Below are 54,213 nucleotides of genomic sequence, written 5' to 3'. Positions count from 1 at the left end.
GCCATCCCGACCTCGAGGTCCGCGGCGAAGTAGGTCTCCGGGCGGGCGGCGTCGCAGTCGTGGACGTCGAGGCCGATGAAGTGGCCGAGGCCGCAGACGACGTACCGGCGGTGCTGCTGGCCGTCCGGGCCGAGCGCCTCGTCGGTCGACACGTCGACGATGCCCCAGTCCCGCAGGCCCTCGACGAGCACCCGCATCGCCTCGTACTGGAAGGCCCGGTACGGCGCCCCCGGCGTGACCGCCGCGAGCGCGGCCAGCTGTGCCTGGTGCACCAGGTCGTACACCTGCCGCTGCGCTGCCGTGAACTCACCGGTCGCCGGGAACGTCCGGGTCACGTCGGCGGTGTACAGCGTCCGCGTCTCGACGCCCGCGTCCAGCAGGATCACGTCACCCTCGCGCACCGCGCCGTCGTTGCGGACCCAGTGCAGCACTGGCGCGTGATTGCCGGCGGCAACGATCGACGCGTAGCCGACCCCGTTGCCCGCGGTCCGGGCCCGCCGGTCGAACGTCCCCTCCAGCCACCGCTCGCCACCACCACGAATCGCCTCCGGCAGCTCCCGCGCGACGTCCGCGAAACCCTGAACGCTGGCCTCGACGGCCTCGCGCAACTGGTCGAGCTCCCAGTCGTCCTTGATCCGGCGCAGCTCCGAGATCGACTGCCGCAGGATGTCGCCGTCGGTCCGCGAGGTCCGCACCAGCGCGTCCAGCATCGGCTCGACCCCCGGCACCGACAGCATGAACGGCACCGCACCCCGTACGGCGGACGGCAGCTCCTCGATCGGCCGGCACGCGATCTGCAGCGCCTCCGACCAGTCCTTCAGCCCCGGCACGGGACCGATCCACAGCTCGCCGTCGCGCGCGTTCGCGAAGTAGTCGGGCTCGTCCGGACCGGCCGCCTCGCGCAGGTAGAGCGTCGCGTCGCCGTCGGCCGAGATCACCAGTACGGCGCCCTCGGCCTGGCAGCCGGTCAGCCAGACGAAGTCGCTGTCGGCGCGGAACCGGTAGTCGGTGTCGTTGGACCGGACCGGTGCCTGCCCGGCGCCGAGCGCGATCCGCCGTCCGGGCAGCGCGTTGACCAACTTCCGCCGATGCTCCGCGGCCGCTTCCGCCAACCCCGAAGGCAGCACCACCGCCCGATCCACTGCTCCCCAGCCCCGCGGAATCGCGTCCCGGAACCCCTTCGCGTCGATCGGCCGGTACGACTTGCGCTGTTCTTCGGTGCGGTCCTCGGTCATTCGTGCTCTCCCCTGTCGATTGGCCCTACCAGCCATCAACTCAGTTATGAGCCTTACTCCGCAAGCCCGAATTCAGGCCCGGGCGCGGAAGGCTTCGAGCAGCGCCGCCTGGGAGTCGAGCAGGTAGGCGTTGAGGTCGTCGGCGGCCCGCGCGTACTGGCCGGTTTCGAGCAGCTCGAGCAGCGAGCGGTTGCGGGCGATGTACGGCTCGTGCAGCGCCCGCGGCGTCGCGATCACGTGGAAGAGCAGCCGCAGCTCGGCGAGCAGCCGGCCGGTGATCTCGTTGATCCGGGTGCTGCCGGCCAGGCCGACCAGGTGCCGGTGGAAGCGCATGTTCGCCGTACCGACGGAGATCCAGTCCTCCTCGACGGCCGCGGACTCGGCGGCCTCGACGTCGGCCCGGAGCGGCTCGAGCTGCGCGGGGTCCAGGTCGGCGAGACCCCGTACGACGTCGCACTCGAGCACCCGCCGAAGCCGGTACAGGTCGAGCAGGTCGTCCTCGGTGAGGTCGGGGACGAAGACACCGCGGTGCATCCGGTGCACCAGCAGCCCCTCGTGGGTGAGCAGGCGGAACGCCTCGCGCAGCGTGTTCCGGCTGACCTGGAGGGCGTCCTTGAGCGACTCCTCGGACAGCTGGGTGCCGGGCCGGAGCACGCCGTCGGTGATCCGCCGGCGCAGCACGTCGGCGACCCGCTCGGCGGAGCTGCTCCGGTCGAAGTGCGCGGCGTCGTCGGCGACGGCACGCAGCCACGACTGGTCGGCCGGAGGCCCGATTTCGCTCGCCACCTCGTCATCATACGGATCGGCGTTCAACGAGAGTCTTGCAGGATTGTTGAACAATCTCTACGGTTGAGACTCACCATCGACCCGGGGAGTCGCCATCATGCTGACCGTCGAGGAGCAGCGGACCACGCTCAGTCTGCCCGGCCGGACCGCGCCGCTGGCCCGCGAGCTGATCGAGGCCGGTGGGTTCGAGGGCCTGGTCGACGACTTCACCGCCGAGCTGAGCGGCTCCGCGGACGCCGCCGCGATCCGGGAGGCCGGCGCCTCGCTCTGGCGGACCGCCGTCGACCGTGCCCAGGGCCGGCTCACCTCCGGCACCATCGACCCGTACGACGACCGCCCGCTCTACTGGGCCCGGACGGCGATGAGCCGCGCGGTCCGCGAGTGGCAGCCGTCGTACCCGCTGACCGATCTGCAGCGCCGCGCGATCCTGCGCCAGTTCGACTACGCCTCCCGCGGCATCGACGGAGTCGCGTTCCCCGCCGACGGCCCGAAGCTGCTGGTCAGCGGCTTCGACACCTACAGCCTCGACGACAGCCTGCGGCACTCGAACCCGTCCGGCGCCGCCGCGTTGCAACTGCACGGCCGCAAGGTCGGTGACGTCACCATCCAGGCGGTGATCTTCCCGGTGAACTGGACCGACTTCGACCAGGGCGTCGTCGAGGACGCGTTCGGCCCGTGGCTGGTCGGTCCCGAGGACCCGCGGCACCGCGGTGCGATCGACGCGTTCACCACGATCAGCCAGACCCGCCGCGGCCACATGCACATCGAGAAGTGGGCCGGCGGCTTCCGCGGCGGCTCGCCGGACAACAACCGCGCCCTGAACTGGGGCCCGATCTCGGCCGCCGCGCTCTGGCCGCAGCCGCAGCCGTCGCCGCAGTTCATCGGCACCACCCTCCCGTACGCCGAGATGATCGCCGCCGGCACCGGCCCGTGGCCGGTCACGCTGAACCCCGGCATCACCGAGTGGCCCGCCGGGACCTTTCCCGACCCCGACGCGCTGCGCACCGCGCCCGACCCCTCGCCGGGCTCGCACGCGGCCAGCGCCCCGGGCAGCAACTACCTGTCGAACGAGTCGATGTACCGGACCAACCGGCTGCGGCTGGGCACCGGTCACGCGACAATGCCGGGCGGGCACCTGCACATCTCCGCCCTGGAGTACCCCGCCGATCCGAGCGCACTGACCAGCCCCGAGTTCGAGGCTGACCGGAAAGCTGTCGTGGACCAGACCGTCGCCCTGATCGAGGCCGTCGGCAAGACCCTGCTGTTCACCTAGGAGGCTGAGATGTCCGTCGACCTGAACGCCGACCTCGGCGAGGGCTACGGGAGCTGGGCGATGGGTGACGACAACGCCCTGCTCGACGTCGTCACCAGCGCCAACGTCGCCTGCGGTTTCCACGCCGGCGACCCGTCCATCATGCGCGCGGTCTGCCGCCGGGCCGCCGACCGCGACGTGGCGATCGGCGCCCACGTCGGGTACGCCGACAAGCCCGGTTTCGGCCGCCGCTTCATCGACATCGAACCGGCCGCGCTGCGCGACGAGGTGCTGTACCAGATCGCCGCGCTGGACGCGTTCGCCCGGGTCGCCGGCTCGGAGGTCGCGTACGTGAAACCGCACGGCGCGCTCTACAACACGATCGGGCACCACGAGGACCAGGCCGCGGCCGTCGTCGCGGCGGTCGCGGACTACGACCGCGCGCTGCCGGTGCTCGGCCTGCCGGGCGCGGTCTGGCTCAAGCTGGCCGCCGAGGCGGGGCTGACCGTCGTCCACGAGGCGTTCGCCGACCGCGCCTACTCGCCGGACGGCACGCTGGTCTCGCGGCGCGAACCCGGCTCGGTGCTGCACGACGGGCGCGAGATCGCCCGGCGCTGCGTGGCGATGGCGACCGGCGAGCCGATCAAGGACGTGAAGGGCGGGGAGCTGCGGCTGAAGCCGGGGTCGATCTGCCTGCACGGGGACACGCCTGGCGCCGTACAGATCGCTCAGCAGGTCCGCGCAAGCCTCACGAAGGCCGGGGTCGAACTGACTCCTTTTGCGGCCTGATGCAGATTCTGCCCTGCGGTAGTTCGGCGCTGCTGGTCGAGCTCGACGATCTCGACCAGGTCCTGGGGTACTACGCCGCGCTCCGCTCGGACCCGCCGGCCGGTGTCGTCGACATCGTCCCGGCGGGGCGGACGGTGATGGTCACCATCTCCCCGAGCACCACCCTCACCGCCCTCGAACGCACACTTCGCGCGACAACTCCGGCCGGCGACCACCGCACCGAGGGCGACCTGATCGAGCTCCCCGTCGTCTACGACGGCGAGGACCTGGCCGACGTCGCCACCCTGCTCTCCTGCTCGGTCGACGAAGTCATCCAGCGCCACACCTCCGAGGAGTGGACCGTCGCCTTCTGCGGCTTCGCCCCCGGGTTCGGCTACCTCACCAGCGAGTCCTCCTGGGACATCCCGCGCCGCAAGTCCCCCCGCACCAAGGTCCCCGCCGGCGCCGTCGCCCTGGCCGGCGAGTTCAGCGGCGTCTACCCCCGCGAGTCCCCCGGCGGCTGGCAGCTCCTCGGCCACACCGACGTCGCGGTCTTCGACCTCGCGCGCGACCCGGCCGCGCTGCTGAGCCCGGGCCGCAGAGTACGTTTCGTAGTCGCATGAACCGATCCTTCGAAGTCCTCCAGACCGGTCCCCTCACCACCGTCCAGGACTCCGGCCGCCCCGGTCAGGCCGCCCTCGGCATCGGCCGCTCCGGCGCGTGCGACCGTACGTCGTACCAGCTGGCCAATCGCCTCGTCGGCAACCACCCCGACGCGGCCGTCCTGGAGGTCACCTTCGGCGGACTGCAACTGGTCGCTTCAGCGGATCTCGTCTACGCGATCACCGGGGCGACCTGCTCCGGCGTCCCCCTCAACGCCCCCGCCGTCCTCCGGGCAGGCGAGGTGTTGCAGCTCGGCACCCCGCGCACCGGCCTGCGCACGTACGTCGCCTTCCGCGGCGGCCTCGACGTCGACCCGGTGCTCGGCTCCCGCTCGACCGACCTGCTCTCCGGCCTCGGCCCGGCGCCGGTCGCGACCGGCGATGTGCTTGCCCTGGGCAAGGATCACGGCCCGATGCCCGGCGTCGACCTCGCCCCGGTCGCGGACCCGACCGGCGGTCTTCTGACCGTCGACGTACTGCCCGGGCCGCGCCGCGACTGGTTCACCGACAACGGCTGGCGATCGCTGACCAGCCAGTCTTACACGGTCAGCAGCAACAGCAACCGGATCGGCGTACGGCTGGAAGGCGAGCCGCTGGAGCGAGCCCGCGACGGCGAGCTGACCAGCGAGGGCATGAACCTCGGGGCCCTGCAGATCCCGCCGTCCGGCCTCCCGGTCCTGTTCCTCGCCGACCACCCGGTGACCGGCGGCTACCCGGTGATCGGCTACGTCGCAGGCGCCGACCTCGACGCCTGCGCGCAGCTACGCCCTGGCCAGTCGCTCCGTTTCAGAGCACAAACCCGGTAGGGAACGGATCCGACGGGTCCAGCAAGTAGTTCCCCATCCCCGTGATCCAGGCCCTGCCTCGTACGGTCGGGATCACTCCCGGCAGACCGCCGACCGTCGTCGTCTCCAACAACTTCCCGGTGAAGCTCGTCCCGATGAACGACTCGTTCACGAACTCCTGCCCCAGCTCCAGCTCACCACGCGCATGCAGCTGCGCCATCCGCGCACACGTCCCCGTCCCGCAGGGCGACCGGTCGAACCACCCGGGATGAATCGCCATGGCGTTCCGCGAGTCGCTCCCGTCCCGCCCCGGCGCCGTGAACTGCACGTGCTTGCAGCTGTGGATCCCCGGGTCCTCCGGGTGCACCGGCCGGTCGGTCTCGTTGATCGCCGCCATGATGTCCAGCCCGGCCTGCAGGATCCGGTCCTTCTCCGACCGGTCGAACGGAATCCCGAGCTGCTCCAGCGGCAGGATCGCGTAGAAGTTCCCGCCGTACGCCAGGTCGTAGGTGACGGTCCCGAGCCCCTTGACCTCGACCGAGGCGTCCAGAGCGTGCGAGTACGCCGGGACGTTCCGTAGCGTCACGTGCTCGGCGCGACCGTCCTTGACCGCGACGTCGACCACGACCAGCCCGGCCGGCGTGTCCAGCCGGACCTGCGTCAGCGGCTCGCTGACCGGCACCATCCCGGACTCGACCAGCACGGTCGCGACGCCGATCGTCCCGTGCCCGCACATCGGCAGGCAGCCGGACACCTCGATGTAGAGCACACCCCAGTCGGCGTCCGGCCGGGTCGGCGGCTGCAGGATCGCGCCGCTCATCGCGGCGTGCCCGCGCGGCTCGTTCATCAGGAACAGCCGCAGGTCGTCGTCGTGCGCCATGAAGTACTGGCGGCGCTCCTCCATCGTCGCGCCCGGGATGACCCCGACGCCGCCGGTGATCACCCGGGTCGGCATGCCTTCGGTGTGCGAGTCGATCGCGCTCAGCGTACGAACTGACCTCATACCAACGACCTTCCGGTGGACGATGCGTGCGCTTCCAGCATCCCTCGCGAGCTCGGCGCCCGGCCGCGCGGGACTTCCAGCGTCCCTCGCGGGCTCACGCCAGCGACTCGACCGCGCGCTTCATGTCCTGCTCGAGCTGCACGACGTGCTCGGGAACCAGCGGCCCGCGCGGCGGGCGGCAGGGGCCGCCGTACCGGCCGACGTAGTCCATCGCCCACTTGATCGCCTGCACGAACTCGACCCGCGAGTCCCAGCGGAACGACGCGACCAGCGGCTCGTACAGCGCGCGGGCCTCGTCCAGCTTGCCCTCGAGCGCCAGGTTGAACAGCCGCACCGACTCGGCCGGGAAGACGTTCGGGAATCCGGCGAACCAGCCGGTCGCGCCCATCAGCAGCGCCTCCAGCGTCAGGTCGTCGGCGCCCGCGACCACGGTCAGGTCCGGCGCCTGCTCGCGGATCTCCAGGATCCGCCGGACGTCACCGGAGAACTCCTTGACCGCGACGATGTTCTCGATCTGTGCGATCTCACCGAGCAGGTCCGGGGTCAGGTCGACCTTGGTGTCGAGCGGGTTGTTGTAGACCATCACCGGGAGCCCGGCCTTGGCGACCTCGCTGAAGTGGTGCAGCACCTCGCCGCGGTTGGCGCGGTACATGGTCGGCGGCAGGCACAGTACGCCGTGCGCCCCGTCCTCGGCGGCCTTCTCGGCCCAGCTCCGGGCCTGGTGCGCGCCGACGCCGTGCACGCCGACGACCACGATTCCGTCGTCGCCGACGGCCTCGATCGCGGTCCGCGCGACCGCGCGCCGCTCGTCGTCGGTCAGCGACGAGTACTCACCGAGCGACCCGTTCGGGCCGACGCCCCGGCAGCCGTTCTCGATCACCCAGCGGCAGTGCTCGGCGTACTTGTCCAGGTCGGGCCGCAGCCCCGCCGGCGCGCTCGCGTCCTCGGCGTACGGCAGTGCCGTCGCCACGATCACGCCATCCAGCTTCTCGCTCACAGTTCCTCCTCGTTGGCCAGGTCGCCGAGCCGTACCGGCACCGCGATCGGTCGTTTGTGGTCAGCCGGCTCCGCACCGGTCAGACAGGCCGCGTTCCGGGCGCACACGCGCCCCTGGCACAGCCCCAGCCCGACCCGCCCGGCCAGCTTCAAGCTCCTGCCGGTCTCCAGCCCGCGGTCGGTCGCGGTGCGTTCGAGATCCCCCCGTGAGACCTCTTCGCACCGGCAGATCAGCGTCGCGGGATCGCTCCACTCACGCCAGCCGTCCCGGACCGGGTACGCCGCCGCCAGCGCGTTCGCAAATCGCTTGCCTTTGGCAACTTCATCCGGTCGCCCTTCCGCCCCAGCACGCGGCCGCGCCGCGCCTACCACCAGCCGTGCGGCCGCCGCCCCCGCCACGCGCCCTTCCGCCGCCGCCAGATCAGCCCCGCCGATCCCAGTGATCTCCCCAGCCGCGAACACTCCCGCCGTGCTGGTCCCCTGCCACTCATCGGTCACCACCGCCGACCCATCAGCAGTCAGCTCACACCCCGCCGCAACCGCCAACTCCAGCTGCGCCGTGAACCCGTACCCCACGCACACCGCATCGACCTCGACCTGCTCCTCGGTCCCCCGCACCGGCCGCCAGTCCGCATCGAGCTTCGCGACCGTCACCGCCTCGACGCGCCGATTCCCGTGCGCAGCGATCACCGCCCGCCCGTGCCGCAGCTGAATCCCTCGCCGCGCCAGCACCCCGGCGTACCCGACCGCCTCGCGAACCTTGCCCCGAGCAACCAACGGATCGGTCATCCACCCGCGAGCGACCGTCCGCAACGCGTTGGCCTCGTACACCCCGACCACGTCGGCCCCGACCCCGAGCAACGCTTCAGCCACCGGCAGCAAGAACGGCCCGGTCCCCGCCAGCACCACCCGCTGCCCGACCGCGATCCGCTGCCCCTTCGCGAGCGCCTGCGCCGCCCCCGCGCTGTACACCCCCGGCAGATCCCACCCGCTGAACGGCAGCACCCGGTCGTACGACCCCGGCGCGAGCACGATCGCCTGCGCCGCAACGGCTTCCACCCGCCGCCCGACCGCATCAGCTTCGCCGCGCTGCACCCAGACGTGCTGCCCCTCGATCGCGAACACCGAGGTCTCCGCGAGGTGCGTCACCCGATGATGCCTCGCGACGCGATCGCGCAGCTGCACGAACTTGCCCCACCCGTGCTGCAACCTTCCCGGCTTGCCCGCCGCAAACTCCTTCGGCAGCTGCCGATGGAACTGCCCGCCCACAGCGCGGCCGGCATCGATCAGCCCTACGCTGACCCCGGCCTCAGCCGCCGCCAGCGCCGCGTTCAACCCTGCCGGACCAGCCCCGACCACCACCACGTCGTACGCCGTACTGGCGGCACTCGTCGACCGAGCACCATCCCAAACCGACCGAGCACTCTCTCTGGTAACTCTTTCCTCGGCCGCACCCACCCCCGGCAGCACCGCGCCGACCTGCGTACTGATCTCGTCCCCCGCCGAAACCGTCCGCTGACAAGCCCGCACATCCGGCGTCCCGTTCACCACCACCAGGCAGTCGAAGCACGCACCGATCCCACAGAACACCCCCCGCGGACTCCCAGCCTTTCGCGTCGTCCGCCAGGACTCCCGCCCGGTCGCCATCAACGCGGCAGCCACCGTCTGCCCCGGCAGCGCCTCGACCGCCTCACCGTCGACTGTGATCCCCACGGCCGCCCCGAAGCGCGGCTCCGCCGGATCCCCTTCCGCAGAACGCAGGTACGGACTCACAGCACCCCCACGACAGCCGGCCGATCCACCCGGAACGGCTCCGGATCCAGGTGCGGCGGCACCCCGATGAACAGCTCCGTCAGCAACCGCCCGGTCGCCGGCGCCAGCCCGATCCCCGCGCCTTCGTGCCCGGTCGCGTGCCACAGCCCCGGCACCCGCGGATCGGCGCCGATCACCGGCAGATGATCCGGCGCGTACGGCCGGAAGCCGCCGTACGTCCGCATCACCGGTACGTCGGCCAGAAACGGAAAGATCCCCACCGCCTTGCGCGCCAACTCCCGCAGGACATGCACCTTCAGCGCGTCGTCGAACCCGATCCGCTCCCGGCTCGACCCGATCAGCACCGTCCCGGCCCGCGTCGACTCGACGACGGTCGAGGTCTGCAGCTCCGCGTCCCCGCTCCCGACCGCGCCGACGTAGTCCGCGTCGTACACCTTGTGCCGCACGCTCTCCGGCAGCGGCGCGGTGACCAGGATCATCCCGCGCCGCGGCAGGATCTCGATCGGCGCACCGGCCGCCGTACCGAACGCTCCGGACCACGGCCCGCACGCGTTCACCACGGCATCACACTCGATCACGCCTTGGTCGGTCTCGACACCGACCACGCGCCCAGCCTTCTGCCGCACGCCGCGCGCAGTCACACCGCTGCGCACCTCACCACCCCGCGCCCGTACGGCGGCCAGCAAAGCCGTTGCCAACAGCACCGGTTGCACCTGCGCGTCGTCCGGGTAATGCACCGCCGTCGTCACCGCACGCGTCAGCAGCGGCTCCAGCTCGAACGCGTCCGCCGCGCTGATCACCCGCGCGTCGACACCCGCATCCCGCTGCGTCGCGGCGAACTTCTCCAGCGGCCCCGGCTCACCGGTCGCGACGACCAGGCCGCCCTTGGCTTCCCACTCGACGTCTGCGACCTGCTCCGGCAGCCGCTGCAGAACGACGCCGAACTCCCGCCGCGACGCGACGGCCAACGCCAGCTCCGGCCCAGGCTCCTTGTCCGAGACCAGCACGTTCCCCTCGCCGGAGGAGGTCGTCCCACCGGCCGGCGTCCCGCGGTCGATCACGGTCACGGCGACCCCGGCAGCGGACAGCGCCTCGGCGCAGGCGGCACCGATCACCCCTGCCCCGACCACCACCACGTCCGGCATCTCGTCGACCCCATCGCCTCGTCGTTCACTTTAATGAACGCTTCGAGCGTACGACGCCCCCTGCTCCAGGTCAACGCCGGACCGTGCCGCGGCCCTACTCGGTGTGCAGCGTCTCCAACGCCCCCGGCATCGTGTCCGGCGGGTACTCCAGCAGCAGCACCGACCGCACCTCACCGTCCAGCGCCTCGTACTCGTGCGGCCCGTTCGCCCGGAAGGCCAGGTAGTCGCCCGCACCGAGCTCCTGGCTCCGGTCCCGGGCCGTGATCCGCACCCGTCCGGTCAGAATCACGTGATGCTCGGTCCCCGGGTGCCCGCTCGAGTGCTGCACCTCACCCGGCCGGATCCGCTGGTCGTACACCTCGAACAGGCTCCCCGGACTCTCCAGCCGCCGCAGCATCCGCAGATCCACCGCGGCCCCGCTCAGCGCCTCGACGTCCGCCGACCGCACCAGCACCAGGTCCGACGCCGGCGGCTCACTCAGCAGCGCCGACACCGGCACCCCCAGGGCGTTCGACAGACTGAACACCGTCTCGATCGTCGGATTCCCCGCCCCCGACTCCAGCTGCGACAGCGTCCCCTTCGCGATCCCCGACCGCCGCGCCAGCTCCGACAGCGAGATCCCCTGCTCGTCCCGCCGGACGCGCAGATTCACCCCGAGCACCCGCCCCGCTCCCTGACCAGCCACAGCTCGGAGCCTAGGGGATGATCCGTTGGCGCCGCAGCTCACTGAAGAGCGCGTAGAACATCTGCTCGGTCTCGACGTACTCGTGGAAGCCGGCCCGCCGAGCCTTCGACCCGTCGGCGAAGAAGTCGTAGTCCCAGCCGAACACGAAGTCCGCGAACCCCCACGACGAGACGTCCGCGTACGGCGTACCGGCGAGCCCGTGCTCGCTCTGGATCCGGTCCCAGAGCGCCTCCTTGTCGGCCATCGCGTCCTGCAACGGCATCGGCAACGGCGGCGCCACCGGCATCTCGAACCAGGCCGCGAGCTTCGGCCACAGCTCGCTCCAGCGGAACAGGTCGCCGTTCGTGATGTTGAACGCCTGGTTCGCCGCGGCCGGCTCGGTCGCCGCCCAGACCGTTGCCTTGGCCAACAACCCGGCATCGGTCAGCTCCAGCAGCGCGTCGTACGCGCCCGGCTTGCCGGGGAACCGCAGCGGCACGCCGAGCTGCTTCGAGATCGACGCGTACACAGCGATCGCGACCGCGAGGTTCATCGGGTTGCCCAGCGCCGTTCCGCCGACCACGGAGGGTCGCAACGCCGACCACGTCCACACCTTCCCGCGCTGCCGCTCGACCAGAAACTCCTGCTGGTCCACGTTGAACTCCGGCGGCAGGTGCGGCGGATCGTCCTCGCGCGCCGGCGTCTTGAACGGCCCGAGGTGCGCGCCGTACACCTTGTACCCCTGCATCAGACTCACGTGCTGCAGCCCGGCCGCGACCGGCTCGATCGCGTCCACGACGTTGGTGAGCATCGCCAGGTTCGGCGCCACCAACTCGGCCCAGGTCGGGCGCTCCTGGTACGCCGCATAGAACACGTGCGTCACGTCGCCGAGCTCCTTCAGCTTCACCCGGCTGTCCTCGGCATCCAGCAGATCCACGGCGAGGTGCCGTACGCCGCCCGCTCCACCGGAGCCGTTCGCCCCGCTCGCGTTCGCCCCGCTCGCGTTCGCCCCACCCGCGTTCTCCCCGCCCACGCCTTCCCCGCCCGCGCCTTCCCCGCCCCGGCGCGACACCCCGATCACTTCCCAGTCAGGAAGCCCCCGCAGATGCTCCACCAGATTGCTGCCGATCACCCCACGCGCGCCCACCACGAGCGCCACCTTCGTCGTCATATCCCCAGCTTGTGGGTGACCCTGTGGATAAGTCCAACGCATGTTGTTCAGGATGTGCATAAAATCTGTGCATGGCGACGCTCCGGCAGCTGGAGTACCTCGTGACAGTCGTCGACGAGGGCTCCTTCACCCGAGCCGCCGAGCGCCTGCACGTCACCCAGCCCGCGCTCTCCCACCAGATCCGCGCCCTGGAACGCTCCGCCGGCGGCCCGCTCCTCGAGCGCCTCCCCAAGAACCTCCGCCTCACCCCCGCGGGCCGAGCGATGCTCCCCCACGCCCGAGCCGCCCTGGCCGACGCCGACCGAGCCCGCCAGGCCGCCCGCCAAGCCGCCGGCCTCCAAGCCGGCGAGCTCCAGATCGCCACCCTCCACTCGATCACCCTCGGCATCCTCCCGATGGCCCTGAAAACCTGGCGCCGCCTCCACCCCGCCGTCGGCATCCGCCTCCACGAACACCCCCACACCACATCCCTCACCCACGCGATGACCACCGGTCAGGCGGACATAGCCATCGGCCCAGCACCCCCGAACTGGCCGACGGCACCGCTTGTCCTAGGCATCGAAGAACTGGTCGTGGTCGTCCCCGCCGACGACCCCCTGGCCCCTGCCCACCCGCCTGCCCCCGCGACGGCCCACCCGACCACCGGGCCCCAAGCGCTTACTCCCCCAACCCCTCACTCGACCGCTAGTCCCCAAGCCCGTCCTCCCGCTTCTCCCCACCCGGCCACGGGTCCTCAGCCGACTCCCCTCGCGACGGCCCACCTGGCCGCCGGCCCCCATGCGACTCCCCCAGCAGCCCCTCACCCGACCACCGGTCCCCAAGCGCCTCCCCCCGCGACGGCCCACCTCACCGCCGGCCCCCATGCGACTCCCCCCGCAACCCCTCAACCCACCGAACGTCCCCACCCGCTCGACCGCGCAACCGACGTACAACTCTCGGACCTCGCCGACCGAGCCTGGGTCCACTACGCCCCCCACCACGGCCTAGCCGACCTCCTCGACCAAGCCTGCGCAGAAGCCGGCTTCCACCCCCACATCGCAGTCCGCACCGAACAGACCGCCGCCGCCCCCGCCCTGGCCGCCGCCGGCCTGGGCCCAGCCCTGGTCCCCGCCAACATCCTCCCGACCAGCTACGACGGCCACGTCCTCCGCCCAACCCCACCCATCTGCCGCACCCTCACCGCGTACACCCGAGGCACCGACCCCCTGACCACAGCCTTCCTCGAGGTCCTCACCACCACCTGGCCGAACATCCCCGGCACCAAGCCCGCCTGATCCCCCACCGAGGCGCACCCTCGCCATAAACCACCCCGATCGCGACGGCCACGCACCGCCGGCACCAAGCCCGCCTGATCCCCGCTGAGGCACCCCGTCGCCACAAACCATCCGATCTCTCACAGCCGTCCACCCTGCGCACGTGCCCCGCCCGGTCCCCGCGGCTGCGCACCCCGGCACCAACCCCGCCTGATCCCCACCGAGGCGCACCCGCCGGCACAACCCCGCCTGATCCCCGCCGAGGCACCCCCGGCACGAAGCTCTCCGATCCCTGCGGAGGCACACACCCCCGCACGCCCTCCGGCCGTTTGCCCCGCCCTCTCCCCGCGGCTGCGCAACCCCGGCACCAACCCCGCCTCATCCCCCGCGGAGATCCCCAGCCCGCCCGATCCCCGCCCCCACCCGCCCGCCAACCTCCAGCCGTTTGCCCCACCCTCCCCCCGGGCACCCGGCGTTTGATGGCTGACGAATCCACCGGAACAGTGCTGCTCGCCGGAGCAGCCAACCTCTCCATCGCCGTCGCCAAGTGCGTCGCCGGTCTGCTCTCCGGCTCAACCGCACTCATGGCGGAAGCGGCCCACTCAGTCGCGGACACCCTCAACCAGGTGTTCCTCCTGACCGCCCTCAAACGCAGCCAGAAACCCGCCGACGCCAACCACCCCTTCGGCTACGGCCTGGAACGCTACTTCTGGGCCCTCCTGGCAGCGGTCGGCATCTTCGTCCTGGGCGCAGGCTTCTCCATCGTCGAAGGCATCCAAGCCGTCATCCACCCCGACCCCGTCGCCTCCCTGACCGTCGTCTACGTGGTCCTGGCGATCTCGTTCGTCTTCGAAGGCGCCTCCTGGCTCCGCGCCGTCCGCCAGGTCCGCCGCGAAGCCAAAGCCGAAGGCGTCCCCACCCTCGAACACCTCAAAGACGCCGAACCCGCCGTCAAAACAGTCGCCTTCGAAGACTCCGCAGCCCTCATCGGCCTCCTCCTGGCCGCCGCCGGCGTAACCCTCAGCGTCCTCACCGACCACCACTTCTGGGACGGCGCCGCCTCGATCGCCATCGGCCTCCTCCTGATCGCCGTAGCCTTCACCCTCGGCCGCGACAACAAGGCCATGCTGATCGGCCAGTCCCTCCCCACCGACGTCCAACAGCAGATCCGTACGACGATCGCCACCACCCCCGGCATCGACGCGGTAGTAGAACTCCTCACTCTCCGCCTAGCCGCCGACGAGGTCCTGGTCGTAGTCCGAGTAGACCTGGACGACTCCGAAACCACCGGCGCCGCAGTAGAACAACTAGCCGAACAGGTAGACCGCAAGGTCCGCACCACCCACCCCACAGTCCGCCACCTGTTCCTAGACCCCACTCCCGCCGCCACCCCCACCACATCCCCCACCACCCAACCGCAGCCCACAGGCGCTCACCCTGCCCCCACCCCCACCAACCAGCCCCAGCCGCGCCCGCAGCCCGAGCCCCAGCCCCACCCCGCAGATCCTCGCCCCGCCCCCACGCGCGATCCCGGCGTACGCTGAGCCCGTGCCGAAACTCACCGGCCGCCCCGGCAACCAACGCGCCTACATCCTGATCATGGGCACCTGCGTCACCCTGATCATCCTGGCCTGGTTCGTCGTCCGCCTGTTCTCCGTCCCAGCCGCGATCGCGATGAGCGCAGTCGCCGCAGTCCTCCCTCCAATCGCCGCGATCGTCGCCAACAACCGCCAGGACTGATCACGCGGGGGGCACCATCCTCACCAGCGGCATGTCGTGCTCGCCTCGGCGGCGATGTCTCGCAGCGACCAGCGCCGACACGTCACCATCCGCTTGGGATCTCCCCCGTCCGCTCAGGCGAACCGATCCACTCCACCAAGTGGGGGAAGAGCCGGGCTGTACGAGAGCCGTGAGTCGGCGCAGGCGATGGTGAACGAGCTTGCCTCGGCTGGTCCCGTCAATCGCGGCGACGCTGACTGCCGGCACGCGCACCAGGCTGCCCGTCACCACGCGGGACGCAGATCAGCACTCAGGACGCAGGTCAGATTTCCCCCGTGCGCCCAGGCGCACCCACTCCAGAGCGATCCGCTCCACCGAGTGGGAGCAGGAGCCGGAACGCCGCACCAGGCTGACCGTCACCACGCGGGACGCAGGTCAGGTCTCCGCCGTGTGCCTGGGCGAATCCGCGGGCGATCGGGAGGCCCAGGCCTGATCCGCGGCTTTCGTGGGTGTGGACGAGGCGCCGGAAGATTCGCTCTCGGTCGTCCGGCCGGACTCCGGGGCCGTTGTCCTGGACAACGATCTCGGCGAACGCCGGGATCGCGCCGACGAAGATCTGCACGGTTCCGGTGTCTCCGGCCGCGGTGCGGGCGTTGTTGGTCAGGTTGGTGAGGATCTGCGTGATCCGCTCCGGGTCGGCCTCGACCTCGACGTCCTGCCCGTGCACCTCGACCGTGAATCCGGGAGCGGCGACTCGCAGTCGCTCGACCTGCTGAAGCGCGATCACCTTCAACCGCACCGGCTGCAGTCGCAGCTCCAGCCCGGCGTCGATCCGCGCCAGATCGAGCAGGTCGTCCACCAGCGCGCCCGCCCGCTGCGACTCCCGAACCAGCAGTAGCTGCAGCTCGTCCCGCCGCTGCGGCGACGCATCCGGCCCCAGCTGCAACAGTGTCTCCGCCGCCGTACTCAACCCAGCCACCGGCGTCCGCAACTCATGCGCGGCATCAGCCACGAACTCCCGCATCCGCGCCTCCGACGACCACGCCTGCTTCAGCGCCCCCTCCAACGCATCCAGCATCTCGTCGAACGCGGCCGCAGTCCGCCCGAGCTCGGTGTCGTCCCGCGTCGGCTGCAGCCGCTCACCGCGCCGCCCGGCGGCGATCGACCTGGCCAGCCCGGTCATCGCGTCCAGCGGCGCCAACGCGAACCGCATCCCGATCACCAGCGCCAGCGCGGTGATCGCCAGTGCTGCGGCCCCCGAGATCAGCAACGTACGCCGCAGTGTCCCGCTCGCCTCCGCCAGCAGCGAGGTGTCGGCCGACAACGTCAGCTCCGCGCCCCTGGTCCGTTGCCCCGCCTGCAGCGTGGCCCGCACCTGCCGGACGTCCTCCGAAGCATCCACCGGCGGAGCCCCCAGCACCTGCCCCGACCGCAGCACCAACGTGACCCGTACGCCGTCCGCATCGATTCGCCGGACCAGCGCCGCAGGCGCAACGTTCTGCCGGGCCAGCTGCTGCGCCAGCTGGGTCCGCCCGCTCAGCAGCGCGTCCAGGTTTCGCTCGGCCTGCGCGTCGAAGACTCTGTTCACCACGAGTCCAGTGACCGGCAGCACCACGACCAGCACCAGCAGCGCCAGCCACGTGACCCGCCGGCGCAGCGACGCCGTCCGCAGACCGCTCACGGCTGGTCCGACCGGAGGATGTACCCGGTGCCCCGGACGGTGTGGAGGAGCCGCGGTCCGTGCGCCTCGAGCTTGCGCCGGAGCGCGCTGATGTGGACCTCGACCAGGTTGGCGGCGTAGTCGCCGTACCCCCAGACCGCGGTCAGGAGCTGGGTCTTGCCGACGACGCGATGGTGCCGCCCGGCCAGGAACGTGAGCAGCTTCAGCTCGGTCGCGGTGAGCACCAGCGGGTGCCCGGCGCGCGTGGCGGTACCGGCGTCCATGTCGACGGCGAGATCGCCGACCTCGATGACGGTCCGCAGCCTGCCCATCCGGCGCAGGACCGCTTCGACCCGGGCGATCAGCTCGGCCAGGACGAATGGCTTGGTCACGTAGTCGTCGGCGCCGGCGCGCAGCCCGTGCAGGCGATCCGGCACACCGTCGCGCGCGGTCAGCAGGACGATGCCGGCGTTCGAGGCTTCCCGCGCGACCGCCAGGAGCTCGAAGCCGTCCCGCCCGGGCAGCATCACGTCCAGCAGCAGCAGGTCTGGCTGGTACTCCGCGAGGTCGCGCTCGAACGTCACACCGTCGGCGCGCGTCTCGACCGTGAACCCGGCCTCCTCCAGCGCGATGCCGACCGCCGTACGGAGCACCTCCGCGTCCTCGATCAGCAGCACCCGAGCCATTCCGTCATCCTGCCACCCGTCGAGCTGTCCGGACTCATACCCGGAGCAGCCCGTCGAGCGTGTTCGTGTGCCCAGGCAGCACCTTGCCCGGATCAGTCGACAGTACGCCGGACAGCACCGACGCGTAGACGTCGCGGAAGTCGGTCGTCGACTTCAGGTCACCGTTGTTGAGATCTGTCAGACTCGGCTGCTCGCCGTGGAAACCGCCGTTGACCTTCTCGCCGAGGACGAACAGCGGCCCGGCCGTCCCGTGATCGGTCCCGTCGCTGCCGTTCGCGTGGACCCGGCGGCCGAACTCGGAGTACACGAGGACGACCACGTTCTTCCCGCGGTCGGTCTTGCGCAGCCGCTGCACGAACGGCGTCAGCGACGTGTCGAGCTCCGTCAGAAGTCGTTGCTGAGTGCCCCGTTCGTCGGCGTGAGTGTCGAAGCCGCCGAGCGACACCGAGTACGCCCGCGTCGGCACTCCCGCCTCGATCAGCCCGGCCACCAGATCCAGCTGCGATCCCAGCTGCGAAGCACCACCAGCCGAAGCGCCCTTCGTCCGCTCCTCGTCCTCGTCGTCCTCCCGCTCGCCGGCATCGTGCACGGCCCCACCCAGCACCCGTACGGCGTTCTGCAGATCACCGAGCGACTTCGCCGCCAACGCATGCCAGTGCTCCTCGCCCGCGCTCGGTTTCCCCAACGCAGCAAAGGCTTCGCCCAACGACCCCTTCGGAAGCTTCAGGCCCCGAACAGGCAGCGATGCGGCAGCCGTCGTAGCGCCCGCCAGCAGCGGCGGCAGGGTCGGCTCGACCGACACCGCCCGCAGCGGATCAGCACCGGTCGCATCCAGCCACCGCCCCAGCCAACCGGTCGGCACCGACGTCTCCGGCGAAGCCGTCTGCCAGATCGCCATCGACCGGAAGTGGCTCCGATCCGGTTCCGGATACCCGACCCCGCGAACCACCGCGAGCCGGTCCTCGTCCCAGAGCCCCTTCAACCCCTTCAGCCCCGGGCTCAGCCCGAGCCCCTCGCCGAGATCGAGCACCTCCTCGGGCTTGTACGCGAGCTCCGGCCGCGCGTCCTGGTACGCCGGGTCCGACGCCGGGACGACGGTGTTCAACCCGTCGTTCCCGCCGTACAGGGTGACGACGACGAGCACCGAATCCCCACTGGGCAAGGGATCGTTGACCGCGGCGGTCATCAGGTCGGACCAGTCGACCTGGGTCGCTCCGACGGCGAGCGCACCCGCGGCCGTCACGCCACTCATGGTCAGGAACCGGCGTCGAGTCAGGTTGTCCACAGTCTTCTCCTCAGCCGCTCACGACGTACTCGGGAGCGCAGGCGGCGACCGCCGTCAGCTGCGCGGGATCCTTCACGGCGGCCAGCGCCGCCTTCGTCCGGGTGGACCACCCGTCCACCCCCAGCAGACCCTGTACGGCGGCCGGCTTGTCTCGCGCCGATGCCACGGCATCCAGGTCGGCCGCGTGGGTCAACAGCTGCGCCACCTGCAGCCGCGTCACGCCCGCGGAGGTCGTCAGCCAGCTCCCACCGGACGGCCACCCGCCCACACTCGGCGGCCGGAACGGCACCTGCCCCATCCCCCGCAACCCTGCGATCAGCTTCATCCGCGTCTTCTCGTCCAGCCGCGCCGGCTGCAACCGCAACGCCCGCAGCAGCCCGACCGCCCACTCCACCGGCTGCTTCACCAACGCCGAAGCGCTGTCCACGAACGCGGCCTCGGCCGTCATCGCACGCAGGAGCGCCCGAACGTCGCGCTCACTCCCGTACGCTGCGGTCAATCGCCGCACGGCGTCCGCGGACGGCGGTGTCGCCGACACCAGCCGGAACCACAGCCGCCCGATCACGAACGGTGCGGACGCAGCCTGCGCGACGGCCAGGTCGGCGAAGCCGCGTGCGTCGTACGCGCCCGTCTTGCCGAAGAGCGTCTTGGCGTCCCCGTCGTGCCGGGCGGCGACGAACCGCGCCTGGGTCGCGCCACGCTTGATCGTCCAGCCGGTCAGGCAGCGGGCGCCCTCGAAGACGTCGACCTCGCTGTAGTGCCCGATGCCGAGGGTGAACAGCTCGAGGAACTCGCGGCCGAGGTTCTCGTTCGGGGAACCTTTGCCGTTGGCGTTGCCGTCGAGCCAGCGGATCATCGCGGGGTCGACCACCATCGCGCGGGCCAGGTCGCCGAACCGCCCGAGCGCGTGCGCCCGGAACGCCTGGTTCTGGGTGAACATCAGCTGCGCGTTGCGGACCTTCTGGTTGCTGGTCGCGAAGTGCCCGTGCCAGAACCAGGTCAGCCGCTCGGTCGCCGTCGGCTCGCTGACCATCCGGTCGAGCCACCAACTGGTCAGCCGCAGCTCCTGCGCGGCGCGCAGCTTGTTCGCCGCCTTCTTCGCGGCCTTGTCCTTCTCCTTGTCCGGGTCCTTCTCCGCGGTCGGTGGCGTCAGCCCGGGCGGCGGCACCACAGCCACCACCGGTGGCCCGAGCAACCGCGCGACCGTCGCGTCGAACCCGGTCGTCGGCGCACCGCTCACCGGCCCGAACCCGAGCCGGTCGTTCAGCCGCCGGATCGCGGCGCGTTCGCTGATTTCGCCCATGCCCCGATCCTGGCCGCCCGGGACCGGGAACCCCAGGAAAGCAAGGGCTTCTTCAGCTAACCCACAGGTCGGCGGTCAGACCGGCGTGACGACCTCGGCCAGCGCCTTCACCAACGGCGCCTGCTCGGGCAGCTCCGCCGCCTTCCGCAGTGCGGCGAACAGGACGGCGTCGTGGGTCGGCTGAGCCTGGGCGAGCAGATCGCGGCCCGCCTGCGTGACCTCGGTGTAGATCCCGCGCCGATCCGTCGGGCAGAGGTACCGCGAGAGCAGCTGCCGGTCCTCCAGGCGGTTCACCAGGCGCGTCGTCGCGGACTGGCTGAGCACCACGGCGCTGGACAACTGGTTCATCCGCAGGTGGTAGTCGTCCTGCCGGGCGAGAACGTCGAGCACGCTGTACTCACTCACCGAGAGCCCGTGCTGCTTGTTCAGCACCCGCTCCAGCTCGTCCTCGATCCGCGCGTGCAGCGCCGCGAGCGTGCGCCAGCCCTGCGCGCGAGCCTCGGCGGCGTCGTCCGGTAGTCCCACAGCTCCTCCTCACACGCCCGGCATTTGATTCCGTCGGCGACAGATGGTTTCATGAGGCAATAGCCCGCGTGTGCAACTATCGCGGACGCGGGTATTAACCAACAGACTACCGACAGGGAGCAGAAAAGCCATGCCAGCCGAGATCCCCACGGTCACCTTGAACAACGGCGTCGAGATGCCGCAGCTCGGCTTCGGCGTCTTCCAGGTGCCGGACGCCGAGACCACGGCCGCGGTCAGCGCCGCCCTCGACGCCGGGTACCGCAGCATCGACACCGCCACGGCGTACCAGAACGAGCCGGGCGTCGCGAAGGCCCTGGCCGCCTCCGGCATCGAGCGCTCCGAGCTGTTCGTCACCACCAAGCTGTGGAACGCCGACCAGGGATACGAGGAGACCCTCGCGGCCTTCGAGCGGAGCCGGAAGCTGCTCGGGCTCGAGTACGTCGACCTGTACCTGATCCACTGGCCGGCTCCGGCGCTCGGCAAGTACGTCGAGAGCTGGCGTGCGCTGGAGAAGCTGACCGCCGACGGGGTCGTCCGGGCGATCGGGGTTTCGAACTTCCAGCCTGCGCATCTCGAGAAGCTCGCCGAGTCGGCGTCGATCGTGCCGGCGGTGAACCAGGTCGAGCTGCATCCGTACCTGCAGCAGGCGGCGGTGCGCGAGTACGACGAGGAGCACGGGATCGTCACCGAGGCGTGGAGCCCGCTGGCCAAGGGCGGCTCGCTGCTCGGGGAGCCGAGCATTCAGGTGATCGCCGAGCGGCTCGGGCGGAGCGCGGCGCAGGTCGTGCTGCGGTGGCACCTGCAGCTGGGGAACGTGGTGATCCCGAAGTCTGTGACACCGTCGCGAATCGCGGAGAACCTGGACGTCTTCGGCTTCGAGCTGACCGACGCGGACATCGCCGAGCTCAACAAACTGGAGCGCGACGAGCGCACGGGGCCGCACCCGGACGAGTTCAACGCCGTGTGAGCCGGGCGAAACGGCTCGGCCACCGGCTGCCGCCGTGTGAGCTAGACGAAGCGACTCGGCCGTCGCCTGCCGGGCCGGCCCGTCCGGCGGCGGCGGCGGCGGCGGCGGCGGCGGCGCGCGAAGATTACCCGCCGTGTGAGTTGGGGCGAGGAGCCCGGTGCCGCCATGTGAGCTGGGGCGAGGAGGCCCGGCGTCGGCTGACGTCGGGCGCCCGCGATGCGGGATTGCCGCCGTACAACGGGCCGTTCGATCGTGGTTTTCGACTGCTGGGCAGAGGTTTTCCCTTGCGGGGACGGCGGTTGGCGGCACAGGACTGACCCGTCACGGATGTGCCGAAGCAATCGCTTGCCTCACGCACCGTGCTGGGACGACTCTTCTCGGTCAGAGGCCGCATCCGCCCGAGCGGCCGATGACATCTGGAGTGTGAGCATGTCAGGAAAGCTCAAGTTCACCCGTGCGGTGATGGTCGCGGTCATGGTCGCCGCCGCGTCGGCCGGTGCGGCCAGCGTGGCCGAGGCCCGTGTCGCGCCTGGTACCAACATCGTCGGCGGCACCATCGCGAGCACCGCCCAGGCCCCCTGGGCGATCGCGTTGAACAACAGCCGCTCCCCCGTCCCCAGCGGCCAGTACTGCGGCGCCACGCTGGTGAAGGCCAACAAGATCGTCACTGCCGCGCACTGCGTCGGCAACCCGATCAGCACCTACACCGCGATCCAGGGCCGCGACCGGCTGAACACCACGGCCGGCAAGACCTCGAAGATCTCCAAGATCTGGAAGGACCCGCAGTACGGCCGCCAGCCGGGTCACGACGTCGCCGTACTGACGCTGGCCACACCGTTCACCGGCGTCGCCACGCTGCCGCTGGAGACCAGCCGCGCCGCGGACGCAGTCGGCGCGCAGTCCGTGGTCTACGGGTACGGCGACACCGAGGGCACCGGCCCCGCCGACACCTTTCAGAAGGTGACCGTCCCTGTGCTCGGCGACTCCTACTGCCGTCAGGTCTACGCCAGCGAAGGCTACGTGGCCAACGGCGAGATCTGCGCCGGCTACAAGGCCGGCGGCAAGGACTCCTGCCAGGGCGACTCCGGCGGCCCGCTGGTCCTGAACGGCCGCCTCTTCGGCGTCGTCTCCTGGGGCATCGGCTGCGCCGACGCCGGCAACCCGGGCGTGTACGCGGAGGTCGCGACGTACGCCTCGGCGTTGACGACGCAGATCAACAACTAGTCAGCCCAACGGCAGGCCGACTCGACAGCCGGCCGACACGCTACTGATACGCCGTACCAGAGCCTGGTACGGCGTATTAGTCTGTCGCGGTGGCACGTGAAGCTGATGCGAAGACGATCCTGGGCTCGGTCTGGCTCCGCGCCGAGCCGGAGAGCACCAAGGCCCCGCTGACCAGGCAGGACATCGTCGACGCGGCGATCCAGCTCCTCGACAAGGAGGGCCTGGACGGGCTCTCGATGCGTCGCGTCGCCGTCGAGCTCGGTACCGCCGCGACCTCCGCCCTCTATTGGCGCGTCGCGAACAAGAACGACCTGCTCGAGCTGGCCGTCGACGAGATCCTCGCCGAGGCGCTCGTGCCGACCGAGGACGCCGGGGACTGGCGGGATCAGCTTGGGGTGCTCGGGCTGGCGGCGTACGAGGTGTTTGCTCGGCATCCCTGGGCTACTCAGCTGCTGGCGTCACATGCTGGGCTTGGGCCGAATTACCAGTCGTTCACCGAGCAGCTGGTGGAGATTCTGGCTGGGGCCGGGTTCAAGGGGGTGCATCTTGATGCGGCGGTGTCGGCTGTTTTTCATTACGTGATCGGGGCCGCGGTTACTGATGCGGCTTGGCACACGACGATTCAGCGGAGCGGGCTTGCTGATCAGCAGTGGGCTGAGGCGGCCGGGGACCACTTGGGGATTGCGCCGGCGACGCTCAGCGCGTACCTGTCGGCGGATGCGCCGACCGGGCCGGCCACGCGGTTCAGTACGGGGCTTCGGGTGATTCTGGTCGGGTTGCGGCCGCGGCGGCTTTCCTAGGGCGCGGGCCGACCTCGAGGGGCAGCCCGCGCCTGGCTAGAGGTCGGCGAAGGCTGATGCCGGGTTTTCGAACGCGTCGGCGACGAAGCGGAGGAACGCGGCCGCCGTACCGCCGTCGCAGACTCGGTGGTCGAAGACCAGGGACAGCTGGGTGAGTTTGCGGACCGCCAGCTCGCCGTCAACGACCCAGGGGCGGTCGATGATGCGGCCTACACCGAGGATCGCGACCTGCGGGTGGTTGATGATCGCGGCGCTGCCGTCGACGCCGAAGCTGCCGTAGTTGTTGAGGGTGAAGCTTCCCGAGGTGAGCTCGTGGTTGGTGAGCTTGCCTTCGCGGGCGGCGGTGGTGAGGCGGCGGATCTCGGTGTCGAGCTCGCGGGTGGTGAGGGTGTGGGCGTTCGGTACGGCGGGGACCAGCAGGCCGCGGTCGGTCTGGGCGGCCAGGCCGAGGTTGACGCCGTCGTACTGGACCAGGTCGTCGCCGTCGACGTAGCCGTTCAGCTCGGGGTGCTTCCTGAGGCCGGCGATGACGAAGCGGGCCATGAGGGCGAGGAGGCCTGGGCCTTGGTCGGTCGCTGTGCGGAGGGAGGCGCGGAGGTCGATCAAGGCTGTTGCGTCGACATCCACCCAGGTGGTTGCTTCGGGGATCTCGGCGCGGCTTCTACTGAGGGTCGTGGCGACGGTTTTGCGGAAGGCGTTCATCGTCGTACGGCGGAGCTCGGGGAGGCCGGTTCGCGAGTCTGTGGCTGAGGAAGGCGAGAGGCCGGCGAGTACGTCGCTTGTGGCTGAGGCCGCTGCGCCGGGGGAAAGAGAGGAGGGGGTCGGATGAGCGGAGGTCGCGCGGGTGGCGGCGGAGCCGGCCGCGAGCGCGCCCGCCGAGGAGGCGGTGGTCGCGTCGGTGGCGGTCGCGTCGGTGGCGGTCGCGTCGGTGGCGGTCGCGTCGGTGGCGGTCGCGAGGGTGGCGATTGCCGACTCCACGTCGCGGCGGACGATGAGGCCGCCTGCGCCGGAGCCCTCGATGGTGCGGAGGTCGAGGCCGGCGTCGTTGGCGATTCGGCGGACGAGAGGTGAGATCACCAGCGGGACCGCTCGGGCAACTGCAGGAGCGGGGACGGCAGCAGGCGCGGCGGGGACCGCAGCAGGGGCGGGGGCAGCAGGCGCTGCGGCAACTCGCTCAGCGACAGCAACCCGACCGTTCACCCGCGGCTTGCGGCGCCGCCCCGTCCCGGCGCTCTCCGGCGTCCCGTAGCCGATCAGCACATTGCCCGACCCGGCCTTCTCCTCCTCGCGGTACGCCTCGCCGTCAGTCGAGCCGATGGTGATCAGCGGCTTCCCGACGGGGACAGTCGTCCCCTCGGCGCCGTGCAGCTCGGTGACGACCCCCGCGTACGGCGACGGCACCTCCACCAGCGACTTGGCCGTCTCGACCTCGGCGATCGGGGAGTCCACCGCGATCACGTCGCCGACCGCGACCAGCCAGCGGACGATCTCTGCCTCGGTCAGGCCCTCGCCGAGGTCCGGCAGCAGGAACGTGTTCACGAGTCCTCCCACTGGAGGTCGTCGACGGCGTCGAGGATGCGGTCGACCGACGGGAGCTGGTGGCGCTCCAGGTGGGGCGGCGGGAAGGGGATGTCGAAGCCGGTCACCCGGCGGATCGGTGCCGCGAGCGAGTGGAAGCAGCGTTCGGTGACGCGGGCGACGATCTCCGACGAGACCGATGCGAAGCCGGACGCCTCGGCGACGACAACAGCCCGGCCGGTACGCCGTACGGCAGCGCAGACGGTCTCGTCGTCGAAGGGCACCAGCGAGCGCAGGTCCACGACCTCCAGCGACCGCCCCTCCGCAGCCGCAGCCTCCGCAGCCTCGAGGGCGATCGGCACCGAAGGCCCGTACGCGATCAGCGTCGCGTCGGTCCCCTCCCGGCGTACAACGGCCTGGCCGATGCCGGGTTCGGCGACGCCGAGGTCGATCTCCTCCTTGGCCCAGTACAGCTTCTTGGGCTCCATGAAGATCACCGGGTCGGGGAACTCGATCGCCTTCCGCAGCAACCAGTACGCGTCCGAGACCGTCGACGGCGCGACGACCGTCAGCCCGGGCGTGTTCACGTAGTACGACTCGGACGAGTCGCAGTGGTGCTCGACGCCGCCGATGCCCCCGGCGTACGGCATCCGGATGACCATGGGCAGCGTGACCCGACCGCGGGTCCGGTTCCGCATCTTCGCGACGTGGCTGACGACCTGCTCGAACGCCGGGTAGCCGAACGCGTCGAACTGCATCTCGACGACCGGCCGCATTCCGTTCATCGCCATCCCGATCGCGGTCCCGACGATCCCGGACTCGGCCAGCGGGGTGTCGAAGCAGCGGCTCTCGCCGAACTCGGCGGTCAGCCCGTCGGTCACCCGGAACACACCGCCGAGCGCGCCGACGTCCTCGCCGAACATCAGCACGGTGTCGTCGGCCCGCATCGCGTCGCGCAGCGCCTGGTTCAGGGCCTGCGCCATCGACAGCTTCACGTGCGTCATCTCAGGCCTCCTCACGAGCCAGTTCGTCGGCCAGGAACGCGGCCTGCTCGCGCAGCTGCGGCGTCTGAACCGTGTACAGGTGCTGGAACAGCTCCGCCGGATCCGGCGACACGTCCTCCATCAGCCCGACCCGCATGTACTCCGCCGCCTCGGCCGCGGCCGTCGCAGCGGCCTCCCGGCGGGCGTCGTCGAGCAGCCCGGCCTCGCTCAGATAGGCATCGAGCCGCTTGATCGGATCGCGCTCCAGCCACGGCGTGACCTCCGCGTCCTCGCGGTAGCGCGACGCGTCGTCGGCGTTGGTGTGCGCCTGCACCCGGTACGTGTGGGCCTCGACCAGCTGCGGTCCCTCGCCTGCGCGCGCCTTCGCGACCGCCGATCCCAGTACGGCGAGCAGCCCGGCGAGATCGTTGCCATCGGCCCGCTCGCCCGGTACGCCGTACCCGATGCCCTTGTGCGCCAGCGACGGCGCGGCGGTCTGCTTGGCGAGCGGGACCGAGATCGCGTACTCGTTGTTCTGGATGAAGAAGACCACCGGCGCGTGCCAGACCGCGGCGAAGTTCAGCGCCTCGTGGAAGTCGCCCTCGCTGGTGCCGCCGTCGCCGACCAGCGCCATCACGACGGTGTCCTCGCCCTTCAGCCGGGCCGCGTGCGCGACGCCGACCGCGTGCAGGAGCTGGGTCGCCAGCGGCGTCGACTGCGGCGCGACGTTGTGCTCGTACGGGTCGTACCCGGAGTGCCAGTCGCCGCGCAGCAGCGTCAGCGTCTCGATCGGGTCGACGCCGCGGCTCACGATCGAGACCGTGTCGCGGTACGTCGGGAACAGCCAGTCGCGCTCCTCGAGCACCATCGTCGCCGCGATCTGGCAGGCCTCCTGGCCGTGCGACGACGGGTAGACCGCGAGCCGGCCCTGGCGGACCAGCGCGCTGGCCTGATCGTTCAGCCGGCGCCCCTTGACCAACTGTGCGTAACCGTCGGTCAGCGTCTCCGCGGCCGGCAGCTGGTACGACGCGTGCGGGTGCGCGGCGCCGTGCTCGTCGATCAGCCGGACGGGCTCGGCGGACGGGAGCAGACGCTCCTCGACGGTAGGCATAGGAGCCCTCCTGCAGGGAGACGGACTGATGCCTCATCGTCATACTTCTGGCCAAACGGATCCAGACCCTGCAGAATTGCGAGACGAACGGCAGCTCCGTCAGCGCCGGAAGGGAGCAGAATGTCCGAGGAAGTCGCGGTCGAGCCCAGCCGCCCTGGACAGATGGTCGTGGCCCCCGCCCTGGACGAGCTCGACCGGCAGATCGTCGAGGCCCTGACCCGCGACGGACGGCTCTCGATCCGGGCCCTGGCCGACCAGGTGCACATCTCCCGCGCCAACGCCTACGCGCGCGTCGAACGCCTCACCACGACCGGCGTGATCACCGGATTCACCACCACCGTCGACCCGCTCAAGCTCGGGCTCGCGACCTCGGCGTACGTCACCCTCAGTCTCCGCCAGTCGTCCTGGCGGGCGCTGCGCGAGCAGCTCCAGACGATCCCGGAGATCAAGCACATGGCGCTGGTCGGCGGCGACTTCGACGCGATCCTGCTGGTCCGCGCCGCCGACAACGAGGGGCTGCGGCGCGTCGTGCTGGAGAAGCTGCAGGCGATCCCCGAGGTGCTCGGGACGCGGACCGCGCTGATCTTCGAGGACCTCGGGACGCTGTGAGTTGTACCGAGCGACAGGTGGTCCCCGCCCGACCAGTTGCGCTCTGGGCGTGAGCCGAGTCGTCCGGGGCCCTCGAGCGCCGGACATCTCCTGTCGTTCGGTACCGGATCAGGCGCCGCGGCGGCGCTGGCGGGCGGCGTACGAGCGCAGGGCGCGGAGGAAGTCGATCTCGCGGAAGGCCGGCCAGTACGGGTCGCAGAAGTAGAGCTCGGAGTACGCCGACTGCCAGAGCAGGAAGTTCGACATCCGCTGCTCGCCGCTGGTGCGGATGATCAGGTCCGGGTCGGGCTGGCCGGCGGTGTAGAGGTGTCTGGTGATGTCGTCGGCCTCGAGGGTGTCGGCGAGCGAGTCGAGGTCGTTGCCCGCGCGAGCCTCGGACTCCAGGAGCGAGCGGACGGCCTCGACGAGCTCCTGGCGGCCGCCGTACCCGATGGCGAGGGTGACGTGGTTGCCGGTGCTGATGTCCTTGGTCGCCTCGACGGCCTGCTTCAGCGAGCGGGCTGTGGTGTCGGGGAGGAGGTCGATCAGGCCTGCGACGTGCACCTGCCAGCGGCCGCCCGGCTCCATGAGGCGCGTGGTGACGACCTCTTCGATGAGCTTCATCAGGTACATGACTTCTTCGTTGCCGCGCTTGACCAGGTTCTCGGTCGAGCAGACGAAGACGGTGACGTGCTGGACGCCCGCGGTCTCGCACCAGCCGAGCGCGTTCTCGACGTGCATCGCGCCGTAGCGGTGGCCGACGCTCGGGTTCGCGTGGCCCTGGCCGCGCGCCCAGCGGCGGTTGCCGTCCATCACCAGACCGACGTGCTGCGGCCGGGGCTTGCCGACGAGCTGCCGCCGGAGTCGCCACTTGTACATCCCGTACAGCAGGTCGTTGAGGGCCATCCACAGAACCTACCGGGTGAAGAGCCCGTACGCCGGGCGCTCGGCGCGGACGCCAGCGGGGCGGCGCAGGCGCGGTCGCGCGCAGGCGCCGCTCCGTCAGCCGGTTCGCCGGTACTGTGCCCCGGATGCGGATCTTGTTCAGCTTCATCGGCGGGATCGGGCACTTCCGTCCACTCGTACCGGTCGCGCAGGCAGCTGAGGCGGCCGGGCACGAGGTTCGTGTCGCGGGCTCCGGCAAGGTGACGCCCACCGTCGAGGCGGCCGGGTTCACCACGTTCGCAACCAGCGCGCCGCGCGCCGCCGACGCGCCGCCGCCCGAGCCTGAGCCGCTGCAACCTGCCGACCCAAGAGCCGAGGAGCAGCACTTCGCCTCCGCCTTCGGCGGGCCCGGCGCCCGCCGGCACGCGAACGCGCTCACCGAGATCGCCTCCGCCTGGAAGCCCCACGTCATCGTCCGCGACGAAGCCGACTTCGGCGCCGCGGTCGCCGCCGAGAAACTCGGCATCCCCTGTACGACAATTCTGGTGCTGGCCTCAGGCGCCCTTCTCCGCAAGGACCTCCTGGCCGCACCGCTGGCCGAAGTCCGCGCCGAGCACGGCCTCCCGCCCGACCCCGACCTCACGTTCCTCGACCGCGGCCTCACCCTCTCCCCGTTCCCCCCGAGCTTCCGGCACCCGTCGTACCCACTCCCGCCGGACACGTTCTCCTACCGCGCCACCAGCATCCCGGTCGCCGAGCCCCACGATCCGACCGTCTACTTCACCCTCGGCACCGTCTTCCAGCCCGACACCGACGACCTCTTCGGCCGCGTCCTCACCGGCCTGTACGACGTCGCCGCCGCCGTGATCGTCACGGTCGGCGAACGCAACGACCCCGCCGCGCTGGGCCCGCAGCCGAAGCACGTCCGCGTCGAACGCTTCATCCCCCAGGACGATCTTCTCCCCCGCTGCGACCTCGTCATCTCCCACGGCGGCTCCGGGAGCATCCTCGGAGCACTCACCCACGGGCTCCCGTCGCTGCTGCTTCCGCTGGGCGCCGACCAGCCCCACAACGCGGAGCGGATCACCGCGCTGGGACTCGGCCAGGTCCTGGACCCGGTGACCCTCACCCCCGCTGACGTCACCCGAGTCACCACCGATGTGCTTGCCAAAAGCAACTACCGCGAAGCGGCCCAACGGCTGCAAGCCGAGCTGGCCGATCTCCCGGACGTCACCCGAACCATCCCGTTGATCGAAGCCCTCAAATGACGCAGCTCCGCGACTACGCCGAGGCCGACGAACAGAGCTGGCTCCGCTGCCGGGTCGTCGGCTTCCTCGACACCGCATACTTCGACGACGTCGCCACCAGCAAACCGCCGCGCGGTCTCTCCCTCGTCGCCACCACCGGACGCGAGGTGATCGGCCTCCTCGACGCAAGCCTCGACGGCGCCGACGCCACCATCGAAACCATCGTCGTCCACCCCGACCACCGCCGCCACGGCATCGCCAAAGCCCTGCTCGCCGAGGCAACCAGCCGCCTCATCGCCCGCGGAGCCCACCAGCTAGACGCCTGGACCCGCGACGACCCAGGCACCCTCGCCTGGTACGCCGCCCACGGCTTCACGGAGCAGATGCGCTACCTGCACGTCTACGCGTCAACCCCCGACGAGGCCGCCGCCTGTACGCCGAACGCCGCGCACCACCTGACACCCCGCGCGGGTTTCCTCCACGCATGGATCGAGCACGAACCCGCCCTCGGCAAGCAATTCCAGCGCGTGCACGTCTGCCGGCAGTACATCAAACAGCTGGCCTGAGCCCGGTCTCCGCCAGAACCCGCGCGACGATCTCGTCGAGGCTGCTGGACGCACCGATGATCGACTCGTGAGGATCGCCGAGCAGATCCTCCTCGAGATACCACTCCCGCATCGCCTCCGCGGTGAACGCCGTGGACTTGGAGCGGGTCGCGTGCCTACGGGTGGTTTCCGCGAAGGGGATGTCGAAGTAGTAGCAGTACGCCCGCCCAGGATGCGCGGCGATCAAGCGGCGCAGCATCTCGCCGTACCGTACGACGGGCATGATGCCCTCGACGATCGCGTGGCGACCGTGCGCGAGCGCGAGGGTCGCGACCTGCTCGATCGCCAGCGCGTTGAGCGGGTCGGGCTCGGTGGTCTCCTGGAAGACGCTCCGGCGGAAGTGGTCCTGCTCGATCCACGCGACGGACGGACCGAGCAGGCGCCGCAGCTCCAGCGCGACCGTGCTCTTGCCGGAGCCCGAGTTGCCGCGGAGCACGATGAGCTGACCCATCGCAGCAGGCTAGCCGGACCCGGTTGCGGGCGGGTCCGGCATGGGAGAACCGGCGTCGGCGATCCGGAGCAGCGCCGATCACCAAGCCTGCGGTTGCCCCGGCACATGCGTCCCGAAGGTCCACTCGTACCCCTCCGGGTCCACGATCCGCGTGCGGTAGTTTCCCCACTCCGTCGCCCCAGGCGCCCAGATCACCTCAGCCCCAGCCGCGGCGGCCAGCTCGTGGACAGCATCGACCGCCTCCGACGAGGCGACGGCGACGTACAGGCCCGAGCCCGTCGTCTCCCCCTTGCGGGCCGGCCGGTCGTACCCGGCCTCGTCGGTGAAGACGGTGAAGGCGACACCGGAGCCGTAGCGGACCTCGGCGTGCATGATGCCGCCGCGTTCGTCGGGGTACTCCATCGTGGTCTCGAAACCGAAGGCTTTCTCCAGCCAGCGCAGGGCGGCGGGGGCGTCGCGGTAGGAGAGGACGGCGTGGAAGCTGGTCGTGTTGGTCATGAACCCAACGATCCCGGGAGTAGCGGCCAGCTCCCGGCCGCTACTCCACCAGATGTCAACGCCGGAACGACCCCGGGCCGTTGACCTGCCACCCCTTCGTGCCCGGGTCGACGATCGACTTCACCGGCACACTGAAGCTGCGGACCTGCTTCGCGGACCGGCTGATCGCCCAGAAGATCGGGTTCTTCGTCGTCGAGCGGTCCCACGCGATGCCCTGGCCCTGGACGTCCGGCAGGTCGACGGTCGCGACCCAGCGCAGCTCCGAGCCGGCGAACGGGAGCGTCATCACGTACGCCTCGCCGAGGTCGTGGCCGGTCAGCCACAGGCGGCCGTCCGGGCCCCAGGAGCCGCCGGAGTTGCTCATCGGCTTGAAGCGGTCGAGGATCGTCTTCGGGATGGTCCACCCGGCGACCACCTCGAAGTTGTCGTTCAGCTTCACGACCTGGGTGTTGTACGTCTCGCCGTACAGCTCGCCGGAGCCGTCGCCGCGCGGGTTGTCGTAGTTCGCGAAGCCGGCCCACCAAGCGCCGTCGTGCCGGTCGAGCCAGGTCAGCGAGCCGCGCTCGATGCCGAAGCTGTGGGTTCCGACGTGCTTCATCGTGCGGGTGTCGAAGATCTCGATCGACGACTCCATCGGGTAGTCGGAGTAGTTCGAGTGCACGGCGTACAGCTTGCTGCCGACGACAGCGCCGCTGTCGAGGTGCACGAACGGGCCGTCGGTGTCGCCGGCGAACTGCAGCAACGGCTCACCGGTCCGCCGGTCGTGCTTGGTGATCGTGCGGTTGTTGACCGCGTAGAAGTACTTCGCGTCGACGGCGACCGCCTGGTTGGCGTCGAACGCCGGGAACGACTTCAGCGGCGTCGCCGCGAACGACGGCGGGTCAGCAGCGACGACAACAGCCGGTACGACGGCCGACGGCGCCGCGGCTGCCAGGGAAGGGACAGCCGCGACGGCCACGACCGCCAGGACGAGGAGCTTCTTCATCAGGACCTCCGGAGGGGAACGGAAACGCCTCCGGCAGCCTGCGCCGCTCCGCCGAACAGCCAACCACCCGCACATGAACCCACCGCGTCAGCCAGTTCGCCGCCGCCTGAACCAGATCAGCAACGCCACGCACGGAATCGCCAGCCCACCCAGCCCAAGCCCGAAGAACGCCCCGCGCCCGCCGACGTGATCGACCAGCCAGCCGAAGTTCTGCCCGAAGAACCCGGTCACGAAGGTCAGCGGCAGGAACACCGTCGACAGGATGGTCAGCTGCTCGATCGTCGCGTTCTGCCGCACGCTGACCTTGGTCTGCTCGACCGAGATCACCGCCATGTTCGCCTCCAGCACCGTGGCGAGCAGATCGCGCTGGGCCGCGACCTCCTCGTTGACCAGCACCAGGTGGTCGTGCACATCGCGGAAGTAGGGCAGCAGGTCAGTGTTCCGGGCACCACGCTCGATCGTCGCCAGTACGGCGAGCAGCGGGTGCACCGCGCGGTAGAAGTCGGTCACCTCCCGGCGCAGGAAGTAGATCCGCTCGGTCGGCGCAACCGCGCCGGCGAAGACAGTCCGCTCGACCTGCTCGATGTCGCGCTCCAGCTCGGCGACGACCGGCCCGTAGCTGTCCACCACCTGGTCGAGGATCGCCCAGAGCACCCCGTTCGTCCCGTTCTCCAGCAGCTCCGGCCGCTGCTCCAGCCGTGACCGGGCGCCGTGCAGCTCGCTGGCCGCGCCCTGCCGGACGGTGATCACGAAGGCCGGCCCGACGAACACGCTCACCTCGCCGAAGTCGACCTCCTCGCGGGCGTCGTCGTACCGGGCGGTGCGCAGGATGACGAGCCGGATGTCGCCCTCGTACGGCTCGACCTTCGGGCGCAGGTGGAACGTCTGGGCGTCCTCGACGGCCAGCTCGTGCAGCCCGAAGCTCTCACTGGCCTGGCTGAGCTCCTCCGGCGTCGGCTCGTACAGGCCGAGCCACACGAACCCGCCCTGCCGGCAGCACGCGGCCGCCTCCTCGACCGACATCGCCCCGACGTGCTGGCGGCGGCCGTCCTTGTAGTGGGCGCAGTCAACGATCATGGAACGGCTCCTCTCCGGCCCCGTACGCCGGACCCGCCGGCCTCGCGCGCCGGTCCTTGGACCGATCCTGACCCCGCCCGGCGCCGCGGAATAGGCTTGCCCTGACAAAGTCGCCGTGAACATCAGGGAGATCCGATGACCCGCCCGCTGGTACTGATGCCCGGACCGATGAACCGCTCGGTGCCGGACGGACTGGCCGACGGGTTCGAGGTGATCCGGCTCTGGGAGGCCGACGACCCGGCCGCGGTCCTGGCCGAGCGCGGCAAGGACGTCGTCGCGATCGCCAACGGCGGTACGGCGATCGACGGCGCGTACCTGGACCAGCTGCCGAACGTGCAGATCGTGGCCAGTTTCGGCGTCGGCTACGACAAGATCGACGCGACGGCCGCGGCCGAGCGCGGCGTCGTGGTCACCAACACCCCCGGCGTCCTGGACGACGAGGTCGCCGACACCGCGATGGGCCTGCTGCTGATGACGGCCCGCGAGCTGTCCCGCGCCGAGCGGTACCTGCGCGACGGGCGCTGGACCGAGCGCCCCTACCCGTTGACCCCGGCAACGTTGAGCGGCCGGAAGATGGGCATCCTCGGCCTCGGCCGGATCGGTGAGGCGATCGCGCACCGGGCCGCCGCCTTCAACATCTCGGTCGCCTACCACAACCGGAACCGCAAGGACGTTGCCTACGACTACTACCCGACCCTGGTCGAGCTGGCCGCCGCGAGCGACATCCTGATGATCGTGATCCCGGGCGGCGCCGAGACCAAGCACCTGGTCAACGCCGAGGTGCTGGAGGCGCTCGGCCCGGACGGCATCCTGGTCAACGTCGCGCGCGGCACGGTCGTCGACGAGGCGGCGCTGGTCGACGCGCTGAAGGCCCGGACGATCCTGAGCGCCGGCCTGGACGTCTTCGAGCACGAGCCCGAGGTGCACCCCGGGCTGCTCGAGCTCGACAACGCCGTCCTGCTGCCGCACGTCGGCTCCGGCACGATCCCGACCCGGGACGCGATGGGCCGGCTCGTCGTCGAGAACCTGGTCAGCTGGTTCGCGAACGGCGTACCGGTGACTCCGGTGCAGGAGTCGCGGAAGCTGCTTTAGAGATCCCAGATCCGCCCGGTCTCCCAGGCGTACTCCCACGCCTGGGTGTCCGGCGGCTCGATGCCGAAGCCGGTCAGGATCGCGTTCACCTGCTCGCGGTGGTGGTTGGCGTGGTTCAGCGCCTGGGCGATGAAGATCCCGGCCCGCGTCCCGCGCGTCCCGTTGTCGACGATCACCACCCGCTCGACCTCGATCGGCTTGGCCAGCACGTCCTCCCAGACGACGCGGCACTCCTCGTTCCACGCTTCGAGCCGATCCAGGTCGGCCGGCTCCAAGCTGTCCACGAAGTCGAGCTCCTGCTGCGCGAGCCGGCGGACGTAGCTGCCGTCGCAGCGCACGATGTGGTCGAGCGTCGCCAGGATGCCGCCGTACGTGCCGACGCCGGTCACCTCCAGCTGCTCGGCGCTGAAACCCTGCTCGCGGCAGAACTCGATCAGCCGCTTCGTCGCCCAGCTGTTGTGCCGTACGGCGTCCAGCAACACGTCGTGCATGCTCAGTCTCCGATCGTCACCCTCGACGCTAGCCCGCTCGGCCTGGTGACGTGAACCGATTTACCGCAGCGCTGTGAGCAGCTCGGCCCAGTGGTTGTGCAGCGTGCTCAGGTGCGCCGACGACCGCAGCTCCAGCTGCGCGTCGGGCAGGTGCTCGGCGAGCCAGCGCGCGTTCCGGATCGACACCTGCGGGTCCGCGACGCCGTGCCAGACCGTGGTCGGGCAGGTGACGTCCTCAGGCCGGAAACCCCAGTCCCGGAAGGAGATCGCGGCGTCGCGGAGGTAGCCCGCCGGGTTCGCGAGCGCCTCGCGCGCCGCGGCGGCGAGATCGGCCGCCGACTGCCCGGCGAACCACTCCGCGTCGAGCGGCGGGTGCCCGGTCGTCCAGCGCGCCGCGAGGGCGTCGTCGTCGGGGTCGGCCGGGTCGAGCTGTTCGACGTACGCCGTGAAGTCGGGCCGGATCCGCTCGACCGACTCGTCGACCTCCGCCTGAGCGAGGCCGGTGAAGAACTCCTGCTGCTCAGGCGCCAGGTCGTCGCGGTGGTACGGCGGATCGAGCGCGGGCACGAGCGCCGGGCTGGCCACGACCGCAGCCCGCGTCACCCGATCGGGGTGCCGGGCGGCGCAGGCCAGGGCGTACGGGCCGCCGATCGACATCCCGAGTACGGCGTACCGGTCGATCTCGAGCTGGTCCGCGACCGCGGCGACGTCGTCAGCGACCGACAGATGGTCCGACGCCGTCGCGTCCGACTCGCCGTACCCGGGACGGTTCACCGCGACCAGCCGTACGCCGTACGCGCGGGCGGTCGCGGCACCCGGGAACGCCGCGTGCCGGGTGTCCGGGCAGCCGTGGAAGAAGAACACGACCGACCGCCCGGTGCCCGTGTCCCAGAACTGGACCTGCCGGCCGTCCGGCAGCCGTAGCGTGCTCAATCAGCCCTGCGGAGCGCCGATGTTGACCATCCAGGCGATCCCGAACTTGTCGACGCACATGCCGAACTCGTCGCCCCACATCTGCTTCTCCAGCGGGACCGAGACCGTGCCGCCGTCGGCGAGCTTGTCCCAGAAACCGTGCAGCTCATCGCTGTCGTCACCGCTCAGGCTCACCGACACGTTCGTGCCCGGCGTGTACTCCATGCCCTGCGGGACGTCGGAGCCCATCACCGTGTACCCGCTCGGGGTCTCCAGCTGGCTGTGCATGATCTTGTCCGCGTCCGGCGAGTCGGTCGCGCCGAACTCCCCGAACGTGCTGATCGTCAGGTCGCCCCCGAAGACCTGCTGGTAGAACTCCATCGCCGCCCGGGCCTGCCCGTCGAACGCGATGTAAGGATTGAGCCGAGACGCCATCACACACTCCCCTTGACCGACTCCAGATGCCTGGCACCCTAGACCCGCCCGCCCCCGTTCGGCGATGCCTCAGCCCCACAGTTCCCCGACAACCTCGTCACGTAACCGTCCCAGCCCGTTCCGTAGTGCTTGCCTTGGACAACCAATGCCTCTTGTGTACGTCACCGGTCCGTCCGGCGCCGGGAAGTCGACGGTCGGCGCCGAGCTCGCCCGGCGCGGATTCCCGTCGTACGACACCGACCTCGACCGGCTCAGCCACTGGTACCGCGGCGACCAGCTCGTCGCCCATCCCGATGCTGCTGCCGATGATCGCTGGTACGCCGAGCACGTGCTCCGGTTGCCGCCTGAGACCGTGCGGCGGCTCGCTTCCGCTACGACCGGGCTCGGTTTCGTCTGTGGGACGGTCGGCAACGAGGGTGAGATCTGGGAGCTGTTCGCCGCGGTCGTCAGCCTGAGCCTGGACGATGCGAGCATCCGCGCGCGGCTGGCGACCCGGGCGCCGGGGTCGTTCGGCTCGACACCGGACGACGTACGCCGGATCCTCGGCTGGGCCGCCACGATCGACGAGGACAACAGCCGGTACGGCGCGCTGCTGGTGGACGCGTCCGGGCCGGGCGACGAGGTCGCCGACCTAATTCTCAGCGGGCTGCGGGAGCGCGGACTAGGGTGAGGCGATGATTCCTCGTCACCTCACCATCGACGCCGCCGATCCCTACCAGCTGGCGGTTTTCTGGAGTACGGCGACCGGTTGGCCGGTGTCGGCGATCGATCAGCCCGGCGACGACGAGGTGCTGATCGAGGCGCCCGCGCCGATCCCCGGGCTGCTGTTCATCGCCGTACCGGAGGGGAAGTCGGTGAAGAACCGGGTGCACCTCGACTGGGTGCCTTCCGAGCGGACGCGGGACGAGGAGGTCGAGCGGTTGCTGACGCTCGGCGCGAGCATCTTCGAGGACCACCGGACGCCGGAGGGCCCGGGCTGGGTGACGATGCTCGACCCGGAGGGCAACGAGTTCTGCGTCGAGCGCAGCGAGGCCGAACGCTCCAGCTGACCCGCCGCTCCAGCTCACCTGCCGCTCCAGCTGGCCAGGCGTTCCGCCTAGCCGACCGCCCGCAGCGCCGCTGCCAGCCGACCCATGTCATCCGTGATCGCATCAGCCCCCGCCTCAGCCAGCTGAGCACCCCGCTCCGCCGACCTCGCGTACCCCACCGACCGCGCCCCCACCCGGCGCCCGAACTCGATGTCACTCACCGAGTCCCCCACCATCAAGCAGTTCTCCGCCGGCACGTCCAACTCGCTCAGCACCCCGTCGAGCAACGCCGGATTCGGCTTCATCAACCCCGGCTGCCCGAACGGCCGCCCGACGACCCCCGCCACCTGATCCTGCAACCCAGCCCGCTCGAGCCACTGCACGATCGACGGCGCACAGTTGTTGCTCACCACAACCACTGGCCGCCCGGTCTCCGCGCAGGCCGCGAGAAAGTCCACCACGCCGGCGGTCACCGGCGCCGTACCGGCGGCCTCGATCTCCCCCGCCACCGACGCCCGCTCGACATCCTCAACGACGCTCGGCGCATAGGTCCCCGCGAACTCCAGCACCACCAGATGCTCCGCAGTACGCCGTACGTCCTCCGGCAGCTCCACCCCAGCCCGCACCAGCGGCTCCCGCGCCGCGTCCCCGATCCCGCTCGCACTCCCGCGCGGGAACAGATCCGCCACCGGCCCGTCGAAGTCGAGCAGCACCACCCGACTCCCCCGCAACATCTCCGCAACCGTCACGGCCGAAGTCTCACAGACCTCACTCGACCGCCGTCGCCTGGGACCACCTCACCTGCCACAGACCGTTCACATCGACCCGGTAGACATCCAGGTGCCAGGCCGACAGCTCCGCCACCGGATTCCCGTCCACCGAGATCTCGATCGCCGACCGGTACTTCACCACCCCGAGCCCACCGTCGATCATCACCTCGATCTCCGACACCGCCTCGAACCGCCGGTAGTCGATGAAACCGCTCGCGATCCCCCCGAGATACTCCTCCTTCGACCACCCCAACCCACTCGGCGTCACGATCCGAAAATCCTCAGCATGCAAGGGATCCGCCGTCTCGCGATCCCCCGCCACCAACGCCCGCAACCGCGCCCGCTCGATCTCCCGCAACCCCTCAGCATCCATCCCGCCAACCTAATACCCAGTTGCCGCACCGGCCGCCCCCTGCCAAGGTCGCCCGCATGCCCACCTTCACCTCGTACGACGGAACCGAGCTCGCCTACCACCTGATCGGCGACGGCGACCCCGTCGTCTGCCTGCCCGGCGGGCCGATGCAGGCGTCGGTCTATCTCGGTGATCTCGGCGGGCTCCCGCGGCAGCTGGTCATGCTCGACCTGCGCGGCACCGGCGACTCCGCGGTCCCGGCCGACACCATGTCGTACGAATGTCAGCGTCAGGTCGCCGACGTCGAGGCCCTCCGCGAGCATCTCGGCCTCGACCAGCTCGACCTGCTCGCGCATTCCGCCGGCACCAATCTCGCCGCGCTCTACCTCACCGAGCACCCCGGCCGCGTCCGCCGGTACGCCGCGATCTCGCCGAGCGCGTTCGCCGTCGGCCTGACGATCACCGCCGAGCAGCGCCTCGCAACCGCTCGCCAGCGCGCTGATGAACCCTGGTTCGCCGAGGCCTACGCCGCGCTGGAGCAGATCACCGGCGGGACCTTCACCGACGAGCTCTGGCAGCGGATCCGCCCGTTCTCGCACGGCCGCTGGGACGCCGCCGCGCAGGCTCTCGACGCAGCGACCCCCGCCCAGCAGAACGCGGAGGCCGCCGCGATCTACGCCTCGGCGCTGACTCCCGACGAGACCCGCCAGGCTCTCGCGGCGTTCGCCAACCCGGTCCTCGTCCTCTCCGGCCAGACCGACGTGGGCACCCCTCCGGCCGTCGCCTCGGCGTACGCCGAGCTCTTCCCGCACGCGACGCTCACCGTCCAGCCCGCCTCGGGCCACTTCCCCTGGCTCGACGACGCCGTCGCCTTCCGCGCCGCCGTCACCGACTTCTTCAGCCGGTAACCGCAGCCACGAACTCCGGCCACACCCGCCGCGGCACCTCGTGCCCGGTGTCGGGCAGCACCACCAGCCGAGCCCCCGGTACGGCGTCGCGCAGCGCCTCGCCGTGCGCGAGCGGGAAGACCGGATCGCGATCCCCGTGCACCACCACGGTCGGCACCGCGATCTCGCCGAACCCGCCGTTCCGCGGCCCGTCGAACTCGATCAGGAAGTGGTTCGCCGCCGACGCCGGGCTCAGGGCCCGCGCGAAGTCCTCCACGACCAGTGCGCGGGTCTCCGCCTCGTCCTCGAGCCGCCCACCGGCGTACGCCCGCAGCACCGCGACCACCTCGTCCACCGGATCGTCGTACGACGCCCGGTCGGTGAACGCCGGCTCCATCGGCGGCAGCTCGTCGTCGCCCGTCGTCGTTGCCACGAACGTCAACCCCGAGACACGATCCGGATGGTCCACGCCCAGGATCAGCGCGATCGCGCCGCTCATCGACCGGCCGACGACCTGCGCCCGATCGATGCCCAGGGCATCGAGAATCCCCACCGCGTCACCCGCGAGATCCGACAGCTTGTACGCCGGCTCGCCCGGCGGGTAGTAGGTCGACAGCCCGGTGTCGCGCTGGTCGTACCGGATGACGAAGCGCCCGCGCGCGGCGATCAGCTCGCACAGCTCGCGCTCCCACCCCAGCATCGACGCGCACGCGCCGTGCACGAGCAGCACCGCCGGATCCGTCGATGCCCCGAAGGTCTCGACGCAGAGGTTCACACCGTTGCTCTGGACAAACATCAGCTCGGCCCTTCCCGCAGCACACCGCGCACCTGGTCGACCGTGACCGAGGCCGGGTCGAACGAGCGGAGCAACCAGGTCGCTCCCGCGCGCTCGTACGGCGTACCGTCCTGGCCTGGTTCGAGCTCGGCCGCGTAGTCGTACGGCTTCTCCTGGTTGCGCAGGGCATCGACCTGCGCGACCGCCTCGGCGAACTCGTCGGCCGACGTCAGGTTGACCGGGAAGAACCCGTCGAGCCGCGCGGCCCGGCGGAGCGGGCGCTTGCTGCCCGGGAAGCCCGCGGCCCAGACCGGGATCCGGCGGACCGGCGTCGGCAGGAACTGGATCGCGTCGACTGTAGTGCTCACCGTGGTGCTCGACGACCTCGCCCGACCAGGCGGCGTCGAGGATCGCCAGCGACTCGTCGAGCATCTGCCCACGGATCTTGTCGTCGCACTCCTCACCGGTCCGCGAGAACTCGCCCGCGAACCGGTCGCTGCCCAGCCCGACGCCGAGCGTGAACCGTCCGCCGCTCAGCAGGTCGAGCGTCGCGGTCTCCCGCGCCAGCTTGACCGGGCGGCGCCGGGTGATCGCACTGACCATCGGCCCGAACCGGAGCCGCTCGGTCGCGGTGGCGATCGCCGCCATCGTGATCCACGGATCCGCGACCGCCCGGACCGGCTCACGCCAGCGCAGGTGGTCCCACACGTACAGGCCGTCCCAGCCGGCCTCCTCGGCCTCGGCCGCGATCCGCGCGACCACCAGCGGGTCGGCCAACTCGTCGAACAACGGGAACCACAGTGCTCTCTTCATGGCTTCGACGCTAAGGGCCGTCATAGCAGTACGAAAAGCGATGAATTCCGATCATGCCGATCAGTTCCGCTGATAGTTTGGTGGAGTGCTGGATCTGCGCCACCTGCGGACCCTCGAGGCCGTCGCGCTCGAGGGCACCTTCGGTCGCGCCGCGACCCGCCTCGGCTACACCCAGTCGGCGGTCAGCCAACAGATCGCGGCGCTGGAGAAGGCGGTCGGGGGCGCGCTGTTCGACCGGCCCGGCGGGCCGAAGCCGGTCCGGCTGACGCCGCTCGGCGACGTCGTACTGGCGCATGCTCGCGACCTGATCAGCCGGGCCGCGGCGACCGTCGACGCGGTCGAACGGTTCAAGGCCGGCGACGGGCGGGTCGACGTCGGGACCTTCCAGAGCGTCACCAACCGCCTGCTCCCGACGGTGATCAGCCGCCTGCGCGAGACCCACCCGGCCGCCGACATCCGCCTGTCCGAGGACGAAACCGACCGCCCCCGGATCGGCGACCTCGACCTGCTCTTCTTCGACGGCCCGATCCCCGACGACGTCGAGCAGGTGCGGATCCTCTCCGACCCGTACGCCGTCGTTGCCCGCCGCAACACCTTCCCTACCGGCCCGTTGCCGCTGGCCGCCCTCGACGGCGTACCGATGGTCGCCCAGCCACCGATCTGCGACCAGGCCCGCGTCGAACGGATCTACGCCGAGGCCGGCGTCACTCCCTGATCGTCTTCCGCACCGCCGACAACCAGGGCGTCACCGCGATGGTCCGCGCCGGCCTCGGCATCGCCGTCATGCCGCAGCTGTCCCTCGACCTCGCCGCTGACGACCCGGACCTCACCACCCACCCCGTCCCGCTGTCCCCGCGAGAGATCTGGCTGGCCTGGCCCGCCCACCAGACCCTCTCCCCGCTGGCCCAGCTCTTCCGCACCCTCACCACGACCCTCGCCGCCGAGCTCGACCCCAGCTGATTCCGTATCCTGCCGCCATGGACGTCACCTTCACCGGCGAGATCTTCTACTGGCGCGGCCCGTCCCCCTTCCACTTCGTCGCCGTCCCCGAGGACGAGTCCACCGACATCGAAGCCACGTCCACGACGGTCAGCTACGGCTGGGGCATGATCCCCGTCACCGCCCGCATCGGCGACACCGAGTGGACCACCGCCCTGTTCCCGAAGGACGGCAAGTACCTCCTCCCGGTGAAGGACGCGATCCGCAAGGCCGAGTCGATCGAAGAAGGCACGACGGTCACCGCGCACCTGCACATCGCACTCTGAGACTTGTCCGCTCAACCCGACCAGGGCAAGGCTCGCTTCAGCGTCTCGTACGGCGGATTCATCCCGCGGACCTTCATCACCCGCACGGATCTCAGGCTCGGCAGCTCCGTCAGCGGTGTGTAGTCGAGGTCGTCCACGGCGATCGTGTGCAACAGCACGTCCTCGAGCCGGCCGAGCTCCCGCAGAAACCCGATCGACCCGACGTGCGCTGTCCGCGGCGCCTTCCAGTCCCCGCCCAGCTCGAGGTCGGTCAGCCGTTCCAGTCGCCCCAGCGCCTCGATGTCGCCGACCCGCCGGAACCCCTCGAGCGCCAGCCTCTCCAGGCCGGCCAGCGCGCCGAGCCCCTCGACACTCGTGACGGCGCTCGCGCCGCGCAACTCCAACTCCAGCAGCTCCGCGAACCCGCCGAGCACCGACAGGTCTTCGTAGTCGCCCCACTTGACCACCAGCCGCCGCAGCTGCGTCTGTCCCGCCAGCGCCGCGAAGAGCCGCTTCGGGGTCCGCGAGACGAACTCGAGCTCCCGGATCTCGCTCGGGCCGGCCTGGAAGAAGTCGACCCACTCCGCGACCACACGGCGGGCCTGGGCCGCCGAGTACGCCGTACCGAGCTGTGTGCACGACACCTTCAGCACCGCCTGCCCGGCGTACTCGCTGACCTCGGTCACCACCGGCACCTTCATCTGCCTACTTCAACTGGTCCACTCCCTGGCTGTCCAATCGGTCCTTCAACCCCGGCCGGTTCTCCCCGAGGATGAAGACACCAGCCAACGACCTCAGGAGGCCCCGATGACCATCGGTATCGTGCTCGCGCTCGTCGCCGCCGTCGGGTACGGCGCTTCCGACTTCGTCGGCGGGTTCGGCGCCAAGCGGGCGTCGGCCTGGGCGATCGCCTTCGCCGGGCAGCTCGCCGGGGCCGCGACGATCCTCGTCTTCAGCCTCGTGCTCTCCGGCTCCCCGTCGGCCCGCGACTTCCTGTGGGCAGCCCTCGCCGGCCTCGGCGGCGCGTTCGGTACGGCGTTCCTCTACCGCGGCCTCGCCTCCGGCAACATGGGCACCGCCGCCCCGGTCTCCGCGGTCGGCGCGGCGATCCTCCCGGTTCTCGTCGGAGTCGCCCTCGGCGAACGCCCCACGTCGATCGTCTGGCTCGGCGTACTGGTCGCCCTCCCGGGCATCTGGCTGGTCTCCCGCGAGGCCACCCCGTACGCCGGCCAACCGCGCGCGACCAACCGCCGGTCCGCGATCATCGACGGCGGTATCGCCGGCCTCGGCTTCGGCGTCCTCTTCGTCGGCCTCGCGCAGATCCCGTCCTCCGCGGGCGTCCTCCCGCTCGTCGCCAGCCAACTCCTCGGCGCGGTCGTCATCGTCGCGATGGCGATCGCCCTCAAACAGCCCTGGCGCGCGAGCATCCGCCGGACCAGCTGGGGCATCGGCGCCGGCGCGATCGGTGCCATCGGCACCTGTTCGTACCTGACCGCCGCGCAGCTCGCCGACCTCGGCGTCACCGCCGTGCTGACCTCGCTCTACCCCGCGTTCACGGTGCTGCTCGCCGTACTGGTCCTGAAGGAACGCATCCACCCCACCCAACGCATCGGCCTCGCGACCTGCGGTGCCGCCGTAGTCTTGGTAGCCCTCGGCTGAAGGAGCCCATCATGCTGACCGAAGTAGCCGACGGAGTCTGGGTCCGCCAGAGCGAGTGGGTCTGGAGCAACACCACGGTGATCCGCACCGGTGACGGCCTGGTCCTCGTCGACCCCGGCATCACCGGCGCCGAGCTCGACACCCTCGCCGACGAGATCGAGGCTCTCGGCCTCCCCGTCGTCGCCGGTTTCTCCACCCACCCGCACTTCGACCACATGCTCTGGCACCCTCGGCTCGGCAACGCCCCGCGCTACGCGACCGCGACCTGCGCCACCACGGCCGCCGAAACCCGAGCCGAGAACCAGGCCGCCGCCGTCGAAACCGCCCCCGACATCCCCGTCGACCTGGTCGCCCTGGTCACCCCGCTCCCCACCGACCACCCCGTCCCCGGCGAGCTGATCGAGCACCAGGCCCACGCCCCCGGCCACGCCGCCGTTCTCCTCCCCGCACAGGGCGTCCTGATCGTCGGCGACATGCTCTCCGACATCCTCGTCCCGATGCTGGACCCGCGCAGCCCGAACCAGCTCCCGGCGTACCACGCAGCCCTCGACGCCCTCACCAAGGCCGCCGAACAGGCCACCACCCTGATCCCCGGCCACGGCATGATCGCGCGCGCCGACGAGATCCCCGCCCGCCTCGCCGCCGACCGCGCCTACCTACACACCCTCACCGAGGGCCCGGCCGACGACCCGCGTCTCCTCGCCCACGACTGGCAGGCCGGCATTCACGAAACCAACCTCACCCAAGCCAGCTAGCACTGACAGCAACGTGCCACCCGAGCGCGGCCGGTCCTCGTACGCCGTACGCTCGACCCCGATCCAACTGGGGAGGCCGACGTGAAGCTGCGAGTCGCCACGGCGCTGGTGTTCCTGACGCTCTTCGGCGTCGTGGCCGTCGCCGGGCTCGGGATCGCCATCCTGGTCGTGCGCTACGAGAACGGTCAGCTGGCCGGCTACTGCGCCAAGGACCTGCCCGACTCGCCGCTCCCGTTCGACGGTTCGGACATGGTCCATCCGCTCGACAAGAAGGCACCCGAGTACGCGGGAGCCGCGCCCCATTCGGTGTACGTTCCCGGACCGGGCGACAAGCTGACCGACTACAAGCTTCCCGAAGGCTGGGCGAAAGACCCCTGGGCGAACGGCCCGAAACCCACGCCGGCAACGCTGCCCCAGCTGTACGTCTGCGAGTACGAGCTCTCCCGCGACCCGACGACGAGCACCCCCTGCGGCAACTACACCGGCCACGGCTCCACGGTCGCCCTCACCGTCCAGTCGGCCCGCTTCCGGTACGAGGTCCGCGAAGCCCGTACCGCCAAGGTCCTCGGTTCCTTCGAGCTGGCCAGCGCGCCGTTCGACGAGAAGCTGTGCCCGGGCATCGTCTACCACTCCGCGTCGTCGTCACCCGACGCCGAACTGATCCCGGCCGCCGACGCCCAGTTCACCGCGGCCCTGAAGCCGTACGTCCTCAAACCCTGACGGACTCCCGGGAACGAGACCTGAGCCCCGGAGTCATGTCGTAAATCGGCGCTGCCGATCTCGGTCACGCCGAACGCTTTCCGGCGGTCACCGGCGTGCCCAAACTCGTACCACCCAAGCGCCCGCCGCTGCCGAAGATCCTGGCTCGCGGCCCGGCGCAGATCAGGTCAGCGATCGCCGACCCCACCCATCAGGTCTGTCGGTCGCCGGCCCCGCCCGAAGGAGCAGTTGTGAATCGAGTCATCAGGCTGACCGCCACCGGCGGTCTTCTCGCCGCCGGGCTGGTGGTGTCGCCCGCCTTCGCCGGCGAGACCCAGCAGGGACCCTCCGACGCCGTCGCCCACGAGTCGTCGTCGGCCGCTGCCGGCGAGCAGGCGCACGCCCCGGCGAGCGCCTCGGCGCTCGGCCTGACGGCGGGCGAGAAGCTGATCGTCAAGTCGGTGATCGAGGACGCCGACGGCGGCACGCACGTGCGCTACGAGCGGACGCTCGACGGTCTGCGCGTGATCGGCGGGGACCTGGTCACCCACAAGGACGCGAAGGGCTCGGTCGAGCAGGTCACCTACAACCGTGGCCGCAAGAGCATCGCCCCCGCGTCGCTGACTCCGAAGGTCTCCAAGGAGTCGGCCCGGGCCAAGGGTCTCGCCACCGCGCAGGCGACCAAGGACGAGCGGGCCGCAGGCAACGAACTGGTTGTCCTGGTCACCGATCAGGGCCCGAAGCTGGCGTACGACGTACTGACGACCGGCACCCGCGCCAACCAGGTCCCGACCCGGCTGCACACGTACGTCGACGCCGGCACCGGTGCCGTCCTGATGACCGACGACGAGATCAAGACCGGGACCGGCAACGGTCTCTTCTCCGGCAACGTCAGCATCGAGACGACCGCCAAGTCCGGCGGCGGTTTCGAGATGCGCGACGCGACCGGCAACACGGCCACCGACGTGCACAACCAGGGCAACCCCAACACGGGTGAGGGCCCCGACGGCGACATCTTCACCGACGCCGACGACAAGTGGGGCACCGGGACGAACTCCGACCGGGCCTCGGCCGCGGTCGACGCCCTGTACGGCGCGCAGAAGACCTTCGACTACTACAAGACCCAGCTCGGCCGGAACGGCATCTGGAACGACGGCCGCGGCGCCCGGTCGCGGGTCCACTTCGCCAACGCGATGGTGAACGCGTTCTGGGACGGCACCCAGATGTCGTACGGCGACGGCGCGGGCAATGCCGCCCCGCTGACCGAGCTGGACGTCGCCGCGCACGAGATGAGCCACGGGGTCACCGAGAACACCGCGAGTCTCGTCTACTCGGGTGAGGCCGGCGGGCTCAACGAGGCGACCTCCGACATCTTCGGGACCGCGGTCGAGTTCCACGTGAACAACGCCAACGACGTACCGGACTACTTCATCGGCGAAGAGATCGACATCAACGGCAACGGCACGCCGCTGCGCTACATGGACAAGCCGAGCAAGGACGGCGTGTCGAAGGACTGCTGGTCCTCGACGCTGGGCAACCTGGACCCGCACTACTCGTCGGGCCCGCTGAACCACTGGTACTACATGCTGTCGGAAGGTTCCGGCGCCAAGACGATCAACGGGAAGAGCTACAACTCCCCGACCTGCTCGGGCGCCGCGGCGGTGACCGGGATCAGCCACGCGAAGGCCGAGAAGATCTGGTACCGCACGCTGGCGACGTACCTGACGTCGTCGAGCAAGTACTCGAACGCCCGCACCGGCGCGATCAAGTCCGCCAAGGACCTGTACGGCCAGGGATCGGCGGAGTGCCAGGCGGTCGAGAAGGCGTTCACGGCCATCGCGGTCGCGGCGACGACCGAGACCTGCGGCACGGGCAACCCGGAGCCGGGCGCCCCGGCGGTCACCAACCCGGGTGCGCAGACGAGCACGGTCGGGACCGCTGACACGCTGCAGCTTGCGGCGACGGGCGGCAGTACGCCGTACTCGTGGACGGTGACGGGGCTTCCGGCCGGGTTGTCGGTCAACGGTTCGACGGGCCTGATCTCCGGTACGCCGACTGCCGCAGCGACGTCGTCGGTGACGGCGAAGGTCATCGATGCCGCGGGCAAGACCGCGAGCGTGACGTTCTCGTGGGTCGTCTCCACCGGTGGCGGCGGCGGAACCTGCACCGGCACGCTGAGCTACAACGGCACCCTGACCGCGGGCGGCAGCAAGACGTTCGCCGCGTTCAGCGACAGCGACGCGGGCCAGCTCAAGGTCTGCCTGGACGGACCGAACGGCGCCGACTTCGACGTCTACCTGCAGCAGCAGCTGTACGGCTTCTACTGGACGACTGTTGCCCAGGGCACCAGCCCGAACCCGGACGAGTCGTTCACCTACAACAACCAGGCGGGCACCTACCGCCTGGTGGTGAAGGCCGACTCCGGCTCCGGCGCGTTCAAGGCGTCCGTGGCGGAGTGACCGTACGCCGGTCCGCCTGAGTTGCCTGCGGCACCCTTCGAGCGCGCTTCGCGCTCGGGGGGTGCTGTCGGCTCAGATCCAGTTCCGCCGGCTGGCCTGCACGGCCAACTGGAAGCGGCTGTGAGCCCCCAACACCTCTTCGAGCCGGGCGATCCGCCGTCCGACCGTACGAGCGCTCACGCCCAGATCCCGCGCGATCGCCTCGTCGGTGAGCCCGGCCGCAAGATAGGACAGCAACTGCTGCTCCTCCGCATCGGGCCCGCCGTGCAACGTGTCGACAACCTGCGACTCCGCCGACAGCGGCACACCCATCTGCCAGAACACGTCGAACAGCCCGATCAACCGGTCGAGCAGCCCGGACTCGTGAACGATGATCAGCGCCCGCCGAGCGCCCCGCTGCCCCGGCACCGAGAACAGCCCCCGCCGGCCGTCGAACAGCATCAGATTGAGCGGCACCTGAGCGAACACCCGCGCCTGCTCACCGGCCGCGATGCACTGGTGAACCGCGGCGAGCCCCTCGGCGTCCTCGAGAATCGACACGCCGTACAGCCCGCGCGCCCGCACCCCACGATCCATCGCCGCGAGAAACCCCGGCGCCGTCGTCGGCCGCGGGATCTCCATCCCCGTCTGAGCCTTCCGCGGCGACACCGGCCCGACGCACAACCCGTCGACGGTCGACGTCGCGTCGTCCATCAACTTCAGCTCGACGGTCCGGCACCGCGCCTCGTCCGTGATCACCTCGACGAAGTTCAGCCGATCCCCGGCCTCGTTCCAGATGTCCCCGAACACCGACGCGATCTGCCGAGTGGCATCAGCGGCCCGCGCATGCTCAGCCGCCACCTGCTCCAACGGAATCCGCGGCGCCGCCGCCTCCACCACCCCGTCCCGGATCTCGAGCACCCCGATCCCGACCAGGACCTCCACCTCCCGAGCGACCACGGCCAGATCCATCCCGACCCGCTCAGCCAGCCCCTCCACACTCGACCGCCCACCCGCCACCGCCGCCCGGTACAGCGGCTCAGCAGCAGCAGACGGAAAGGGGGCCGATTCCATCCCGCCGTCATACCACCACCCCCGGAACGACGGAACCCCCGAGGTCCATGACCTGGGGGTTCTGGGTGGAGCCGCCTGTCGGAATCGAACCGACGACCTTCTCATTACGAGTGAGACGCTCTGCCGACTGAGCTAAGGCGGCTTGGCCCCGTGGGGCCAGGGAAGAGTGTAGCGGGAAGGGTGGGGGGAAGCCGAATCGGATCCGGGGTGGGTCAGGTCCAGGCGGGGGCGGCTTGCTCGGCGTAGGTGCGGAAGGGGGTGGCGGGGCGGCCGGTGAGGTGTTCGACGGTGGTGGTGGGGACGGAGTCGCCGAGCTGGAGCTGGTTGAGGAAGAAGTTGAGGGTGTCCTCGGTGGCGCCGGGGGTGGCGAGGTAGCCCTCGGGGGTGCCGTCGAAGGTGATGTCACGGTGGGTGACGGTGGAGATGATTTCGCAGGCTTCGGCGAAGGTGAGGGCTTGGGGGCCGGTGACCTCGTAGGTCTGGGCGTGGTGGTCGTTGAGGAGGGCTTCCACGGCGACCGCGGCGATGTCGGTGGCGTCGACGAAGGCCTGGCGCTGGTCGGCGAGCGGGAGGGCCAGGTGGCCGGCCTGGATGGCGGGGAGGAAGAAGCCCTCGTCGAAGTTCTGGTTGAACCAGTGGGCTCGGACGACGGTCCAGTTGATGCCGGAGGCCCGGACGGCGGCTTCGGCGGCTTGGAGGCGGGTGTCGCCGATCTCCTCGGGGTGCATGGTCGAGAGCAGGACGAGGCGCTGTACGCCGGCCTCCGCGGCCTGGGCGAGGAAGGCCGGGTCGACCGGTACGCCGTCCGGGGCCATCACGTAGACGGCGCGGACGCCGTCGAGGGCGGGGGTCCAGGTGTCGGGGCGCTCCCAGTCGAAGACGTCGGGGCCGGAGCGGGAGACCGCGCGAACGGCGACGTCGCGGGCGCGGAGCTGGTCGGTGACGCGGCGGCCGGTCGAGCCGGTGGATCCGAGAACGAGAACAGTCATCGGTCCACTCAAGCACACGGCTCCGACAGTTCCCAGAAATACAACAAATACAATTGACGCGCACCGCGGGTGTGGGTGAAGATTGTGCCCGCACGGACAACAACGACCAACGACAGCCAGGGAGTACGACGGTGACCGGGACGATGCGGAAGATTCAATGGGTGGACAACCCGTTGTTCTGCCGGCGACCCCTGACCTCGTCGTCCCACCGCTATGAGCTCGGCGCAGCGCTGAGCCCGGCGTACGGCGGCCCGCCCGACTGATCCTGCGATCACGTCAGCGGCCGCCCGTCGGGAGTACCCGACCCGGGCGGCTTTTTCTTTGCCTTCATTTTTCCACCCACGGGCGGAAGCCTGCATTCTTGACAATTTCATATGCACAAAACAATACGAGCTGTGGGCCAGCGGCCAGGCCACCTCATTTGGGATGAGGGAATCGGGAGTTCGAATCTCTCCAGCTCGACCAGGCGCCCGCGGGAAGCTCTGCTACCGGCCGAGCGGGCGCCACAGACGCCCGTGGCTCAACCGGAGAGAGCACCTGTCTACGAAGCAGGGGGTTGCAGGTTCGAGTCCTGCCGGGCGTGCTGTGTCCGAAGCAGAAGCGGGCGATGCACCGGGACGTGGCCCCGGAGAAAGCGGGTTCGAGCCCCGCCGGACACCCCAGCACGGCAAGCACCACCCACGCGGCTCTGGCCCAATTGGTAGAGGCGTCTGGTTCAGGACCAGAAGGTTCGGGGTTCGAGTCCCTGGAGCCGCACCGATTCACCCGACCCGGCAACCACCGTTCGGGCACACTGGAGGAAGGAGGAACCACCATGAGCGGTGTCATCGTGCTCAACGCTTCGTACGAGCAGCTCCACGTCGTGTCGATCCAGCACGCCATCCGGATGCTCGTCCGGGAGGTCGCGGTCGTCGAGGAAGCGCACGACGGCGCCGGTATCGGTCCGTTCCCCAGGCCTCGCGTGCTCCGCCTGGTCCGGTACGTCGTCACCAAGTGGCGCTACGCGACCGGCCGCTTGCAGTACACCCGCGCCGGCGTACTGAAGCGCGACAAGTACACCTGCGCGTACTGCGGCAAGACCGGCGCGACCACCATGGACCACGTGGTCCCCCGCTCACGCGGCGGCCGCGGCGAGTGGCTGAACGCCGTCGCCGCCCACGCGGCGTGCAACGAGAAGAAGGGGTGCCGCACCCCCGAGGAGGCCGGGATGCCACTGCTGTGGCAGCCCTGGATCCCCTCCCGCGCGGAGATAGCCCTCTGACCTGAGCCCAGCAGCTTCCTGAAGCCTGGCGCCCCGGTCGGAGCGGTGCCAGGTGGGCGACGGCGTCCCACCCCCGGTTCTGACCCGGGGCCCCGCAGGTTCGAGCCCTGCCCTGGCAGCTGTACGGCGTACGGTCACTCGACCGGGTGCCGTCCAGGGGATCGCGTCGGCCAGGGGCGGTTCTCGCATGGTTGCTTCACCGGGTTCGACTTCCGGGATCTCCACGGTCACCAGGCCACCCGGTGCAGTTGGCCCACTCGTAGATCGCCCACGCGGCCGTGGCTCGACGATGCATCAGCCAGGGCAGCACCGGTTGCAGCACTCGACGAAGATTCTGGCGGCCGCGGATCGCCAGGACCGTTGTCGGCTTCCAGCTCTCCCTGCGCGCAGGCTGATGGTAGAGGTCGCCTCCGGTCAGGGAGCGGACTCGCTCGACGACATCCGCGTCTGTTGACTCCAGGTTGATCCGGCCGCCGTATCGCCGGGTGAGCCTGAAACATCCTTCGCCCTCGAGCACGCCGGCCACCCAGGCCGCTGCCGGGCCGACCAACTCGACAGGAGGGACCGAGATCTCAGGCCAGGCAAGCTGATCAAGCGTCTTGCGGGACGCCATCTGGCGCCGACGTCGCTCACCCATCAAGGGCCACAGCTGCATCGCCAACGGTTCGAGGTGCTGACGGCGCTGGACCGTCCACGAGTACGCCTGCTTGTGGTGAGGTTGTCGGCTGGCGATCGAGCGGATGCGACCGACACCCGTCACCCGTTCTAGTCTCTCCAGGACATCGAGATCGGTCATCACAACCCGCAGTACGGACGAGGACTTCGTGTTCGTGAAGGTGCCTTCACCTTCGACGAGTCCGGCGGTCCAGGCCAACGCCGACGCAGACATCTCGCGCAGGGACGGCTGCGGACCGCCGTTCGCACAGGTCGGACACCGCACCGAGGTCCGCCAGATGCGAACTCCGCAGTCGGAGCACCTGGCGTAGCCGAGGGAGTCAGCACGGCACGACAGGCACATCCGGCGCGACCAGTGAGTGACGAAGTCGTCGCCACAGAGGCGACAGGTCCGAGTCTCCGGAGCAGGCAGACGAGCGCTCATGCGTCATGGATACAGACAGCAACCGACAGTTTCAGTGGATCCACCGCCGTGGCGGAATAAGCCGAGTTTCGGCCTATCGGCAGCCGTTTCGAAAACGGTCGGCCCTTCGAGGGCGTGCAGGTTCGAGACCTGCTTCCGCCGCCAACAAGACAAGGAGTGGGGAGATGAACGTTCAGTACCCGGTCCCGCTGAGTGGGGCGAAGAGCTCCACCCTGATGTGGGCCCAGGAGCACGAGGTCGGGGCGCAGGCGCTGCAGCAGCTGCGGAACATCGCCGCGCTGCCGTGGGTGCACGGCGTTCGGGTGATGCCGGACGTGCACCTAGGCAAGGGGGCCACCGTGGGTTCGGTGATCGCGATGAAGCAGGCCGTCTCGCCGGCTGCGGTCGGGGTCGACATCGGCTGCGGGATGGAGGGCGTGCTGACGTCGCTCACTGCCGCCGACCTGCCGGATGACCTGAGTCGGATCCGCAGCCGGATCGAGGCCGCCGTACCGGTTGGTTTCCGGGCGCACGAGTACCCGGTGAGTGTCCGCAAGCTCGGGCTCGATCGGGGCTGGAACACCTTCTGGGGTGCGTTCTCTAGCCTGCACGACGGGGTGCAGGACCGGGAGAAGAAGGCGCAGCAGCAGATGGGTTCGCTTGGTGGCGGCAACCACTTCATCGAGGTGTGCCTCGACGACGAGGACCGGGTCTGGCTGATGCTGCACTCGGGGTCGCGCAACATCGGCAAGGAGCTCGCCGAGCGGCACATGCGGATCGCGCGCGAGCTGCCGCACAACGCCGACCTGCCGGACCGCGACCTGGCCGTGTTCCTGTCCGGTACCCCGCAGATGGACGCGTACCGGCGCGACCTGACCTGGGCGCAGGAGTACGCGTCGCGCAACCGCGCGGTGATGCTCGCCCTGGTCATGCAGGCCGTCCGGGACTCGTTCCCGCACGAGATCACGTTCGAGAAGCCGATCTCGTGCCACCACAACTACGTGGCCGAGGAGACCATCGACGACGTCGAGCTGCTGGTCACCCGCAAGGGCGCGATCCGTGCGGGGCTCGGTGACCTCGGGCTGATCCCGGGGTCGATGGGGACGGGCTCGTACGTCGTCCGCGGGCTGGGCTCGGAGCGTTCGTTCTACTCGGCCTCGCACGGGGCAGGCCGGCGGATGAGCCGCAACGAGGCGAAGCGGCGTTACACGGTCGACGACCTGATCGCGCAGACGGCCGGGGTCGAGTCCCGCAAGGACGCGGGGGTGCTCGACGAGCTGCCGGCGGCGTACAAGGACATCGAGTCGGTGATCGCGGCGCAGTCGGACCTGGTCGAGGTCGTTGCCCATCTCAAGCAGGTGATCTGCGTCAAGGGTTAGTACGACGGCCTGCCGCGTGTCAGGGGACGCGGCAGGCCGTCAAAGCAGGAGCGCCACCGTGGGAGAGGTGGGGCGGGCTGTAACCCCGTCGCCCGTTCGGGCTGAGCAGGTTCGAATCCTGCCTCCTGCACTTCAGCAACCAACCAGAGGAGAGGAGGACCGGCCATGGCCGACCTCAGGAACAAGCGACGCAAGATTCCCGGCGGCAGGACCGGTGCTCCGGTGCAGCAGGGGCACGCGTTGCGGCGCGTCGATCTTGCCTGTGGGCACACGCAGCGGGATCGGATCGCGCACGCGGGCGACCACGTGTGGTGTGAGACCGGTTGCGCCGATTGGGTGCGCGTGATCGCAGTGCACGAGTAAGAACCGACACCCACCACTGATCAACCTCCGTCGCCGCACGGCCTGGAAGATCCACTTCCACAGCAGCGCCGACACCACGGTCGGGATCGCCCACGGGACCAGGATGCTG

Annotated in this window: 57 protein-coding genes, 7 tRNA genes and 2 pseudogenes (1 of these 66 only partly in view); 31 read left to right on the top strand and 35 right to left on the bottom strand. The window is 70.3% G+C overall.

Annotated elements, in window-relative coordinates; translation table 11 throughout:
- Both AB0M01_RS20635 and AB0M01_RS20630 read right to left on the bottom strand, forming a co-directional pair.
- On the bottom strand, positions 1 to 1,235 hold the 5' portion of the coding sequence (locus AB0M01_RS20635; protein WP_363671730.1) for an aminopeptidase P family protein. It extends 187 nt beyond the left edge of the window; only the first 1,235 of its 1,422 coding nucleotides appear in the window; the start codon lies at positions 1,233 to 1,235; its stop codon lies beyond the left edge, outside the window.
- Between the two features lie 72 nt (positions 1,236 to 1,307).
- Positions 1,308 to 2,021, bottom strand: a complete 714-nt coding sequence (locus tag AB0M01_RS20630) for a GntR family transcriptional regulator (protein WP_363671728.1) — start codon at positions 2,019 to 2,021, stop codon at positions 1,308 to 1,310.
- A 97-nt stretch (positions 2,022 to 2,118) separates the two neighbouring features.
- Between AB0M01_RS20630 and AB0M01_RS20625 the strand changes: the two genes are divergently transcribed.
- Genes AB0M01_RS20625 through AB0M01_RS20610 form a run of 4 tightly spaced genes read left to right on the top strand, consistent with a single transcriptional unit; the run spans position 2,119 to position 5,509 of the window.
- Positions 2,119 to 3,294, top strand: coding sequence for a hypothetical protein (locus AB0M01_RS20625; RefSeq protein ID WP_363671726.1), 1,176 nt, complete (start codon positions 2,119 to 2,121; stop codon positions 3,292 to 3,294).
- A 9-nt stretch (positions 3,295 to 3,303) separates the two neighbouring features.
- Positions 3,304 to 4,062 carry a 5-oxoprolinase subunit PxpA gene (locus AB0M01_RS20620; protein WP_363671723.1) on the top strand — a complete coding sequence of 253 codons (759 nt, stop codon included), beginning with the start codon at positions 3,304 to 3,306 and terminating at the stop codon, positions 4,060 to 4,062.
- Complete coding sequence (locus tag AB0M01_RS20615) at positions 4,062 to 4,664, top strand: allophanate hydrolase subunit 1 (RefSeq protein WP_363671721.1); 603 nt, start codon at positions 4,062 to 4,064, stop codon at positions 4,662 to 4,664. Before AB0M01_RS20620 ends, AB0M01_RS20615 begins: the two co-directional genes overlap by 1 nt.
- Positions 4,661 to 5,509 carry a biotin-dependent carboxyltransferase family protein gene (locus AB0M01_RS20610; RefSeq protein WP_363671719.1) on the top strand — a complete coding sequence of 283 codons (849 nt, stop codon included), beginning with the start codon at positions 4,661 to 4,663 and terminating at the stop codon, positions 5,507 to 5,509. The genes AB0M01_RS20615 and AB0M01_RS20610 overlap by 4 nt, the downstream gene beginning before the upstream one ends.
- Here the strand turns inward: AB0M01_RS20610 and AB0M01_RS20605 are convergent.
- The 6 genes from AB0M01_RS20605 to AB0M01_RS20580 form a co-directional block, all read right to left on the bottom strand.
- Positions 5,490 to 6,491: a proline racemase family protein gene (locus tag AB0M01_RS20605; protein ID WP_363671717.1), complete on the bottom strand. Its 1,002-nt coding sequence runs from the start codon at positions 6,489 to 6,491 to the stop codon at positions 5,490 to 5,492. The genes AB0M01_RS20610 and AB0M01_RS20605 overlap by 20 nt on opposite strands.
- A 94-nt stretch (positions 6,492 to 6,585) precedes the next feature.
- Positions 6,586 to 7,488, bottom strand: coding sequence for a dihydrodipicolinate synthase family protein (locus AB0M01_RS20600; RefSeq protein WP_363671715.1), 903 nt, complete (start codon positions 7,486 to 7,488; stop codon positions 6,586 to 6,588).
- Positions 7,485 to 9,200, bottom strand: coding sequence for an FAD-dependent oxidoreductase (locus AB0M01_RS20595; RefSeq protein WP_363671713.1), 1,716 nt, complete (start codon positions 9,198 to 9,200; stop codon positions 7,485 to 7,487). The genes AB0M01_RS20600 and AB0M01_RS20595 overlap by 4 nt, the downstream gene beginning before the upstream one ends.
- A 56-nt stretch (positions 9,201 to 9,256) precedes the next feature.
- Positions 9,257 to 10,405 (bottom strand): FAD-binding oxidoreductase, encoded by a 1,149-nt coding sequence (locus AB0M01_RS20590; RefSeq protein WP_363671711.1) that lies wholly within the window; start codon positions 10,403 to 10,405, stop codon positions 9,257 to 9,259.
- A 94-nt stretch (positions 10,406 to 10,499) separates the two neighbouring features.
- A complete protein-coding gene (locus tag AB0M01_RS20585; RefSeq protein WP_363671709.1) occupies positions 10,500 to 11,090 on the bottom strand; it encodes an XRE family transcriptional regulator in 591 nt (196 codons plus the stop codon).
- A 10-nt stretch (positions 11,091 to 11,100) separates the two neighbouring features.
- The gene (locus tag AB0M01_RS20580; RefSeq protein WP_363671707.1) at positions 11,101 to 12,240 is read right to left on the bottom strand and encodes an SDR family oxidoreductase; all 1,140 of its coding nucleotides are present in this window, start codon (positions 12,238 to 12,240) and stop codon (positions 11,101 to 11,103) included.
- Between the two features lie 71 nt (positions 12,241 to 12,311).
- On the opposite strand from AB0M01_RS20580, the gene AB0M01_RS20575 reads away from it, so the two are divergent.
- From AB0M01_RS20575 to AB0M01_RS20565, 3 genes are all read left to right on the top strand, one after another.
- Positions 12,312 to 13,514, top strand: a complete 1,203-nt coding sequence (locus AB0M01_RS20575) for a LysR substrate-binding domain-containing protein (RefSeq protein WP_363671705.1) — start codon at positions 12,312 to 12,314, stop codon at positions 13,512 to 13,514.
- Positions 13,515 to 13,972: 458 nt separating this feature from the next.
- Complete coding sequence (locus AB0M01_RS20570; protein WP_363671702.1) at positions 13,973 to 15,037, top strand: cation diffusion facilitator family transporter; 1,065 nt, start codon at positions 13,973 to 13,975, stop codon at positions 15,035 to 15,037.
- A 4-nt stretch (positions 15,038 to 15,041) separates the two neighbouring features.
- Positions 15,042 to 15,233, top strand: coding sequence for a DUF3099 domain-containing protein (locus AB0M01_RS20565; protein ID WP_363671700.1), 192 nt, complete (start codon positions 15,042 to 15,044; stop codon positions 15,231 to 15,233).
- Between the two features lie 301 nt (positions 15,234 to 15,534).
- On the opposite strand, the gene AB0M01_RS20560 is transcribed toward AB0M01_RS20565, so the two are convergent.
- The 5 genes from AB0M01_RS20560 to AB0M01_RS20540 all read right to left on the bottom strand — a co-directional run bounded on the left by AB0M01_RS20560 (position 15,535) and on the right by AB0M01_RS20540 (position 20,671).
- On the bottom strand, positions 15,535 to 16,893 hold the full coding sequence (locus AB0M01_RS20560) for a HAMP domain-containing sensor histidine kinase (protein ID WP_363671698.1): 1,359 nt from the start codon (positions 16,891 to 16,893) through the stop codon (positions 15,535 to 15,537).
- Complete coding sequence (locus AB0M01_RS20555; protein WP_363671696.1) at positions 16,890 to 17,558, bottom strand: response regulator transcription factor; 669 nt, start codon at positions 17,556 to 17,558, stop codon at positions 16,890 to 16,892. The genes AB0M01_RS20560 and AB0M01_RS20555 overlap by 4 nt, the downstream gene beginning before the upstream one ends.
- 34 nt (positions 17,559 to 17,592) lie before the next feature.
- A complete protein-coding gene (locus AB0M01_RS20550) occupies positions 17,593 to 18,843 on the bottom strand; it encodes a DUF1501 domain-containing protein (RefSeq protein ID WP_363671695.1) in 1,251 nt (416 codons plus the stop codon).
- 10 nt (positions 18,844 to 18,853) lie between these two features.
- A complete protein-coding gene (locus AB0M01_RS20545; protein WP_363671693.1) occupies positions 18,854 to 20,146 on the bottom strand; it encodes a DUF1800 domain-containing protein in 1,293 nt (430 codons plus the stop codon).
- Between the two features lie 75 nt (positions 20,147 to 20,221).
- Positions 20,222 to 20,671, bottom strand: a complete 450-nt coding sequence (locus AB0M01_RS20540; RefSeq protein WP_363671691.1) for a MarR family transcriptional regulator — start codon at positions 20,669 to 20,671, stop codon at positions 20,222 to 20,224.
- A 130-nt stretch (positions 20,672 to 20,801) separates the two neighbouring features.
- Here AB0M01_RS20540 and AB0M01_RS20535 point away from each other — a divergent pair, with 130 nt between their 5' ends.
- From AB0M01_RS20535 to AB0M01_RS20525, 3 genes are all read left to right on the top strand, one after another.
- Entirely contained in the window at positions 20,802 to 21,638 is an 837-nt protein-coding gene (locus AB0M01_RS20535; RefSeq protein ID WP_363671689.1) for an aldo/keto reductase, read from the top strand.
- A gap of 429 nt (positions 21,639 to 22,067) precedes the next feature.
- Positions 22,068 to 22,862: a serine protease gene (locus AB0M01_RS20530; RefSeq protein WP_363671687.1), complete on the top strand. Its 795-nt coding sequence runs from the start codon at positions 22,068 to 22,070 to the stop codon at positions 22,860 to 22,862.
- Positions 22,863 to 22,951: 89 nt separating this feature from the next.
- On the top strand, positions 22,952 to 23,662 hold the full coding sequence (locus AB0M01_RS20525) for a TetR/AcrR family transcriptional regulator C-terminal domain-containing protein (RefSeq protein ID WP_363671685.1): 711 nt from the start codon (positions 22,952 to 22,954) through the stop codon (positions 23,660 to 23,662).
- A gap of 36 nt (positions 23,663 to 23,698) precedes the next feature.
- On the opposite strand, the gene AB0M01_RS20520 is transcribed toward AB0M01_RS20525, so the two are convergent.
- Genes AB0M01_RS20520 through AB0M01_RS20510 form a run of 3 tightly spaced genes read right to left on the bottom strand, consistent with a single transcriptional unit; the run spans position 23,699 to position 27,274 of the window.
- Positions 23,699 to 25,201, bottom strand: coding sequence for a dihydrolipoamide acetyltransferase family protein (locus tag AB0M01_RS20520; protein WP_363671683.1), 1,503 nt, complete (start codon positions 25,199 to 25,201; stop codon positions 23,699 to 23,701).
- The gene (locus AB0M01_RS20515) at positions 25,198 to 26,184 is read right to left on the bottom strand and encodes an alpha-ketoacid dehydrogenase subunit beta (RefSeq protein ID WP_363671681.1); all 987 of its coding nucleotides are present in this window, start codon (positions 26,182 to 26,184) and stop codon (positions 25,198 to 25,200) included. Before AB0M01_RS20515 ends, AB0M01_RS20520 begins: the two co-directional genes overlap by 4 nt.
- Before the next feature lies 1 nt (position 26,185).
- A complete protein-coding gene (locus tag AB0M01_RS20510) occupies positions 26,186 to 27,274 on the bottom strand; it encodes a thiamine pyrophosphate-dependent enzyme (RefSeq protein ID WP_363671679.1) in 1,089 nt (362 codons plus the stop codon).
- A 120-nt stretch (positions 27,275 to 27,394) separates the two neighbouring features.
- Between AB0M01_RS20510 and AB0M01_RS20505 the strand changes: the two genes are divergently transcribed.
- Positions 27,395 to 27,883 carry an Lrp/AsnC family transcriptional regulator gene (locus tag AB0M01_RS20505; RefSeq protein ID WP_363671677.1) on the top strand — a complete coding sequence of 163 codons (489 nt, stop codon included), beginning with the start codon at positions 27,395 to 27,397 and terminating at the stop codon, positions 27,881 to 27,883.
- Positions 27,884 to 27,991: 108 nt separating this feature from the next.
- On the opposite strand, the gene uppS is transcribed toward AB0M01_RS20505, so the two are convergent.
- On the bottom strand, positions 27,992 to 28,768 hold the full coding sequence (uppS, locus tag AB0M01_RS20500; RefSeq protein WP_363671675.1) for a polyprenyl diphosphate synthase: 777 nt from the start codon (positions 28,766 to 28,768) through the stop codon (positions 27,992 to 27,994).
- 125 nt (positions 28,769 to 28,893) lie between these two features.
- On the opposite strand from uppS, the gene AB0M01_RS20495 reads away from it, so the two are divergent.
- Together AB0M01_RS20495 and AB0M01_RS20490 are read left to right on the top strand one after the other, a co-directional pair.
- Positions 28,894 to 30,015: a glycosyltransferase gene (locus AB0M01_RS20495; protein ID WP_363671673.1), complete on the top strand. Its 1,122-nt coding sequence runs from the start codon at positions 28,894 to 28,896 to the stop codon at positions 30,013 to 30,015.
- Positions 30,012 to 30,560, top strand: coding sequence for a GNAT family N-acetyltransferase (locus AB0M01_RS20490; RefSeq protein WP_363671671.1), 549 nt, complete (start codon positions 30,012 to 30,014; stop codon positions 30,558 to 30,560). The genes AB0M01_RS20495 and AB0M01_RS20490 overlap by 4 nt, the downstream gene beginning before the upstream one ends.
- Here AB0M01_RS20490 and AB0M01_RS20485 read toward each other — a convergent pair.
- The 4 genes from AB0M01_RS20485 to AB0M01_RS20470 all read right to left on the bottom strand — a co-directional run bounded on the left by AB0M01_RS20485 (position 30,544) and on the right by AB0M01_RS20470 (position 33,610).
- Positions 30,544 to 31,050, bottom strand: coding sequence for an AAA family ATPase (locus AB0M01_RS20485; protein ID WP_363671669.1), 507 nt, complete (start codon positions 31,048 to 31,050; stop codon positions 30,544 to 30,546). The two genes, AB0M01_RS20490 and AB0M01_RS20485, sit on opposite strands and share 17 nt — an antisense overlap.
- A 78-nt stretch (positions 31,051 to 31,128) precedes the next feature.
- Positions 31,129 to 31,548 carry a VOC family protein gene (locus AB0M01_RS20480; protein WP_363671666.1) on the bottom strand — a complete coding sequence of 140 codons (420 nt, stop codon included), beginning with the start codon at positions 31,546 to 31,548 and terminating at the stop codon, positions 31,129 to 31,131.
- A gap of 55 nt (positions 31,549 to 31,603) precedes the next feature.
- A complete protein-coding gene (locus AB0M01_RS20475; RefSeq protein WP_363671664.1) occupies positions 31,604 to 32,533 on the bottom strand; it encodes a hypothetical protein in 930 nt (309 codons plus the stop codon).
- Between the two features lie 87 nt (positions 32,534 to 32,620).
- Complete coding sequence (locus AB0M01_RS20470) at positions 32,621 to 33,610, bottom strand: magnesium and cobalt transport protein CorA (protein ID WP_363671662.1); 990 nt, start codon at positions 33,608 to 33,610, stop codon at positions 32,621 to 32,623.
- Between the two features lie 135 nt (positions 33,611 to 33,745).
- Here AB0M01_RS20470 and AB0M01_RS20465 point away from each other — a divergent pair, with 135 nt between their 5' ends.
- Positions 33,746 to 34,702 carry a 2-hydroxyacid dehydrogenase gene (locus AB0M01_RS20465; RefSeq protein ID WP_363671660.1) on the top strand — a complete coding sequence of 319 codons (957 nt, stop codon included), beginning with the start codon at positions 33,746 to 33,748 and terminating at the stop codon, positions 34,700 to 34,702.
- Here the strand turns inward: AB0M01_RS20465 and AB0M01_RS20460 are convergent.
- Genes AB0M01_RS20460 through AB0M01_RS20450 form a run of 3 tightly spaced genes read right to left on the bottom strand, consistent with a single transcriptional unit; the run spans position 34,699 to position 36,540 of the window.
- The gene (locus AB0M01_RS20460) at positions 34,699 to 35,193 is read right to left on the bottom strand and encodes a DinB family protein (protein WP_363671658.1); all 495 of its coding nucleotides are present in this window, start codon (positions 35,191 to 35,193) and stop codon (positions 34,699 to 34,701) included. The genes AB0M01_RS20465 and AB0M01_RS20460 overlap by 4 nt on opposite strands.
- A 60-nt stretch (positions 35,194 to 35,253) precedes the next feature.
- The gene (locus AB0M01_RS20455; RefSeq protein ID WP_363671656.1) at positions 35,254 to 36,126 is read right to left on the bottom strand and encodes an alpha/beta hydrolase; all 873 of its coding nucleotides are present in this window, start codon (positions 36,124 to 36,126) and stop codon (positions 35,254 to 35,256) included.
- Entirely contained in the window at positions 36,127 to 36,540 is a 414-nt protein-coding gene (locus AB0M01_RS20450; protein WP_363671653.1) for a VOC family protein, read from the bottom strand. It abuts the gene before it with no gap.
- Between the two features lie 145 nt (positions 36,541 to 36,685).
- Here AB0M01_RS20450 and AB0M01_RS20445 point away from each other — a divergent pair, with 145 nt between their 5' ends.
- Both AB0M01_RS20445 and AB0M01_RS20440 read left to right on the top strand, forming a co-directional pair.
- Positions 36,686 to 37,210, top strand: coding sequence for a hypothetical protein (locus tag AB0M01_RS20445; protein ID WP_363671651.1), 525 nt, complete (start codon positions 36,686 to 36,688; stop codon positions 37,208 to 37,210).
- 4 nt (positions 37,211 to 37,214) lie between these two features.
- A complete protein-coding gene (locus tag AB0M01_RS20440) occupies positions 37,215 to 37,589 on the top strand; it encodes a VOC family protein (protein ID WP_363671649.1) in 375 nt (124 codons plus the stop codon).
- Between the two features lie 47 nt (positions 37,590 to 37,636).
- Here the strand turns inward: AB0M01_RS20440 and AB0M01_RS20435 are convergent, their stop codons facing one another.
- Both AB0M01_RS20435 and AB0M01_RS20430 read right to left on the bottom strand, forming a co-directional pair.
- A complete protein-coding gene (locus AB0M01_RS20435; protein ID WP_363671647.1) occupies positions 37,637 to 38,317 on the bottom strand; it encodes an HAD-IA family hydrolase in 681 nt (226 codons plus the stop codon).
- 19 nt (positions 38,318 to 38,336) lie between these two features.
- A complete protein-coding gene (locus AB0M01_RS20430) occupies positions 38,337 to 38,711 on the bottom strand; it encodes a nuclear transport factor 2 family protein (RefSeq protein WP_363671644.1) in 375 nt (124 codons plus the stop codon).
- A 56-nt stretch (positions 38,712 to 38,767) separates the two neighbouring features.
- Between AB0M01_RS20430 and AB0M01_RS20425 the strand changes: the two genes are divergently transcribed.
- Entirely contained in the window at positions 38,768 to 39,598 is an 831-nt protein-coding gene (locus AB0M01_RS20425) for an alpha/beta hydrolase (protein WP_363671642.1), read from the top strand.
- On the opposite strand, the gene AB0M01_RS20420 is transcribed toward AB0M01_RS20425, so the two are convergent.
- From AB0M01_RS20420 to AB0M01_RS20410, 3 genes and pseudogenes are all read right to left on the bottom strand, one after another.
- Positions 39,588 to 40,373, bottom strand: coding sequence for an alpha/beta hydrolase (locus tag AB0M01_RS20420; RefSeq protein ID WP_363672528.1), 786 nt, complete (start codon positions 40,371 to 40,373; stop codon positions 39,588 to 39,590). The two genes, AB0M01_RS20425 and AB0M01_RS20420, sit on opposite strands and share 11 nt — an antisense overlap.
- On the bottom strand, positions 40,373 to 40,720 hold the full coding sequence (locus tag AB0M01_RS20415; protein WP_363672558.1) for a hypothetical protein: 348 nt from the start codon (positions 40,718 to 40,720) through the stop codon (positions 40,373 to 40,375). Before AB0M01_RS20415 ends, AB0M01_RS20420 begins: the two co-directional genes overlap by 1 nt.
- 34 nt (positions 40,721 to 40,754) lie before the next feature.
- Positions 40,755 to 41,165 (bottom strand): annotated as a pseudogene (locus AB0M01_RS20410) (LLM class flavin-dependent oxidoreductase); the annotation flags it as partial.
- 85 nt (positions 41,166 to 41,250) lie between these two features.
- Here AB0M01_RS20410 and AB0M01_RS20405 point away from each other — a divergent pair.
- Positions 41,251 to 42,125 (top strand): annotated as a pseudogene (locus AB0M01_RS20405) (LysR family transcriptional regulator).
- A 17-nt stretch (positions 42,126 to 42,142) separates the two neighbouring features.
- The gene (locus AB0M01_RS20400; protein ID WP_363671640.1) at positions 42,143 to 42,430 is read left to right on the top strand and encodes a DUF1905 domain-containing protein; all 288 of its coding nucleotides are present in this window, start codon (positions 42,143 to 42,145) and stop codon (positions 42,428 to 42,430) included.
- A gap of 11 nt (positions 42,431 to 42,441) precedes the next feature.
- Here AB0M01_RS20400 and AB0M01_RS20395 read toward each other — a convergent pair whose 3' ends face one another.
- Positions 42,442 to 43,110, bottom strand: coding sequence for a hypothetical protein (locus tag AB0M01_RS20395; RefSeq protein ID WP_363671638.1), 669 nt, complete (start codon positions 43,108 to 43,110; stop codon positions 42,442 to 42,444).
- 106 nt (positions 43,111 to 43,216) lie between these two features.
- Here AB0M01_RS20395 and AB0M01_RS20390 point away from each other — a divergent pair, with 106 nt between their 5' ends.
- From AB0M01_RS20390 to AB0M01_RS20375, 4 genes are all read left to right on the top strand, one after another.
- On the top strand, positions 43,217 to 44,068 hold the full coding sequence (locus tag AB0M01_RS20390; RefSeq protein WP_363671636.1) for an EamA family transporter: 852 nt from the start codon (positions 43,217 to 43,219) through the stop codon (positions 44,066 to 44,068).
- An 11-nt stretch (positions 44,069 to 44,079) separates the two neighbouring features.
- Positions 44,080 to 44,823 carry an MBL fold metallo-hydrolase gene (locus tag AB0M01_RS20385; protein WP_363671634.1) on the top strand — a complete coding sequence of 248 codons (744 nt, stop codon included), beginning with the start codon at positions 44,080 to 44,082 and terminating at the stop codon, positions 44,821 to 44,823.
- A gap of 81 nt (positions 44,824 to 44,904) precedes the next feature.
- Complete coding sequence (locus AB0M01_RS20380; RefSeq protein WP_363671632.1) at positions 44,905 to 45,543, top strand: hypothetical protein; 639 nt, start codon at positions 44,905 to 44,907, stop codon at positions 45,541 to 45,543.
- Positions 45,544 to 45,773: 230 nt separating this feature from the next.
- Positions 45,774 to 47,981, top strand: coding sequence for a M4 family metallopeptidase (locus tag AB0M01_RS20375; protein WP_363671630.1), 2,208 nt, complete (start codon positions 45,774 to 45,776; stop codon positions 47,979 to 47,981).
- 72 nt (positions 47,982 to 48,053) lie between these two features.
- Here AB0M01_RS20375 and AB0M01_RS20370 read toward each other — a convergent pair whose 3' ends face one another.
- The 3 genes from AB0M01_RS20370 to AB0M01_RS20360 form a co-directional block, all read right to left on the bottom strand.
- The gene (locus tag AB0M01_RS20370) at positions 48,054 to 49,034 is read right to left on the bottom strand and encodes a helix-turn-helix transcriptional regulator (RefSeq protein ID WP_363671628.1); all 981 of its coding nucleotides are present in this window, start codon (positions 49,032 to 49,034) and stop codon (positions 48,054 to 48,056) included.
- Positions 49,035 to 49,100: 66 nt separating this feature from the next.
- Positions 49,101 to 49,176 (bottom strand) — tRNA-Thr (locus AB0M01_RS20365).
- Between the two features lie 70 nt (positions 49,177 to 49,246).
- On the bottom strand, positions 49,247 to 50,023 hold the full coding sequence (locus tag AB0M01_RS20360) for an NAD(P)H-binding protein (protein ID WP_363671626.1): 777 nt from the start codon (positions 50,021 to 50,023) through the stop codon (positions 49,247 to 49,249).
- Between the two features lie 389 nt (positions 50,024 to 50,412).
- Between AB0M01_RS20360 and AB0M01_RS20355 the strand changes: the two genes are divergently transcribed.
- The 5 genes from AB0M01_RS20355 (at position 50,413) to AB0M01_RS20335 (ending at position 51,284) form a co-directional block, all read left to right on the top strand.
- Positions 50,413 to 50,488, top strand: a tRNA-Pro gene (locus AB0M01_RS20355).
- A gap of 44 nt (positions 50,489 to 50,532) precedes the next feature.
- Positions 50,533 to 50,606, top strand: a tRNA-Arg gene (locus AB0M01_RS20350).
- A 2-nt stretch (positions 50,607 to 50,608) separates the two neighbouring features.
- A tRNA-His gene (locus AB0M01_RS20345) sits at positions 50,609 to 50,685 on the top strand.
- 20 nt (positions 50,686 to 50,705) lie between these two features.
- Positions 50,706 to 50,779 (top strand) — tRNA-Leu (locus AB0M01_RS20340).
- A gap of 58 nt (positions 50,780 to 50,837) precedes the next feature.
- Positions 50,838 to 51,284 (top strand): HNH endonuclease, encoded by a 447-nt coding sequence (locus tag AB0M01_RS20335; RefSeq protein ID WP_363671624.1) that lies wholly within the window; start codon positions 50,838 to 50,840, stop codon positions 51,282 to 51,284.
- 196 nt (positions 51,285 to 51,480) lie between these two features.
- Here AB0M01_RS20335 and AB0M01_RS20330 read toward each other — a convergent pair whose 3' ends face one another.
- The gene (locus tag AB0M01_RS20330) at positions 51,481 to 52,173 is read right to left on the bottom strand and encodes an LAGLIDADG family homing endonuclease (RefSeq protein ID WP_363671622.1); all 693 of its coding nucleotides are present in this window, start codon (positions 52,171 to 52,173) and stop codon (positions 51,481 to 51,483) included.
- A 260-nt stretch (positions 52,174 to 52,433) separates the two neighbouring features.
- Here AB0M01_RS20330 and AB0M01_RS20325 point away from each other — a divergent pair.
- The 3 genes from AB0M01_RS20325 to AB0M01_RS20315 all read left to right on the top strand — a co-directional run bounded on the left by AB0M01_RS20325 (position 52,434) and on the right by AB0M01_RS20315 (position 53,871).
- Positions 52,434 to 52,527, top strand: a tRNA-Ser gene (locus AB0M01_RS20325).
- Positions 52,528 to 52,598: 71 nt separating this feature from the next.
- Positions 52,599 to 53,741, top strand: a complete 1,143-nt coding sequence (locus AB0M01_RS20320; protein ID WP_363672526.1) for an RtcB family protein — start codon at positions 52,599 to 52,601, stop codon at positions 53,739 to 53,741.
- A 44-nt stretch (positions 53,742 to 53,785) separates the two neighbouring features.
- Positions 53,786 to 53,871 (top strand) — tRNA-Tyr (locus tag AB0M01_RS20315).
- 2 nt (positions 53,872 to 53,873) lie between these two features.
- Here the strand turns inward: AB0M01_RS20315 and AB0M01_RS20310 are convergent.
- Positions 53,874 to 54,213 (bottom strand): hypothetical protein (locus AB0M01_RS20310; protein WP_363671615.1); only part of this gene is annotated, 340 nt, incomplete at its 5' end.

Source organism: Kribbella sp. NPDC051770 (assembly GCF_040681455.1).
GTDB lineage: Bacteria > Actinomycetota > Actinomycetes > Propionibacteriales > Kribbellaceae > Kribbella.
The sequence above is the reverse complement of the archived record's forward strand: the minus strand, read 5'-3'. Positions and strand labels throughout refer to the sequence as shown.

Coding starts and splice junctions, on each gene's coding strand:
- AB0M01_RS20625 (WP_363671726.1), top strand. CDS start 2,119: ATGCTGACCGTCGAGGAGCAGCGGACCACGCTCAGTCTGCCCGGCCGG.
- AB0M01_RS20620 (WP_363671723.1), top strand. CDS start 3,304: ATGTCCGTCGACCTGAACGCCGACCTCGGCGAGGGCTACGGGAGCTGG.
- AB0M01_RS20615 (WP_363671721.1), top strand. CDS start 4,062: ATGCAGATTCTGCCCTGCGGTAGTTCGGCGCTGCTGGTCGAGCTCGAC.
- AB0M01_RS20610 (WP_363671719.1), top strand. CDS start 4,661: ATGAACCGATCCTTCGAAGTCCTCCAGACCGGTCCCCTCACCACCGTC.
- AB0M01_RS20605 (WP_363671717.1), bottom strand. CDS start 6,491: ATGAGGTCAGTTCGTACGCTGAGCGCGATCGACTCGCACACCGAAGGC.
- AB0M01_RS20590 (WP_363671711.1), bottom strand. CDS start 10,405: ATGCCGGACGTGGTGGTGGTCGGGGCAGGGGTGATCGGTGCCGCCTGC.
- AB0M01_RS20580 (WP_363671707.1), bottom strand. CDS start 12,240: ATGACGACGAAGGTGGCGCTCGTGGTGGGCGCGCGTGGGGTGATCGGC.
- AB0M01_RS20575 (WP_363671705.1), top strand. CDS start 12,312: ATGGCGACGCTCCGGCAGCTGGAGTACCTCGTGACAGTCGTCGACGAG.
- AB0M01_RS20570 (WP_363671702.1), top strand. CDS start 13,973: ATGGCTGACGAATCCACCGGAACAGTGCTGCTCGCCGGAGCAGCCAAC.
- AB0M01_RS20555 (WP_363671696.1), bottom strand. CDS start 17,558: ATGGCTCGGGTGCTGCTGATCGAGGACGCGGAGGTGCTCCGTACGGCG.
- AB0M01_RS20545 (WP_363671693.1), bottom strand. CDS start 20,146: ATGGGCGAAATCAGCGAACGCGCCGCGATCCGGCGGCTGAACGACCGG.
- AB0M01_RS20535 (WP_363671689.1), top strand. CDS start 20,802: ATGCCAGCCGAGATCCCCACGGTCACCTTGAACAACGGCGTCGAGATG.
- AB0M01_RS20530 (WP_363671687.1), top strand. CDS start 22,068: ATGTCAGGAAAGCTCAAGTTCACCCGTGCGGTGATGGTCGCGGTCATG.
- AB0M01_RS20515 (WP_363671681.1), bottom strand. CDS start 26,184: ATGACGCACGTGAAGCTGTCGATGGCGCAGGCCCTGAACCAGGCGCTG.
- AB0M01_RS20510 (WP_363671679.1), bottom strand. CDS start 27,274: ATGCCTACCGTCGAGGAGCGTCTGCTCCCGTCCGCCGAGCCCGTCCGG.
- AB0M01_RS20505 (WP_363671677.1), top strand. CDS start 27,395: ATGTCCGAGGAAGTCGCGGTCGAGCCCAGCCGCCCTGGACAGATGGTC.
- uppS (WP_363671675.1), bottom strand. CDS start 28,768: ATGGCCCTCAACGACCTGCTGTACGGGATGTACAAGTGGCGACTCCGG.
- AB0M01_RS20495 (WP_363671673.1), top strand. CDS start 28,894: ATGCGGATCTTGTTCAGCTTCATCGGCGGGATCGGGCACTTCCGTCCA.
- AB0M01_RS20490 (WP_363671671.1), top strand. CDS start 30,012: ATGACGCAGCTCCGCGACTACGCCGAGGCCGACGAACAGAGCTGGCTC.
- AB0M01_RS20485 (WP_363671669.1), bottom strand. CDS start 31,050: ATGGGTCAGCTCATCGTGCTCCGCGGCAACTCGGGCTCCGGCAAGAGC.
- AB0M01_RS20480 (WP_363671666.1), bottom strand. CDS start 31,548: ATGACCAACACGACCAGCTTCCACGCCGTCCTCTCCTACCGCGACGCC.
- AB0M01_RS20475 (WP_363671664.1), bottom strand. CDS start 32,533: ATGAAGAAGCTCCTCGTCCTGGCGGTCGTGGCCGTCGCGGCTGTCCCT.
- AB0M01_RS20470 (WP_363671662.1), bottom strand. CDS start 33,610: ATGATCGTTGACTGCGCCCACTACAAGGACGGCCGCCGCCAGCACGTC.
- AB0M01_RS20465 (WP_363671660.1), top strand. CDS start 33,746: ATGACCCGCCCGCTGGTACTGATGCCCGGACCGATGAACCGCTCGGTG.
- AB0M01_RS20460 (WP_363671658.1), bottom strand. CDS start 35,193: ATGCACGACGTGTTGCTGGACGCCGTACGGCACAACAGCTGGGCGACG.
- AB0M01_RS20450 (WP_363671653.1), bottom strand. CDS start 36,540: ATGGCGTCTCGGCTCAATCCTTACATCGCGTTCGACGGGCAGGCCCGG.
- AB0M01_RS20445 (WP_363671651.1), top strand. CDS start 36,686: ATGCCTCTTGTGTACGTCACCGGTCCGTCCGGCGCCGGGAAGTCGACG.
- AB0M01_RS20440 (WP_363671649.1), top strand. CDS start 37,215: ATGATTCCTCGTCACCTCACCATCGACGCCGCCGATCCCTACCAGCTG.
- AB0M01_RS20430 (WP_363671644.1), bottom strand. CDS start 38,711: ATGGATGCTGAGGGGTTGCGGGAGATCGAGCGGGCGCGGTTGCGGGCG.
- AB0M01_RS20425 (WP_363671642.1), top strand. CDS start 38,768: ATGCCCACCTTCACCTCGTACGACGGAACCGAGCTCGCCTACCACCTG.
- AB0M01_RS20420 (WP_363672528.1), bottom strand. CDS start 40,373: ATGTTTGTCCAGAGCAACGGTGTGAACCTCTGCGTCGAGACCTTCGGG.
- AB0M01_RS20400 (WP_363671640.1), top strand. CDS start 42,143: ATGGACGTCACCTTCACCGGCGAGATCTTCTACTGGCGCGGCCCGTCC.
- AB0M01_RS20395 (WP_363671638.1), bottom strand. CDS start 43,110: ATGAAGGTGCCGGTGGTGACCGAGGTCAGCGAGTACGCCGGGCAGGCG.
- AB0M01_RS20390 (WP_363671636.1), top strand. CDS start 43,217: ATGACCATCGGTATCGTGCTCGCGCTCGTCGCCGCCGTCGGGTACGGC.
- AB0M01_RS20385 (WP_363671634.1), top strand. CDS start 44,080: ATGCTGACCGAAGTAGCCGACGGAGTCTGGGTCCGCCAGAGCGAGTGG.
- AB0M01_RS20370 (WP_363671628.1), bottom strand. CDS start 49,034: ATGGAATCGGCCCCCTTTCCGTCTGCTGCTGCTGAGCCGCTGTACCGG.
- AB0M01_RS20360 (WP_363671626.1), bottom strand. CDS start 50,023: ATGACTGTTCTCGTTCTCGGATCCACCGGCTCGACCGGCCGCCGCGTC.
- AB0M01_RS20335 (WP_363671624.1), top strand. CDS start 50,838: ATGAGCGGTGTCATCGTGCTCAACGCTTCGTACGAGCAGCTCCACGTC.
- AB0M01_RS20330 (WP_363671622.1), bottom strand. CDS start 52,173: ATGTCTGCGTCGGCGTTGGCCTGGACCGCCGGACTCGTCGAAGGTGAA.
- AB0M01_RS20320 (WP_363672526.1), top strand. CDS start 52,599: ATGTGGGCCCAGGAGCACGAGGTCGGGGCGCAGGCGCTGCAGCAGCTG.